At 69.0% G+C, this 41,275-nt stretch carries 34 protein-coding genes; 13 read left to right on the top strand and 21 right to left on the bottom strand.

The features are described from left to right. Positions 1-176 precede the first annotated feature (176 nt). The 3 genes from ACWC09_RS43860 to ACWC09_RS43850 form a co-directional block, all read right to left on the bottom strand. Positions 177-305 carry a hypothetical protein gene (locus tag ACWC09_RS43860; RefSeq protein ID WP_450856835.1) on the bottom strand — a complete coding sequence of 43 codons (129 nt, stop codon included), beginning with the start codon at positions 303-305 and terminating at the stop codon, positions 177-179. A gap of 174 nt (positions 306-479) precedes the next feature. Beyond that, on the bottom strand, positions 480-728 hold the full coding sequence (locus ACWC09_RS43855) for a hypothetical protein (RefSeq protein ID WP_450856833.1): 249 nt from the start codon (positions 726-728) through the stop codon (positions 480-482). A gap of 207 nt (positions 729-935) precedes the next feature. Then, positions 936-1,250, bottom strand: a complete 315-nt coding sequence (locus tag ACWC09_RS43850; protein ID WP_450856832.1) for a putative quinol monooxygenase — start codon at positions 1,248-1,250, stop codon at positions 936-938. A gap of 112 nt (positions 1,251-1,362) precedes the next feature. On the opposite strand from ACWC09_RS43850, the gene ACWC09_RS43845 reads away from it, so the two are divergent. After that, positions 1,363-2,061, top strand: coding sequence for a TetR/AcrR family transcriptional regulator (locus tag ACWC09_RS43845; RefSeq protein WP_450856830.1), 699 nt, complete (start codon positions 1,363-1,365; stop codon positions 2,059-2,061). Between the two features lie 444 nt (positions 2,062-2,505). Next, entirely contained in the window at positions 2,506-4,344 is a 1,839-nt protein-coding gene (locus ACWC09_RS43840) for an AAA family ATPase (RefSeq protein WP_450856828.1), read from the top strand. Positions 4,345-4,709: 365 nt separating this feature from the next. On the opposite strand, the gene ACWC09_RS43835 is transcribed toward ACWC09_RS43840, so the two are convergent. Then, complete coding sequence (locus ACWC09_RS43835) at positions 4,710-6,077, bottom strand: ferredoxin reductase family protein (protein WP_450856826.1); 1,368 nt, start codon at positions 6,075-6,077, stop codon at positions 4,710-4,712. Between the two features lie 382 nt (positions 6,078-6,459). Further along, positions 6,460-6,978: a zinc-binding dehydrogenase gene (locus tag ACWC09_RS43830; RefSeq protein WP_450856825.1), complete on the bottom strand. Its 519-nt coding sequence runs from the start codon at positions 6,976-6,978 to the stop codon at positions 6,460-6,462. Between the two features lie 290 nt (positions 6,979-7,268). Between ACWC09_RS43830 and ACWC09_RS43825 the strand changes: the two genes are divergently transcribed. Together ACWC09_RS43825 and ACWC09_RS43820 are read left to right on the top strand one after the other, a co-directional pair. Then, complete coding sequence (locus ACWC09_RS43825) at positions 7,269-8,036, top strand: SDR family NAD(P)-dependent oxidoreductase (RefSeq protein ID WP_450856824.1); 768 nt, start codon at positions 7,269-7,271, stop codon at positions 8,034-8,036. A 64-nt stretch (positions 8,037-8,100) separates the two neighbouring features. After that, positions 8,101-8,880 carry an SDR family NAD(P)-dependent oxidoreductase gene (locus ACWC09_RS43820; protein WP_450856823.1) on the top strand — a complete coding sequence of 260 codons (780 nt, stop codon included), beginning with the start codon at positions 8,101-8,103 and terminating at the stop codon, positions 8,878-8,880. Positions 8,881-8,993: 113 nt separating this feature from the next. Here the strand turns inward: ACWC09_RS43820 and ACWC09_RS43815 are convergent, their stop codons facing one another. After that, positions 8,994-10,424, bottom strand: coding sequence for an RICIN domain-containing protein (locus ACWC09_RS43815; RefSeq protein WP_450856821.1), 1,431 nt, complete (start codon positions 10,422-10,424; stop codon positions 8,994-8,996). Between the two features lie 144 nt (positions 10,425-10,568). After that, the gene (locus ACWC09_RS43810) at positions 10,569-12,569 is read right to left on the bottom strand and encodes an RICIN domain-containing protein (RefSeq protein WP_450856820.1); all 2,001 of its coding nucleotides are present in this window, start codon (positions 12,567-12,569) and stop codon (positions 10,569-10,571) included. Positions 12,570-13,133: 564 nt separating this feature from the next. Between ACWC09_RS43810 and ACWC09_RS43805 the strand changes: the two genes are divergently transcribed. The 8 genes from ACWC09_RS43805 to ACWC09_RS43770 all read left to right on the top strand — a co-directional run bounded on the left by ACWC09_RS43805 (position 13,134) and on the right by ACWC09_RS43770 (position 22,302). Further along, entirely contained in the window at positions 13,134-14,132 is a 999-nt protein-coding gene (locus tag ACWC09_RS43805; RefSeq protein WP_450856818.1) for a LacI family DNA-binding transcriptional regulator, read from the top strand. 187 nt (positions 14,133-14,319) lie between these two features. Continuing rightward, on the top strand, positions 14,320-15,618 hold the full coding sequence (locus ACWC09_RS43800; RefSeq protein ID WP_450856816.1) for an ABC transporter substrate-binding protein: 1,299 nt from the start codon (positions 14,320-14,322) through the stop codon (positions 15,616-15,618). 51 nt (positions 15,619-15,669) lie between these two features. After that, positions 15,670-16,554: a carbohydrate ABC transporter permease gene (locus ACWC09_RS43795; protein WP_450856815.1), complete on the top strand. Its 885-nt coding sequence runs from the start codon at positions 15,670-15,672 to the stop codon at positions 16,552-16,554. A 6-nt stretch (positions 16,555-16,560) separates the two neighbouring features. Then, positions 16,561-17,457, top strand: coding sequence for a carbohydrate ABC transporter permease (locus ACWC09_RS43790; RefSeq protein ID WP_450856813.1), 897 nt, complete (start codon positions 16,561-16,563; stop codon positions 17,455-17,457). Then, the gene (locus ACWC09_RS43785; protein WP_450856811.1) at positions 17,454-20,039 is read left to right on the top strand and encodes a family 78 glycoside hydrolase catalytic domain; all 2,586 of its coding nucleotides are present in this window, start codon (positions 17,454-17,456) and stop codon (positions 20,037-20,039) included. Before ACWC09_RS43790 ends, ACWC09_RS43785 begins: the two co-directional genes overlap by 4 nt. Before the next feature lie 412 nt (positions 20,040-20,451). Continuing rightward, positions 20,452-21,780 (top strand): amidohydrolase family protein, encoded by a 1,329-nt coding sequence (locus ACWC09_RS43780; protein WP_450856809.1) that lies wholly within the window; start codon positions 20,452-20,454, stop codon positions 21,778-21,780. A 37-nt stretch (positions 21,781-21,817) separates the two neighbouring features. Then, positions 21,818-22,084 carry a TetR/AcrR family transcriptional regulator gene (locus ACWC09_RS43775; RefSeq protein WP_450856807.1) on the top strand — a complete coding sequence of 89 codons (267 nt, stop codon included), beginning with the start codon at positions 21,818-21,820 and terminating at the stop codon, positions 22,082-22,084. Then, positions 22,060-22,302, top strand: coding sequence for a TetR/AcrR family transcriptional regulator C-terminal domain-containing protein (locus ACWC09_RS43770; protein ID WP_450856805.1), 243 nt, complete (start codon positions 22,060-22,062; stop codon positions 22,300-22,302). The genes ACWC09_RS43775 and ACWC09_RS43770 overlap by 25 nt, the downstream gene beginning before the upstream one ends. 101 nt (positions 22,303-22,403) lie before the next feature. Here ACWC09_RS43770 and ACWC09_RS43765 read toward each other — a convergent pair whose 3' ends face one another. Genes ACWC09_RS43765 through ACWC09_RS43750 form a run of 4 tightly spaced genes read right to left on the bottom strand, consistent with a single transcriptional unit; the run spans position 22,404 to position 28,094 of the window. Continuing rightward, positions 22,404-24,419 carry an acetoacetate--CoA ligase gene (locus ACWC09_RS43765; protein ID WP_450856803.1) on the bottom strand — a complete coding sequence of 672 codons (2,016 nt, stop codon included), beginning with the start codon at positions 24,417-24,419 and terminating at the stop codon, positions 22,404-22,406. Beyond that, positions 24,416-26,017, bottom strand: a complete 1,602-nt coding sequence (gene mhpA, locus ACWC09_RS43760) for a bifunctional 3-(3-hydroxy-phenyl)propionate/3-hydroxycinnamic acid hydroxylase MhpA (RefSeq protein WP_450856801.1) — start codon at positions 26,015-26,017, stop codon at positions 24,416-24,418. The genes ACWC09_RS43765 and mhpA overlap by 4 nt, the downstream gene beginning before the upstream one ends. Next, positions 26,014-26,952 carry a fumarylacetoacetate hydrolase family protein gene (locus ACWC09_RS43755; protein WP_450856800.1) on the bottom strand — a complete coding sequence of 313 codons (939 nt, stop codon included), beginning with the start codon at positions 26,950-26,952 and terminating at the stop codon, positions 26,014-26,016. Before ACWC09_RS43755 ends, mhpA begins: the two co-directional genes overlap by 4 nt. After that, positions 26,949-28,094 carry a VOC family protein gene (locus ACWC09_RS43750; protein WP_450856798.1) on the bottom strand — a complete coding sequence of 382 codons (1,146 nt, stop codon included), beginning with the start codon at positions 28,092-28,094 and terminating at the stop codon, positions 26,949-26,951. The genes ACWC09_RS43755 and ACWC09_RS43750 overlap by 4 nt, the downstream gene beginning before the upstream one ends. A 137-nt stretch (positions 28,095-28,231) precedes the next feature. Here ACWC09_RS43750 and ACWC09_RS43745 point away from each other — a divergent pair, with 137 nt between their 5' ends. Continuing rightward, positions 28,232-28,873 (top strand): TetR/AcrR family transcriptional regulator, encoded by a 642-nt coding sequence (locus ACWC09_RS43745; RefSeq protein ID WP_450856796.1) that lies wholly within the window; start codon positions 28,232-28,234, stop codon positions 28,871-28,873. Between the two features lie 416 nt (positions 28,874-29,289). Here ACWC09_RS43745 and ACWC09_RS43740 read toward each other — a convergent pair whose 3' ends face one another. The 10 genes from ACWC09_RS43740 to ACWC09_RS43695 form a co-directional block, all read right to left on the bottom strand. After that, entirely contained in the window at positions 29,290-29,943 is a 654-nt protein-coding gene (locus ACWC09_RS43740; protein ID WP_450856794.1) for a TetR/AcrR family transcriptional regulator, read from the bottom strand. Between the two features lie 252 nt (positions 29,944-30,195). After that, complete coding sequence (locus ACWC09_RS43735; RefSeq protein ID WP_450856793.1) at positions 30,196-31,146, bottom strand: quinone oxidoreductase family protein; 951 nt, start codon at positions 31,144-31,146, stop codon at positions 30,196-30,198. 216 nt (positions 31,147-31,362) lie between these two features. After that, the gene (locus ACWC09_RS43730) at positions 31,363-32,043 is read right to left on the bottom strand and encodes a response regulator transcription factor (protein ID WP_450856791.1); all 681 of its coding nucleotides are present in this window, start codon (positions 32,041-32,043) and stop codon (positions 31,363-31,365) included. Then, on the bottom strand, positions 32,040-33,233 hold the full coding sequence (locus tag ACWC09_RS43725; RefSeq protein WP_450856789.1) for a sensor histidine kinase: 1,194 nt from the start codon (positions 33,231-33,233) through the stop codon (positions 32,040-32,042). Before ACWC09_RS43725 ends, ACWC09_RS43730 begins: the two co-directional genes overlap by 4 nt. Positions 33,234-33,337: 104 nt before the next feature. Next, positions 33,338-35,566 (bottom strand): MMPL family transporter, encoded by a 2,229-nt coding sequence (locus ACWC09_RS43720; RefSeq protein ID WP_450856787.1) that lies wholly within the window; start codon positions 35,564-35,566, stop codon positions 33,338-33,340. 826 nt (positions 35,567-36,392) lie between these two features. After that, positions 36,393-36,806: a hypothetical protein gene (locus tag ACWC09_RS43715; RefSeq protein ID WP_450856785.1), complete on the bottom strand. Its 414-nt coding sequence runs from the start codon at positions 36,804-36,806 to the stop codon at positions 36,393-36,395. Between the two features lie 78 nt (positions 36,807-36,884). Further along, on the bottom strand, positions 36,885-37,352 hold the full coding sequence (locus tag ACWC09_RS43710) for a hypothetical protein (protein ID WP_450856784.1): 468 nt from the start codon (positions 37,350-37,352) through the stop codon (positions 36,885-36,887). A gap of 91 nt (positions 37,353-37,443) precedes the next feature. Beyond that, positions 37,444-38,207, bottom strand: a protein-coding gene (locus tag ACWC09_RS43705; protein ID WP_450856836.1) for an IS5 family transposase whose coding sequence is annotated in 2 segments (ribosomal slippage) — positions 37,444-37,905 and positions 37,908-38,207 — 762 coding nt in all. Because the reading frame shifts where the segments join, the coding sequence is not laid out codon by codon here. Positions 38,208-38,768: 561 nt separating this feature from the next. Continuing rightward, positions 38,769-40,823 (bottom strand): RICIN domain-containing protein, encoded by a 2,055-nt coding sequence (locus ACWC09_RS43700; RefSeq protein WP_450856783.1) that lies wholly within the window; start codon positions 40,821-40,823, stop codon positions 38,769-38,771. A 231-nt stretch (positions 40,824-41,054) separates the two neighbouring features. Continuing rightward, the coding region (locus ACWC09_RS43695; RefSeq protein ID WP_450856781.1) for a substrate-binding domain-containing protein at positions 41,055-41,275 on the bottom strand (221 nt) is incomplete at its 5' end.

The raw sequence follows: 41,275 nt of genomic DNA, 5'->3' as shown, positions 1-41,275 counted from the left end.
GATACGCGACGACATCCACGAAGCCTTCCTCAGCCTCGCCTGCAGCATCATCTGCTGGCGACGACTGAAGAACCTCACACTTTGTTAGGAGTTCTTAGCCGCGCATGCGCGCCGTACAGCGCGCCCTGATCAAGGCAGTGTGGGTCGGCTCGGGAGCAGGGTTGGTGTCCGCGGGGTCAGTGGTCGTCCCGTCTGGAGGGGCCGGAGGCGGTCCGGGTGAGGCTTCCGTTGAGCCAGGCGGCGGCGAGTTCTCTCCGGGAGCGGGAGCCGGTGCGCTGAAGTAGTCGTGTCAGGCGCTGTTCCACGGTTTTGGGGCTGCAGGCGAGTTCTGCGGCGATCTGCCGGTTGGTCGCGCCGCCACAGCCCGTCCACCCCGCTCGCCTGCGCCGCTGTCCGTAACTGGGCCCTGTCAACGGCGGGCAGAGCGGCCATGCAGTCGTTGGGATCGGCGAGGACCAGGCCGCATCCGGCGGTGACGATCACGTCGGTGGATTCCTCGGCATCTTCTGGCCAGCCGAGCCGCACCACCGCGGCGCCGCCCTCAGCGCCGCCTGCTGCGCCAGCTCCACCACGGTCGTCTTGCCCATGCCGGCCCCGGCGGTGACCAGCAGGACACCCGCCGTCTCACCCGTGGCGCGCAGGGTGTCCGCCACTGCGCGGACTGCGCCCTCTCTGCCGATGACCGCTGCATGCTGTTGCCGCACGGTGTCACCTCTGGCTTTGCTCACGAGTTCCGACAATAGATGTACAGCGGTTTCGACAGCACGCAGACAGAGGTGCTGTTCGATTGACGGACTGCACCAAGGGAGGAACATCGCTTCTTGAGCAGCCGCCGACAAGTCCGCCAAGCGCGTGGCTCGGGAGGGCGGTCGGGGCGAGCACGGGTTGCCCGCCGGGGGCGGCGCCCCTGCGGGCAGAGGAGCTTCCCGGTCTGCTCAGTCCGGGTCGGCGGGCAGGACGGAGTAGGGGTGCACCGCGATGCGCATGGGCGGTTCGGCGAGCAGGCCGATGATCTCGTCGCGCAGTTCATCGGACAGGGGGCTGTTCTCGTAGGCGTCCTTTGCCTCAAGGCTGCGGAACACCTCCATGTTCCACAGCACGTCGGGGTCGTCGTCCTCGCGGGCGATGATGAACCGGTCCGAGGCTCCCGACTTCTCCATCCCCACGGTGGCCAGCTCGAAGAGCTTGTCGCCGAGTCCGGGCTTGGCACGCATCTTGATGATGTACGCAGGCTGGTCCCGTAGGTCCATGTCGTGCTCCTTCTGTGTCGCGGCAGGGGTTCCAGCACGGACTGACATCCACCCTGGAACGTTGTTCCATAATCAGGATGGAACGATATTCCAGGCATGTCAAACTGGAAGCGTGACACCACCAACGACGAAGAAGACCGAGCGACGTGCCAGCGCGCTCTCCCGCGAACGGATCGTCGAGGCCGCCATCGACGTGCTCGACACGGCTGGCGAGAACGGCCTGACCTTCCGGACTCTGAGCGAACGCCTGGCCACCGGTCCCGGCGCGATCTACTGGCACGTGGCCGGCAAGGCCGAGCTGCTGGCTGCGGCCGCCGACCGGGCCGTCACCCTCTCACTGCACACCGAACCCGCCGACGGGTCGGCCGACGGGATGCACGCAACCGCCCTGGGCCTCTTCGACGCGATGGCGGCGCACCCTTGGCTCGCTTCCCAGCTCACCGCCCAGCTCTCCCACAACCCTGCAGGTCCGGCGACGACGCGCCTCTTCGAGGCCATCGGCCGACAGGTCCGTGCGCTGGGCGCTCCCGCGAGTAGCTGGTTCACCGCGACGACCGCGCTCCTGCACTACATCCTCGGCGCCGCCAGCCAGAACGCCGCGAACGCCGAACGTGCGCGCGGTCTCGACCCGGATACCGGACGCGGTGCGTACCTCGACACCGTGGCCGAGGCGTGGAGCCGGCTCGACCCGGAGGACTACCCCTTCACCCGGGCGGTTGCGGACCAGGGGCTTGAACATGACGACCGGCTGCAGTTCACCGCCGGCATCGACCTCATCATCGCAGGCATCCTGGGCCGGCAGGCACACTGATCCGCACCTGCTGACGGCCATGGCGGGCAACTGTCTACTCACTCTGGTCAGCAGGCGCGCGCTGTTCGAGTCTGAACGCTCCCTGGGTGCTGCCGAAACTGGCATACATCTGCTGTCGGAACTCGTGAACAAAGGCACACCGCTCTCGCTCTGCTCAGCCCCGGGGTGAGATGGCCCGGTGCCTTTCCGTTCTTCTTGCCTGGACGGAGACGAACGCAGCCCTGTCATGGAGAGATCGTTCGCAGGGGCCTCAGCGGTTCACGTAGGGCAGCGCCGCTCATAATGTGCAGCGCACGAAGCGAAGGCCGAGGCGCCGGCGCACAGTTGGGGACGGCAGGGTCCACGGCGGACCGGCGCGTCTCTCCAAGGCATAGGGATGTGTACTGCACAGTGGCTGCGCGGTCGGGAATCCATGATCTGGTCCGCAGGGGTACACCCGCCCGCATGGACCGCACCGACCGCCGCCTGCTCGGCCGCGAGCGCGAGTCGGAACAGATCCACGGCCTTCTGAACGACCCTGACGGCCCGCGCCTGGTCCTCGTAGGAGGCGAACGCGGCGTCGGGCGAAGCGCGTTCCTGCGCGCAGTCGGTGAGCGGCTGCGCGCACAGGGAACCGCCGTGCATGCTGTGAACTGTGTCCCTGGCGATGGTGAGCGGCCTCTGCTGCTGGCACTGCGACTGGTCATGGCCCTGGAGGAGCATCGGCCCCACGGAAAAGGCCGTCGGCTTGCCGCTGGTCCGATCGCCCGGGCGCTGTCGGCCGTCGACCAGTACGACCGGACGGCGATGGATGCACTGCTGCGCGCCGCTCTCACCCGTTGCGCGCCCGCGGCCGTGCTGGTCGACGACGCCCAGCACGCCGACCCCGAGTCCCTGGCCGCGCTCAGCGGGATCGACTGGTCTCATGGTCCCGGCGTCCGGCTGGTGGTGACGGCCGTGCGGCACGTCGCACCGAGCGCCAGCGGCACGGGAGCGGGCGCATCCGCCACCGCCCGCGAGGACGCGCCGAGCCATGGGCCCACCGCCGACGGGGCCCGGGTCTCGGGCCGTGAATGTGCGGACGGGATCATGGACCAGTTGGTCAGTGCCGCGGGGGCTCGCGAGGTGGCCCTACTCCCGCTCGGATCAGACGACACCACCGCGTTGGTGGCGCGGTGGTTGCAGGCGGAACCCGATCCTGCCCTGGCCGGGCAGACAGCCGACTTGACACGCGGCATCCCGGGAGCGGTCGATGCCCTGCTCACCGACTGGACCAGCCGAGGCGAGATCCGGATCGCCGACGGCCACGCCTACATCGGCGCGAGAGCCCCCATACCGGTGCTGCCCGACGACGACCGGTTCGTGACGGCACTGGACCGACTTGGTGAGCCTTCGCGCGAGGTGGCCGCGGCGCTGAGCATCCTGGCACCACTCGGCCGGCCGGCCCTTCAGCTGACCGCGGCGTGGATCGGCCTGTCCACCGACACTGTCAGAGACGGTATTCGCCGACTGGTCGAGTTGGGCATCATCGAAGAACTGCCCGGACCGGACAGAACCACGGTGCGGGGCTGGACCTTCCGTCTTCCCCTGACAGCGCACACCCTCCGGGAGCGGCTGAGCCCGGTGGAACGCAGCCGGCTGTCCGCCACGGCCGTAGAAATTCTCTGGAAGGACCCGGACCCTCAAGACTCGAGGCCAGTGATCCCCCAGATACCGGGCCGGCTCGACGAGACCAACACGCTGGCCTACCAAGCCGACCGGATCGCGGACGCAGGCAGCCTGGTCGACCGGGAACGCGCGGTGGGCGAACTGACGGCCGCCGCTCGGCGCATCCGGCCCGGCACCGATGACGGGCGGGTACTGCGGTGGCTGCGGGCTGCCCGTGACCTGACGGAGCATGCAGCCGCCCGCGATCGCGTCCTCCAGCAGTACGGCACAGCTGCCTATGTGGCGTGCGACTACCCCACCGGTCGCAGCATCACGGAGGCACTGCTGCGCAACCCCGGCCATGCGCTGACCCCTCTGGCGCTGCAGGACGCTGCCTGCCAGCTTGTGGCATTGACAGCCAATCAGCAGAACTGGCAGGCGCTGTTCCGTCTGGCGACGAAACACTGGTGGGACGAACTGGCGCTGCCCGACCCAGCCAAAGTCAGCGGCCAGGCCCTGGCCCTGTGCCGACTGGCCAGGTGGCAGGAAGCAGTGGAACTGCTGTCACACACGCAACCCCTGTGGAACACCACTCCCGGCGACCGAGCGGCACCCAGCGCTCACGACAGCCGGCCCTCGCCCGATGGGCGGCCTTGATGATCGCGTCCGGTCCGCCCCCGACTCCTCCACGCGCGCGTGGCCCTCGCCACGATCTGCGCCACGCTCGCTGCCATACGCGGCTCGATCGTCTTCACGGCACCCGACCTGGCCGTCATGTACCGGGGGACAAGGCATCCGCGCCAACGCCGTCGCCCTCGGTCCCACCCCGACCGCCATCCGGGTGGACACCGACGAGGAATCCCCCGGGCCACCGGCGTCGGCCCGTTGACGGGAGCCGACGTCGGCCGACCGGCTTCGGTGGAGGAAAGGCAACGGCGATCGTCTTCCTCGCTTCCGACGTGGCCTCTTTCGTCAACGGCGCCGGAAGAGCCACATGTATGGGGGTCCCGGCTGGTGACTCGTCAGCGGAAGGCGAAGTGTTCGGCGTGGACGTGGTCCCGGGGGATGCCCTGGCGGTGGAGGTCCCGGCTGAGGTCTTCGACCATGGACGCGGGGCCGCAGAGAAAGACGTGGGTGTCGGGCGTGAGCGGGCCGGCCGTTGTCCGGATCCTGTCGGCGGTGAGATGGCCTTGGCTGCGGCTGAACGTCGGGTGGAGGCGGAGTCCGGGAAGGCACTCGGCGGCCTCCGTCAGTTCCGCGAGGAAAGGTGCGGTGTCGGCGGTCGGAGCGCAGTAGAAGAGGTCGGCGTGGGGGAGCGTGCCGCTCGGGTGCGTGAGCCAGCCGAGGAACGGGGCGATGCCGATGCCGCCGGCGATCCAGATCTGGCGGGGTCCGCCGAGGGTGTGGTCGAACATGCCGTACGGGCCGTTGAGGGTGGCGGGCAGTCCTTCGCGTACGTCCGTGTAGAGCTTCTGGGTGCCGCGGCCGAGCGCGCGGACGGTGAGCCGGACCGAGCCGTCGGGCTGGACGCCGGCCACGCTGAAGGGGTGTTCGCGCCATGCGCGTCGGCCGCCCACGCGCAGGTAGACGAACTGGCCGCCGATCAGGGGCAGGGCGTGCGAGCCGGTGGGGGCCAGGGTGAGGTCGACGATGTCGGTGGCGGGCCGTGAGACGCGGCGGATGGTGTAGTCGGCCTGGGGTTCTCTGTGTCGCAGCACCAGTTCGTCGTAGGCGTAGGCGGCCAGGCCGACGGTGGCCATGGTGACGTAGAGGGCCAGGAGAATCGTGGATCCGTTGATGACGAGGTCGAGGAACCAGCCGTGCACGAGAGCGGACAGGAGCAGGAGACCGGTGAGGCGGTGCAGGAAGAGCCAGCGTTCGTAGGGCAACCGGAGGATGCGACCGACCTGGCCCAGCGAGATGAGGACCAGCACGAGCAGGCCGATGGCGGACGCGGCGCCGAGGACGTGGCCCATCCCCACGAGCTGGCCGGCCCGGGGGGTGCCGGCGTAGTGGTCCGCGCTGCCGTCGAAGCCGGAGAAGAAGTGGAGAAGGAGGTGGGGCGAGAGCAGGAGCATGGATCCCAGGGCGTACTGCTTGTGCCAGAAGTACATACGGTCCAGTCCGCCGAACCACTGCTCCAGCCACGTGAGCCGGGTGGCCAGCACCAGGGTGCAGGTCATCAGATAGGCGGCCGCGACACCGGCGAACTCGCCGACGAAGTACACGGTGCTGATGCCGTCTTGGCGGAGCCAGTCCCACGCCAGGTAGAGGACCACGGCTCCGGCTGCCACTGTCAGGGGTCCGGCGTGGCGCTTCTTCAGCCGCACGTCCATGGGGGCGCGCACGAGCCGGATCGCGTAGATCGCTATCGCGATGAGGACGGGCATCGTCTGCCTCTCGAACGGTGGTGATGCGGACGTGGAAGCACGGGGCGCATGCCCTCGCCACCCGGCAGTGCCGCGTCTCTGGCGATGGCGTGTCGACGGCTGGACCTTTGATCACCTGATTATTGGCTACATCGTAGCCTTTTCTGTGGCTGCAGTGTAGCCACGTTGGAATGGATGGAGCAATCGTTGCCCGGACCAGGTGCGTGCGGCTGGGAGCCGTGAGTCGGCGGTTCCTTGGTTGGACAGTCCGTTCTGGCGGCGGAGCCAAGCGCGCCAGGGCCAGGGCGCGGATCGGTCTGCGGCATCCGCGACGCCGACGGGGCGCGTGGTCAACCTGGTGGCAGGTCGAGACAGCTTTCGCCTGTTCGAAAGCGCGCGTGCGTCATGGGACCAGCATGATGCGGGTGCCGGACGGGGTGGTGGTGTTCCACGCGGCCTCCACCTCGCTCAGAGGTATGGCGAGCGTCTCGATGGTCAGGTTGGCGGTGGGAAGGCGGTCGGCGAGTTCGCGGTATGCGGTGTTCATGTCCGTGGGGGAGACGGAGCCCCGACCGCTGCCGACGAGGTCGATGTTGACCTTGCGCAGCGCTGCGCCGGGAAGGGTGATGGTGGGACCGGCCATCGTGCCGACGTGGATCCAGCGCAGCCGGTGAGCTGCGTCCTTGCGCGCACCGGCGATGGCGGTCATCGCCGTCTCGGTGACGTGGCCCCACAGGTAATCCACGACAACGTCGACGTTCCCCGCTGTTTCGGCGAGACGGGTGCCGATGGTGTCGTCGTCGGCGTCGAGCGAGACCGTGTCGTCGGCGCCCAGGGCGGGGAGTTCGGCGAGGGCGTCGAGGTTGCGGCCCGCGGCGGTGATGGTGCCCGCACCGAGGAGGCGTGCGAGTTGGACGGCCATCTGTGGGGCGTTGCCGGTGGCCCCCAGGACGAGAACGTTCTTCGCCCTGCGAGACGGCCCACGGTTACAACGTCCGCTACGGCATCGCGCCGGACAAGCTGTACCACAGCTGGCTGGTGTACGAGCAGAACGCTCTCGATCTCCGAAGCCTGAACGCGGGACACGACTACTGGGTGGCCGTCGACTCCTTCAACGAGAACGGCATCACCCCGGGCCCGGTCGTGAGGATCACCTGAGATCCGCCCGACCCGCAGCCGACCTGTCACCGACAAGAACGTGGGAGATCACTCATGCAGGGCCTGCACGACAAGGTCATCGTCTTCGCCGGCGCCGGCGGAATCGCCACCGCCACCGCGAAGTTCCTCGGCGCCGGGGGCGCCCGTATCGTCGTCGGTGACGTCGTCGGGGCGTCGGCCGAGACCACTGCCCAGGCAGCCCGGGACGCCGGCGGCGACGGCATCGCCACCGTCGTCGACATCGCGGACGAGAGCCAGGTCAAGCACCAGATCGACCTGGCGATCAAGACCTACGGCCGCATCGACGGCCTGTTCAATGTCGCCGCGAACATCCACCAGGACGAGGTCGCCAAGGACACCGACGTGACCGGCATCGACCGGGGCGCGTGGCAGCGCACGATCGACGTCAACCTCACCGGATACCTGCTCACGCTCAAGCACGCGCTGCCCCATCTGGTCGCCGGCGGCGGCGGATCCGTGGTCAACACCCTGTCCGGCGCGGTCTACGTCGGGATGCCCGACAAGGTCGCCTACTCGGCGACCAAGGCCGGCATCGGCGCACTCACCCGCCACGTCGCCCGCCGCTACGGCAAGAAGGGCGTGCGCTGCAACGGGGTCGCCCCCGGCCTGGTCATGACCGAGCAGACCGAACGCAACCTGCCCGAGGAGTTCCGCGACATGATCCTCGCGACCACCCCTGCGCCGCGCCACGGCCGGCCCGAGGACGTCGGAGCCACCGTCGCCTTCCTCCTGTCCGACCTCGCCCAATGGACAACCGGCCAGATCCTCTGCGTCGACGGCGGCACCACGATGCGCACCTGACGGCTGCCCGGCACCGCAATCCGACCGAATGCCATCAACCTCTCGATACCGAGAAAGAAGACTCATGGGAAAACTGGACGGGAAAGTCGTCATGCTCACGGGAGCCTCCTCCGGCCTGGGCAAGCAGCAGGCGATCCGGATCGCCGAAGAGGGCGCCGACCTCGCGATATGCGCGAGGACCGAGAGCAAGCTCTTTGAGACCAGGAAGATCTGCGAGGACCGGGGCGCCGAGGTGCTGGCGATGCCGGCCGACATCATGGACCACGACGCGCTGTCCGCGTTCGTGGCCGCGACCGTCGAGAGGTTCGGCACCATCGACGTGCTCGTCAACAACGCGCACACCATCACCGTCCCGGCCCCGTTCCTGGAGAAGACCATCGACGATCTCGATGTCGAGATGCACAGCTCCGTGTATGCCTACTGGCACCTCATGAAGCTCTGCTTCCCCTACCTGCGTGACCGGCCCGGAGCCGGCGCGTCCATCATCAACTTCGCTTCGGAAGCAGGCGTCATGGGTGACGCGCTGTACGCCCCGTACGCCGCGTCGAAGGAGGCGGTCCGAGGGCTGTCGCGGGTCGTCGCGAGGGAATGGGGACAGTACGGGATTCGCGTCAACACCCTGTGTCCCAACGGCATGACGGACAACATCTCCGGTGGCCTCGACTGGATGGAACCCCGGACACGCGAGCACATCGAGAAGAGCTTTGTGAACAACCCGTTCGGCCGCGCCGGAGACCCCTACGAGGATGTCGCACCGGTGACCGTGTTTCTCGCGTCGGACGACAGCCGGTGGATCACGGGGCAGAACCTCCACGCGGACGGGGGCGGCCTGATCAACGCCTGAGGAATCACGATCAGTTGGGCAGGCTCGGGGGCGGTCCGAATCCCATCGCAGCGGGCCGAGGTGTTCCTCGGCCCGCCCGTTCCGCCTCCTGTCGGAAGACCGCTTCCCCACCGTCAGACGACAAGCCACTGCTGGTTGGCGCCGGCGTCACAACGCGACTGGCTGAGGGCCGCCCCGTTGTCGGTCGACGCTCCGACGACCTGGAGGCACAGGCCGCTGTTGACGTTGGTGAAGGTGACGTAGCCGCCGATCACCGCGGTCTTCCGCCACAGTTGGTGCGTGCCGCCGTCACAGGTCCATTGGTCGGCCGTGGCACCGTCGGCCTTGGAACCGCCTGGGATCTCCAGGCACTTGCCGCTGTTGACGTTGACCAGCCGGTAGTTCGACCCGACCGGCGTCGGTACCCACTGCTGGTTGGTCCCGGAGTTGCAGTTCCCGGAGTTCACGGCCGCCCCGTCGGCGGTGCTCGCGTACCAGACGTCGGCGCACTTGCCGCTGTTGCGGTTCAGCAGGTGGTTGTTCGCGGAGCCCAGCGGGGCGGCCAGGACGGGCCACCCGCCCGAGAAGGTGACCTGACGGATGTCGAGGGTCTCCTGCCCGTTGTTGTTCCCGTCGTAGTAGTGGTAGGCGAGGAACTTCGACGTGCCGTCGTCGTAGGCGTCCGCGCCCCCGGCCGCCACCTTCGGGTAGGCGCCGGCGAGCACGGTGGTCCCGCCGCCGGAGGCCATGTCCACGCCGTTCTGGTCGAGGTAGGGGCCGGTGATGCTGGTGGACCGTCCGACCACGGTGTAGTAGGTGCTGTTGGTTCCGCTGCAGCACAGACCCTTGGAGCCGAAGAGGTAGTAGTAGCCGCCGTTGAGGATGATCGTCGGGTTCTCGATGCCGACGGCGATGTGCCAGAGGGTGTTGTCGGTGGTGGACAGCTTGCCCGTGGACTGGTCGAGGACGTGCATGTAGGTGCCGGAGCCGGTCCAGGAGCCCCAGGCGACGTACAGCCGGCCGTCGGGCCCCCAGTCGACGTTGGGGTCGATGGGGTAGTTGACGTCCGTGACCATGCCCTGGTCGATCCAGGGGCCTTCGATGCTGGTGGCGGTGGCGAGGCCCATGACGGCGTACGAGGTGCCCCAGAGCGAACCGGCGTAGTAGAGGTGGTACGTGCCGTTGAAGTACTTGATGTCGGGGGCCCAGATGTTGGGCGGTGTGGAACCGAGCTTGGCCGTGATCCAGGACGGGGTGGAGTCCCAGACGTTGCCGATCTTGGTCCAGCCGGTCGCCGCCGTACTGTCGCACGTTCTGCGCTCGGTGATGGAACCGCTCGGGTTGAGCGAGTCGTGCTCGAACCCGGTGGAGAACCCGTAGTAGCAGCTGCCCACCTTGATGACCGACGGGTCGTGCATCCGGATGTCACCGCTGAGGGCGTGCGCCCGGCCGGCGGTGACCAGGCCGAGGACGGCCAGGAGGGCGGCCAGGAGTGCGGCGAGGCCGGGGCGGGTGCGCCGGCTGTGGGCTGCGAGGCGTGGCCCTCCGCTGCGTGGGGTGGACATGCGGGACTCCTTTGTGTCGCTGTTGCGCGGGTACGGCCGTGTGGGCGGCTCGGGACGTCGGCCCGCGGTGGTTCGCCGCTCCGTGGGACGCGCTCCTGGGCGCTTCGGAGACGGGCCCAGGGGTGGGGCGGGACCGGAAGGGAGCTAGTTGATCTTCGTGATCGTCCACCGCTGTGCGGACGCGGTCGAGGTGGACTCCTGGTCCAGCGGGGCACCGTCGCCGGTCGACGCGCCGGCCACGGACAGAGCGAGTCCGCTGGCCCGGTTGACCACCTGATATGTGCCGGCCCCGGTGTCGACCAGCGACCACTGCTGGGACGTCGCGCCGGAGGCCGGCTTCTGGACGACGGCGCTGCCGCTGGTGGTGGCCCCGGCCGAGTCGAGGAGGGCGCCCGAGGACGCGTTCGTGACCGTGTAGTAGGAGCCGGTTTGCGTGAAGGTCCAGTACTGGTCGGGGTGGTTGACGTCGCGGTACTGGTCTGCCTGCGTTCCGTCGCCGCTTCCGACCGTCTCCGCGTACTTTCCGCTGTTGACGTTCGTCATGACGAACTGTCCGCTGGTGAAGTCCGGAGCCGCGGTCTGGACGAGGTTCCAGCGCTTGTTCGACGAGGACGTCGACGTCGCCTGGGTGACCTGTTCGTTGATCGAGGTCTGGCCGTTCGCGTCGGTCGCCATGGTCAGTGCCAGGTCGCTTCGCCGGTTGACGATGGTGTACCCGCCGGCTGGTGACGGCTGGACCGACCAGTCCTGCTCCGCGCCGCCCGTCGCCGTCCACTGGATGGCGCCCGTTCCGGGGGTCAGCGAGCCGCTGGGGATGGCGAGGTACTTCTGGCTGAAGGTGTTGTAGATGCGGTAGTAGCCGTTGGTCTGGAGCTGGAACTGCCAGTTGTGGTCGGGGGTTCCGTTGTCACCGGCCTGGACGACCTGGGCCCCCGAGCTGGCGCTGGGGACGCCGAGGACATCGGAACTCAGCTGGTTCTGGATCTTGTAGGTGGCCCCGGTCGAGATGCCGCCGCCGTAGTCGTCGATGCCGTACGTCACCTTGTTGGTGCCGTTCGTGACAAGCGCGCCGCCTCGGGTGACCAGGAGGCTCTTGCCGTCGGCGAGGGGGAGCAGGCCGCGGCTGTAGCCCTGGATCGTGTTGGAGAACATGCGCACCCAGGTGGCGCCGTAGTCCGTGCTCTCGTACAGCTGCTGGTCGCTGTATCCCTGGACGACGATCGTCCCGTCCGGGCCGCCCGTCGGAAGCCAGGTGACGTAGGGATCGCCGTCCGGCTTGTGGCCGTCCGTGGTGATGAGCTGCACTCCCGTGGTCGAGGCGAAGTTCTCCGGGTTGTCGGCGATCTTGTAGTAGACGGGGCAGCCGCCGCTGGGCGCACCGCAGTACTCGTAGGTGAGCATGTACTTGCCGTTGCCGAGGCGGGCCACGATCGCCATGCCCGGGCGGGCGGCGTAGGCGGGGTAGGCGACGTCGTCGATCTCGGAGGACCAGTTGACGCCGTCGGTGGTGGTGAAGTGGGCGAGTTTCTGGCCGTGCGCGGGGTCGCGCTGGTCGGAGATCCAGGCGATCAGCTTGTTGTTCGCCACCATGAAGTACGGCTCCCAGACCGGGGTGTTGCCGTTGGTGTCGACGGCTTTGCCGCCCGTGGCGATGGAGCTGACGAAGGACCAGGTGACGCCGTGGTCCGTGCTGGCATACATGTCGATCTTGGTCTTGGAGTTGTCGGCGGGGATGGAGTCGCCCGCCGCGATGATCGTGCCGGCCGGGAACGAGCCGACCGCCTGCGGCAGTTCGTAGAGCACGGGTTCGAGCTGGATGTTGTTCCAGGAGTTCACCTGGTCGTGGATCGTGGAGATCTTCGTCCAGGTGCGCCCCGAGTCGGTGCTGCGGTACACGGGCATGCCGTTGTCGGAGTACTGCTCGAAGGACGCGAGGAGCGTGCCGTTGGAGTCGGTGCTGTGCTCGAGCCGGATCGCGTGCGCGTAGAGCGAGCCGTAGGAGGGCGCCCCGCTCGGCGGCTGCCACATGACGCCGCCGCTGTAGGTGACGGCGTGGGCTGACGCGGCAGGTGCAGCGAAGGGCGCCAGGGCGGCGACCGCGCCGATGGCGGCGGCCTTCGCCCATGATCTTCTGTTCCTGTGCATGGTCTCGTGACTCCCTCGACGGTGAGAGAAGGGTGGTTGGGGAAGGCGCGCGAGCGAGGCGTGCTGTGCTCCGAGGCAGCACGAAGGCAGCGCTGATCAGGTCGAACCACGGCCCTGGTGCAGCGCCGGGAGCGTCAGGGAGGGCGGGGACACGAGCGACGGAGCGCGGGATTGATGCGCTTCAATCCCGTCAGCGGTGCGAGGCTGGCACCCTCGGCGCCGCCCGTCAAGAGTCTCGGCACGCATCCCGCGAACTGAACTGGTCGCCTCTGGCGGCGCTTCTCTGGGCGGCCGGCTGGGCGAAGGGTGACCTCACAGGCGTTCGGCGCCTGACAGGCGTACCGAGCGAGTGTGCCCTGGCCTGGGCATCTGCCCAGTCCTTCCGCGTGTCGAGCGCCGTGGCCGGGGCGCAGACGTTGGAGCGCTTTAACGGAAGCGTGTATCCTGCGCCTGTCCACACCAGCCTGGCCCCCTCAGTGTCGCGCCCAGGCCGAACGAGACCGGAAGTCGAGGAGCGTCGTGGCAGTCGGAGGTCCACGGGCCAATGGACACGCCGGTCCGAGCATGCAGGACGTCGCGAAGGCGGCGGGCGTCTCGCTCGGCACCGTCTCCAACGTCCTGAACCACCCGGCCAAGGTCAGCCCGGTGACGGCGCAGCGCGTACGCGAGGCCATCGCCCGCCTGGGTTTCGTGCGCAACGACGCGGCCCGGTCGCTGGCCTCGGGCTCGAATGACAGCGTCGGCATGGTGCTCGCGGACATCGAGAACTCGCTGTTCATCGACATGGCGCACGGCGCGCAGGAAGCGGCCCGCGCGACCGGCCTCAACCTGCTGCTCGCGAACACGACGTGTGACATGGGGCTCCAGGACGAGTATCTGGACCTCTTCGACCAGGCCAGGGTGACCGGCGTGCTGCTGGCGCCGATGGAGGACTCCACCGACGGCATCGCCCGGATGCGCTCGCACGGTCGTCAGATCGTGCTCCTGAACTTCTCGCCGAAACCGGGCACGTGCTGCTCGGTACTGGTCAACAACGAGCACGTGGGGTACCTGGCGGCACGTCATCTCATCGACGCCGGGCGCACCAGGCTGGCCTACGTGGTGGCGCACGACGACTACCAGCCCGTGCGTGACCGGCGCAGGGGAGTGCGTGCGGCGGTCGCGGAGGCCGGTGCCCGCGTGTCGCTGGAGGAGATCGACAGCGGCGGCCTGACCACGGCGCACGGGCACCTGGTCGGGAAGGAGCTCGCCGGGCGGAGGCCCGGCGACCTGCCGGACGGTCTTGTCGTCGTCGCCGACGAACTGGCCAACGGCATCATCCACGAACTGCACACGGTCGCGGGGATCGGCGTGCCCGACCAGGTCGCGGTCGTCGGGTGCGAGAACAACCGCGCGGCCGGATCCGCCGCGGTGCCCCTGACCGCGGTGGACCTGCCCGGCCGGGCGATGGGTCGGGAAGCGATGCGGTTGCTGACGGACGAGGTGGCCTCCGGTGAGCAGCACCGTCATGTCACCGTCGTGCTCGAGCCCGAGTTGATCGTCCGCGCCAGCACGCCGCGCTGAGTACACGGCCCGCCCCCGTCTCCCGCTCAGGGGCCGGCCTGCTGCCGCGCCCGATTCCTGTTTCCCCGGGCACATTGCGGTTCGGAAATGTCAACGAATCATCCTTGACACGGGCATGTAGCGGGTCGTAGGTTCCGGGGCAACATTGAAGCGCTTCAATGCGCTGTGCACCGCGAGGAGCAACCCCGTGCACCACACCCTCAAGCCCCGCAGCCTCGCCGTCCTGGCGACCGCCACCACCGCCGGCCTCGTCCTGACAGGCTGCGGCGGCACGAACGTGTCGAGCGGCGGCACCAAGGCGTACACCCTGACCATCAACGACGACAACCACATCGTGCAGCAGGAGCTCAAGACGCTGAGCACGGGTGTGTGCAAGAAGCAGAACGCGGCGCTGCCACTGAAGATCCAGACGCTGCCGATCAGCAACGTCGACCAGAAGGTGCAGCTGCTCGCCGGTCAGGGCGCGCTGCCCGTGCAGTTCGCGGCGGGAGGCACCCCGCAGCTCACCAAGACGCTGGACAAGGCGGGGCAGGTCCTCGACCTCGAGAAGACGCTCAAGGACCTCGGGGTGTGGGACGACATCCAGCCGGCCGCGGTGAAGACGGTGCAGAACCTGTACGGCAAGTTCAACGTGATGCCCTACCAGTTCAACATCGAGGGCATCTGGTACAACAAGAAGCTCCTCGCCGCCCACCACATAGCCGTCCCGACGACCTACGACGAACTGGTCGCGGCGGCGGCGAAGCTGAAGAGCGCCGGCGTCACCCCCTTCTCCGCAGCCGGCAAGGAAGGGTGGCCGATCACCCGCCTCATCAGCGGCTACCTCTACCGGGAACTGGGCCCCGACGCCCTGCAGGCCGTGGCGGACGGCAAGGCGAAGCTGACCGACCCCGCCTACGTCAAGGCAGCGCAAGCCATCGCCGACCTCGGCAAGGCGGGCTACTTCGGCAAGGGAGTCGGCTCGATCGACTACGACACCGGCGTTCAGCAGTTCCTCACCGGCAAGGCCGCCATGTTCTACATGGGCAGCTGGGAACTCGGCGACTTCAACGACAAGACCAAGAACAAGATCGGTGCGGACAACGTCGGCTACATGCCGTTCCCCACCGTCTCCGGCGGCAAGGGCTCCGCGGACCAGATTCCCGCCAACGTCGGCCTCCCGGTCGCCGTCTCCGCGAAGTCGTACAACTCCAAGGTCGGCGACTGGCTCTCCTGCACCGCCAAGAACTACGGCGCCGGCTCACTGAAGGACCAGGGCACCATCTCCGGGTTCAAGCCCAGCGGCGACACAGGCACCCTGCCCCCGCTCACCCAGCAGGTGCAGGACACCATCTCCAAGACCACCACCAGCACGCTCTGGTTCGAGGCACTGTTCAACACGAAGGCCACCGAGACCAGCCAGACGAACGCCGCGCCGCTGGTCACCGGATCCCTCTCCGCGAAGGACTTCATGCAGAAGGTCCAGACGGACCTGGACAACGGCTGACCGCCCGCGCCACCCGCGAACCGCTTTCGAACCCTTCGTGAAAGAGCCGACATGCGTTCCGTTCTGGGAGACCGCCGCGCCCTCGCCATCCTGCTGGGTCCGGCACTGCTCGTGTACACCCTGGTGATGCTGGTGCCGATGGGCTGGTCCCTGGGCTACACCTTCTTCAAGGGCAACGTCATCGAAGGTTTCTCCTTCGACGGGTTCGGCAACTTCGAGAAGCTGTGGCACGACCCGCAGGCGCACGCGGCGCTCTGGTTCACCTTCAAGTACGGGGTCGTCGTCAGCGTCGGGCAGGTGCTCTGCGGGTACCTGCTCGCCCTGCTCTACGTGTTCGTGCTGCGCAAGTCGTCCGCGCTCATCCGCACGCTGGTGTTCTTCCCGGTGATCCTTCCGACGGTCGCCGTGGCGCTGATGTTCCAGAAGCTCTTCGCCGTCGCGCCGCAGAACGGCCTGGCCAACACCGCCATCGAAGCGCTGGGCATCCCCCACGGCGACTGGTTCGCGAGCGGCGGCGGGGCCTTCCTCGTCCTGGTCGTGATGGACGTGTGGCGCTCCATGGGCTTCTACGGCGTGCTCATCTACGCGGGACTGCTCGACATCCCCGAGGAGACGATCGAGTCGGCGCGGATGGACGGCGCCACCGGATGGCGGCTGATCCGGCACGTCGTCCTGCCGCTGTCCTGGCCGGTGGTGCTGTCGTCGGTGGTGTTCAGCATCAACGGCACCCTCAAGGTGTTCGACTCGGTCCTGGCCCTGACCAACGGCGGCCCGGGCAGCGACACCACACCTCTGACGCTGTACATGTTCCGCACCGCGTTCTCCTACGGCGACTACGGCTACGGCAGCACCATCGCATCACTGCTCACCGTCGTCTGCCTGGGCGTCTCCCTCCTCATCTTCCGCTTCTCGCGACGCGACCCGACCAAGGGCTGACCTCCCATGACCGACACCCTGACGGCACCGCCGCGGGAACTCCTCACTCATCGGCCGTCGGCGCCCCGGCGCAGCGGCAGGCCCGCCCGGCGTCTGGTGCGCAACGCACTCGTCGCCCTGTTGCTGGTGATCGAGGTGGCGCCGCTGCTGTGGCTGCTGCTGAGCTCCTTCAAGACCCAGTCCGAGTTCGTCAACGACCCCGCCTGGGCGCTGCCGAAGAGCTGGGGCCTGCACAACTACACCGAGGCGTGGACGACCGGGCACGTCGCCACGTACATCCGCAACAGCCTCCTGGCCACCGCGCCCTCGCTCGCCCTCATCATCCTGCTCGGCGTCGCCGCCGGCTTCGCCCTGGAGGTGATGGTCTGGCGCGGACGCCACCGGGTCCTGCTGGTCTTTCTCGTCGGCATCATGGTGCCCAGCCAGATGATCCTGCTGCCGCTGTTCCGGGTCTACTTCCAGACCGGACTGTCCGGAACCCTGTGGCCGCTCATCATCACCTACACCGCGGCCGGCCTCCCGTTGACCGTCTTCATGATGGCCACCTACTTCCGTTCGATCCCGCGCGAGGTGTTCGAAGCCGCCACACTCGACGGGGCGAGCATCCTTCTGGCCTTCTGGCGGATCGCCTTCCCCATGGTCCGCAACGCCGTCTTCACCGTGGGACTGGTGCAGTTCTTCTTCATCTGGAACGACCTGCTCATCTCGCTCACCTTCACCACCAACGACGACCTGCGCACCGTCCAAGTGGGGCTGCTCAACTTCACCGGGCAGTACGGCGAGACGGCCTACGGACCGCTGTTCGCCGCGATCAGCATCAACGTCGTCGGCGCCCTGGTGCTGTACCTGCTGATCAACCAGCGCATCATCAAGGGCCTGACCGCCGGGGCGGTGAAGGGATGAGCCGGCGGCCTACACCGGTGGTCGCCACGCCGACCGCGGAACACCACCGGGAGCCGCTGGGCATCGGTGAACCGGAGCCGCGGATCTCCTGGAAGACCACAGGACCGCCCGGCTGGACGCAGCAGGCGTACCAGATCGAGGTCACCCGTGCCGACGGAGTGCACCGCACGGACTGGGTCGCCTCCGCGGACTCCGTGCTCGTCGACTGGCCGGACCGTCCCCTGGCATCGCGGGAACAGGCCCGGATACGCGTCCGGGTCCGCGGGGCCGACGGCGCCGCCGGCCACTGGAGCCCGGCCCTTCGCCTGGAGACGGGACTACTGAAACCGGCTGACTGGACGGCGCACGCGATCTCCCCGCGGCGGCCGTCCGACGACCGGCGCCCACCGTTGCTCCGGAAGACGTTCGCCGTCGCAGCGGAGGTGGAGCGCGCACGCCTGTACGTCACCGCCCACGGGCTGTACGAGGTCGAGATCAACGGCCGCCGGGTCGGCGACCACGCCCTCGCGCCCGGCTGGACCAGCTACGACCAACGGCTCCGCTACCAGACCCACGACGTCACAGAGCACCTGCGCGCCGGCGACAACACCATCGGCGCGTGGCTGGCCGACGGCTGGTATCGCGGACGGCTGGGCTTCGGCGGTGGTCACTCCAACCTCTACGGCGAGCGGCTCGCCCTCATCGCCCAACTCGAGATCGTCCACCGCGACGGCACGGTCACCACCATCGGCACCGACACCTCCTGGCGAGCCACCCATGGGCCGATCGTGTCCTCCGGCCTGCTCGACGGCGAGAGCTACGACGCCCGGGACGAACGGCCGGGCTGGTCCGGTCCCGGATTCGACGACAGCGGCTGGTCACCGGTCGACATCGTCACCCGCGATCCCGCGACGCTGGTCGCCCCCACGGGGCCACCGGTGCGCTGCACCGAGGAGATCACCCCGGCCCGGGTGACCGCCCTCGACGCCGACCGCCTTCTGGTGGACTTCGGCCAGAACCTCGTCGGCCGGGTCCGCATCACCGTGAGCGGACCGGCTGGACACACGGTCGTCATCCGGCACGCCGAGGTGCTCCAGGACGGCGAGCTGTGCGTCCGCCCCCTGCGCGATGCCGCCTCCACCGACCGGTATGTCCTGCGCGGCGAGGGCCGCGAGACATGGGAACCGCGCTTCACCCTCCACGGATTCCGGTACGCCGAGATCACCGGCTGGCGCGGCGACGATCCCCACCGCGACATCACTGCCCGTGTCCACCACACCGACATGGCTCGCACCGGCTGGTTCGAGTGCTCCAACGAGCAGGTGAACCGACTGCACGAGAACGTGGTGTGGAGCCTGCGCGGCAACTTCGTCGACCTTCCCACCGACTGCCCGCAGCGCGACGAGCGGCTCGGCTGGACCGGCGACATCCAGGTCTTCGCGCCCACCGCCGCCTTCCTGTACGACTGCCATGGCATGCTCGCTTCCTGGCTGCGCGACGTCGCCGTCGAACAGCACGACGACGGAACCGTGCCCTGGTACGTACCGGCCATCCCCGGCGGCTCACAGTGGACACCGGCCCGGCCCGGCGCCGGCTGGGGCGACGTCGTGACACTGACCCCGTGGGCGCTGTACCAGGACTCCGGCGACACCGGGCTGCTGGCCGCCCAGTACGACAGCGCACGCCGCTGGGTCGACCTCATCACCGGGCGCGCGGGCCCGTCGGGCCTGTGGAACCGCGACTACCAGCTCGGCGACTGGCTGGATCCGGCCGCACCTCCCGAGGATCCCGGTGCCGGCCGCACCGACCGGCACCTCATCGCCACCGCCTACTACGCCTGGTCCGCCGCCCACCTGGCACGGATGGCCGAAGTCCTCGGGCGCGACGACGAACGGTCGCACTACGAGGAACTCGCACAACGCATACGCCGGGCGTTCGTCGACGCGTACGTACTGCCTTCCGGCCTGATGACCAGCGACACCCAGACCGCCTACGCCATAGCGCTCCAGTTCGACCTTCTGCCCGGCCAGGCGGCCCAGGACGTCGCCGCACGGCGCCTTGCCGAACTGGTCGCAGACGGCGGGCACACCATCCAGACGGGTTTCATCGGCACCCCGCTCGTCGCACCCGCACTGAGTGCCACGGACCACACCGACACCGCCTACAGCCTGCTCCTCCAACAGGACTGCCCGTCCTGGCTGTACGCCCTCAAGCACGACGCCACGACGATCTGGGAACGCTGGGACAGCATGCTGCCAGACGGCACCGTCAACCCGGGGGAGATGACCTCCTTCAACCATTACGCCCTCGGGGCGGTCGCCCAGTGGCTGCACACCACGGTCGCCGGGCTGACCGCGGCCTCACCCGGCTACCGCGACATCGTTTTCCGCCCCCGGCCGGGCGGCGGCATCACCTGGGCGGCCGCCGCCCACGAGACACCGTACGGCCGTGTGGCCATCCGCTGGGAGCTGCACACCTCGGGCATCGAGGTGCGGACGACGGTGCCCACCGGGGCGAGCGCACGGATCGACTGGCCCGACGGACACGTGACCACCCTGGCGCCCGGCACCGCCACCACATCGCGACCGGCAAACCTCAGCTGAGTGCCGATGGCGAGTGGCGTCCGCTGTCCCCCGTCGGCCCGGGTGAGGCAGCGGACGTACTCCCTTCCCGGCCGTGGACTCGACCGCGGGCAGCCCGGTCTCCCATGTGCTCCCGTGGCCCGTGCATGGACGGCGTGCAGGCGCGATGCCTTGACGCCGAGGAACGGTAATGGCAACAATGTATCCGTAATGATCGGGGCGTCCCGCACCTTTCCCGGCCACCGGCACAGCCGCGGTCGGCCCACCGATCCCCATAAGTGCGCCGGACGGCCCGCAACCGGCTGCTGCACGGCTTTCACGCATGTGGTGGCCGGTACCCGGGCCGAACCGCCACGCAGTCAATTGCGCCCCCGGCAAGGAGCTGCACCATGTACGCGAAGAGTCACGCCCTCGCCGGCGCGGGGTCGGTCACATGAGCCGCACGTTGTTGCGCGGCGCGCAGGTGATCAGCATGACGCCCGGCATACCGGACGTGGAGCGCGCCGACATCCTGGTCGATGGCGACAGCATCGCTGCCGTGGGCGAGCACCTGGGCAGGCCCGACGACGACACCATCGACTTCTCCGGGCGCATCGTCATGCCCGGCCTGATCAACGCACACCTGCACACCTGGCAGGCCGCACTGCGATGCGTGGGCGCCGACTGGACCCTGTTGCAGTACCTCACCCACCTGCACGGCGGCGTCGCCCGCCACTACAGCCCCGACGACATGTTCATCAGCACCCTGGCCGGCGCGCTGAACCAGATCAACTGCGGTACCACCACGATCGGCGACTGGTGTCACAACAGCCTGTCGGCCGCGCACGCCGACGCGGCGGTGGCAGGACTGCTGGAGTCGGGAATCCGCGCGGTCTTTCTGCACGGGACCCCCTATCGGGCGCCGGACGTCCCCCACCCGCTTCCCGAGATCGACCGGCTGTCGGAGGGCGCCCTGCGCGGGCACGCCTTGCTCACCCTCGGGATGGCCGTCCAGGGGCCGCAGTATTCGACGCCCGATGTCGCGGTGGCTGACTTCCGGGCCGCCGACGAGCGAGGTGTCGTCGTGTCGATGCATCAAAGCGGCGGCGAGCCCTCGGCCGCCTGGGAGGCCGTGCGCGCCGCCGGCCTGTTCGGGCCCCGCACCAATGTCGTCCACGGCGCCGGTCTGACCGACGACTGGGTCAAGGCGCTGGTCGAGGCCGGCGTCAGCTTCACCACGACGCCCGAGAACGAACTCGGCCAGGGCCACGGCACCCCCATCACCGGACCACTGCTGCGGCTCGGCGCGGCACCCTCGCTCGGCACCGATGTCGACAGTGTCGTGCCCGGCCAGCTCCTTACAGCCGCGCGCATCGCTCTGGCCCACCAGCGCGCCCTCGATCACGAGCACCACCGGCGATCGGCCGGCGCGGTGTCCGAGCAGTCGTCGATCACGGGCAGGCAGGCGCTTGCCTGGGCGACGGTTGAAGGAGCCCGCGCACTCGGCCTGGCCGATCGAGTCGGCCGGATCGAGCCGGGCATGCAGGCCGACCTCGTCGTCATCGACGCCCGCGCACTGAACCTTTGGCCCGCCCATGACCCGATCGCCGCGGCCTTGCACGCCGAGATCGCCAACATCGAAGCCGTGATGATCGCCGGTCGATGGCGCAAGCGAGAGCACTCTCTCCTCGGAGCGGACGTCGCCGGGGCCAAGGGACGACTGCTGGACTCCGGCGAACGGCTTCTCCGCGTCTTGGGCATGCCCGGCGTCCCGCGGTCCTGATGCGGTGCCACGTGTTTCGGAGGGGAGGAGTGCCCAGGTGCCGCGCAAGGCGCTGAACAGGGAGCAGATCGTTCAGGCCGTCGTCGGGCTGCTGGACGCCGGGAGAGCCGACGGCCTGAGCATGCGTCAACTCGGCAGCCGCCTCGGAGCAACCGCGGCAGCGGTCTACTGGCACGTGAAGGACAAGGAAGAGATCCTCGCGCTGGCCGCCGACGCGGTCTGGAGGGAAAATCAACTGCCGACCTGGAGGGGAGCGGGTGGCGGGCGGTGGCCACGACCATGGCCAACGACCTGCACGCGATGACCTTGAGGCATACGTGGGTCGTAGCGGCCATGAGTTGCCATGCCCCGCACGCCCCTGGCCGAGCCCGCCACGAGGAGCACCTGCGCGCGGTGTGCGAAGCCGCCGGGTTCACCGGACGGGAAGCGGAGCAGGCGACGAAGACCGTGCTGACGTTCGTGTTCGGCACCGCATTCGGCGAACACAAGGGCGAGGCCACCGCGTCGACCGCCCGGCCATGAGCACGGTGCCGGTTCCGCACCGGTGTCCCACGGCCGCCGCCGACGCGAAGTTGCCTGCGGCAGTGGTTACTTCGAGCAGCGTGATGAGGCGATAGGCGATATCACGTGCCGTCTGTCGTTTCCCGGCGTGCGGCGCCGAGACGGGTGTAATAGGCGAGGAGGTCGGGGCTGTCGACGGCCGCGGGGTTGACGATCTGGTCGGCGGGGGCTCCTTGCAGCAGGCGCTTGACGGGTACTTCGAGCTTCTTGCCGGTACGGGTGTGGGGGATGCCCGGGGCTTCGAGGATCTCGTCGGGCACGTGCCGGGGTGAGGCACTGGTGCGGATGGCGCGGCGGATCTTGTCCTTAAGGGCGTCGTCCAGTTCCACTCCGGCGGCTGGGACGACGAACAGGGGCATCCAGTATCCGCCGTCGGGTTCCTCGGCGCCGATGACCAGGGCTTCGGTGATCTCCGGGAGGCGTTCGACGACGTCGTGGATGTCGGCGCTGCCCAGCCGTACGCCGTTGCGGTTGAGGGTGGAGTCGGAGCGGCCGTGCACGATCACCGAACCGTGGGAGGTGAGGGTGATCCAGTCGCCGTGCCGCCACACGCCGGGGTAGCCGGTGAAGTAGGCGTCCCGGTAGCGGCTGCCGTCGGGGTCGTTCCAGAAGTACAGCGGCATGGACGGCATCGGACGGGTGACCACCAGCTCGCCGACCTCGTCGACGACCGGTCGGCCCTCGGCGTCGTACGCGGCCAGGGCGACCCCCAGGCAGGGGACGGACAGCTCGCCCGCCCAGACGGGTGTGGTGGGGGCGCTGCCGGCGAAACCGGAGACGACGTCCGTGCCGCCGCTGCTGGAAGCGAGCTGGACATGCTCGCCCAAGTGGTCGCGGACCCAGGGGTAAGTGGAGGCGGGCAGGGTGGAACCGGTGCAGCCGACGGCACGGATGGACGACAGGTCGTGGACGGACGGGTCGATGCCGAACTTGGCCATGCCGAGGAGGTATTGGGGGCTGGTGCCGAAGAGGGTGACGTGGTGCCGTGCGGCCAGTTCCCACAGGATGTCGGGGCGGGTGAGCGGGGCCGGGCTGCCGTCGTAGGTGCAGGTGGTCGCTCCGGTCAGGAGCGTGGAGACGGCCAGGTTCCACATCATCCAGTGCGTGGTGGTGTACCAGAGGAGGCGGTCGCCGGGGCCCAGGTCGGACTGCAGGCCCAGCGTCTTGAGGTGTTCGAGCACGACACCGCCGTGGCCGTGGACGATGCCCTTGGGCAGGCCGGTGGTGCCGGAGGAGAACAAGATCCACAGCGGGTGGTCGAACGGCACCGGCGTGCAGGTGAGTTGCTCGGTGCGCGTGGAGGCGTCCTCCCAAGGGACGGTGAGTGCAGGGTAGTTCTCCTGGGGCCAGGCCAGTCCCACGTGGTCCACCAGGACGGTGGCCTTCAGAGTGGGGAGAGTGCGGGCCAACTCCAGTACGGCGTCCCGGCGGTCGTGGGTGGCGCCGTTGAAGAGGTAGCCGTCGGCCGCGATCAGGACCGTGGGCTCCAGCTGGGCGAAGCGGTCGGCGGCGGCCTTGGGGGCGTAGTCCTGGCCGCACACCGACCAGACGGCGCCGAGACTGGCGGCGGCGAGGAAGGCGACGATGGCGTGCGGGGTGTTGGGGAGATAGCCGACGACCCGGTCGCCCGCGCCGACGCCCAGGTCGCGCAGGGTGGCGGCGACGGAGGCGACCTGGGCGCGCAGCTGCTTCCCGGACACCTCGCGGCAGGCGCCGGTCTCGTCCAGCGCGATGATCGCGAGCCGGTCGTCGGGGAGGTGGCGCAGGGCGTGATGGGTGTAGTTGAGGGTGGCGCCGGAAAACCAGCGGGCGCCCGGCATCTTCTCTTCGGTCAGCACCTGCTCGTACGGGGTGGCCGCGTCAACGTCGAAGTACTCCCACACCGCGCTCCAGAACCCTTCGAGGTCCGTGACGGACCAGCGGTGCAGAGCGGCGTAGTCGGTGTGGTCGTAGGCGACTTGGACCCCCCGGTGCCGGGTGACCCAGTGGCCGAAGTCCGCGATGCGGCTGGCGGTGGTGGCCTCTGGGTCAGGGGCCCAGAAGGGCTTCCCCGGCGGGGTGAGCTGTGCACTGGTCATCGCGATGCGCTCCTCGACAGGGCTGCAGTGGCGAGCGGTTCGGTGGGGGAGGGGAGCCCGGTGCTGCACAGCAGCGGTGCCCAGGCGGCGGTGTCCGTGAAGTCGGCGGCGCCCGCCGGGACGACGTCCACGACGACTCGGTCGGGGCGCAGCAGGACGGCGTCCGCCCGACCGCCGCGCAGCCAGGCGGCAAGCGTGCTGTCGTCGCCGAGGTCGTCCGTGCGGATGAGCCGTGCACCGATCGCCTCGGCGACGGCTCGCAGCCAAGGTGCGGCAGGCACGGCACTCAGGACGGCGAAGGAGTCACCGAGCAGGTCGTCGAGGCGGATCCGCCCGGCGCCGGCACTCACCCAGGGCTGCGGGCAGGCCGTGCCCGCCAGATCCCGCCCGCCCGGGCGGGCGCGCCGCCGGACGAGGGCGCTCCGGCTCAGGGCCGGACTGAGGTCGCGGCCGGCCGCCTCCCGCAGGGCAGGTATGCGGCAGGCGGCGCTCGTGAGGCTCCGGCGCAGCGCGGCGGCACGGCCCTGGCCGCCGGTCATGGCCCAGCCCATCGCGACGGCGAGGCGGATCATGTGGCGGGCGTGCGGCTTGCGTTCGTTCTCGTAGGTGTCCAACAGGCTTTCGTGGGCCCCCTGTTGGAGGACGCGGCCGATCTTCCACGAGAGGTTGTACGCGTCGCGCATTCCGGCGCACAGTCCCTGGCCGATGAAGGGCGGGGTGAGGTGGGCGGCGTCGCCGAGCAGGAAGACGCGCCCTCGGCGCCAGCGGTCGGCGACACGGGCCCGGAAGGTGTAGTCAGCCTGCCGGATCACTTCGACGTCGCCGTCGTACGCCACCTCCACCCACGGGCCGATCAGCTCTCGTACGCGTCGGTCGTCCAGCTCTTCCCCGTCCCGCAGGCGGAACTCCCAGCGGTAGCGGTCCTCACCGATCCTCATGAACGTCGCGGCCCGAGCGGGATCGCAGACCTGCTCGACACCCTCCCAGCACCGGACGGGGTGGTGGGTGCGGACATCGATGACGCTCCAGCGTTCCTCGAAGCGCAGGTCCTCCCATACGGCGCTCATGGCCTCGCGAGTGAAGCTGCCGGCCCCGTCGCAACCGAGGACGAAGTCCGCTTCCAGGTGCTCGGGCACCTCACTGCCGTCACGGCGGAAGGTCACCCGCACAGGACCGTCGCCGCTCGGGTCGATACCGACGACTTCCACCCCGCTGAGCAGTTCGGACTCCGGCCGTCGGGCCAGGGCCGCGCGCAGCAGCCTCTCCAGCTCCGGCTGGTCGAACATGCTGGTCTGCGGGAAGCCGTGGTGTCCGTGTTCGGAGCGCCGGAACTCGCCGATCACCCGGTGGCGTGCGTCGAGCAGCCGGAGGCCCTTGGCCGGGCGGGAGATGGCGGCGAACTCCTCGTGGACGCCGGCGGCCTGCAGGATCCGCCGGACCTCGTCGTCCGTGGCGACGGCGCGCGGCAGCGGGTAGACGTCCCGGTGGCGTTCGAGGACGACACTCCGCACACCGTGGCGGGCGAGGAGCAGTGCGGCCGTCACGCCCACCGGTCCCGCACCGATGATGACGACGGGAACCCGGGAGTCGGCGCTCACCGTGCGTCCGTGACGGGGGTGCGCTGTTCGCCGAGGTCGATGCGCCCGTCCGGTGTGGCGATGGTGGCGGTGATGACATCGCCCTCGTGCAGGTAGTGGGGGTTGCGGGCCTGGCTGTTGAAGAACGCCTTCCACTTCAGGGCGGGCGGCAGCAGCGCGCCGATCTTCTCGACCGGCTTCGGCGGTGCCTTCAGGGCCGTGCCGCCCGGGGTGCCGGTGAGCAGCAGGTCGCCGGGGTCGAGGTGCTGGAAGCGGGCCAGCAGCGTCAGCGCCTCGGCCGGCCGGACGATCATGTCGGCCAGGGTCCGGTCCTGGCGCGGGCTGCCGTTCACCGACAACCGCAGCCGCAGGTCGAGGAGGTGAGGGAAGTCTTCCGGCTCCAGCAGGGCCAGGTAGGGCCCGGTCGGCGTGAAGGTGGGGTACGACTTGCTCTCGTAGAACTGGCTCTTGGTCAGCTGGATGTCACGGGCGCTGACGTCGTTGGTGAGGACCAGCCCGGCGACGTAGGCAGGCAGGTCGCGCTCGGAGACCACGGTGCCCACTGGGACGGGTGCGCCCATGACCAGGCCGAGTTCGACTTCGTAGTCGAGGAACTTCACGTGCGCGGGCTTGACGACGCTGTCGTGCGGGCCGCTCACGGAGCCGGAGGCCTTGCGGAAGAAGGTGGGCGGGATCTCCCCGGTGAAGCCCGAATCACGGGCGTGGCTGCGGTAGTTGACCATCTGCGCGACCACCCGGCACGGGGTGGTGACCGGAGGCAGCGCGGCCAGGTCCGCGAGCGGCGTGCCCGTCTCGCCGGACACGGCTGCCTCCTCTACCGCTTCGCGGTCCGCGAGCAGCTCGGCGGTGGTGACGGCCTTGGTCTCGACGCGGACGGCGCGCTCGTCGCGCACCGCCCACCAGCCATCCTCGGTACGCAGGACGTTCGTACTCATGGGGTCATCGCTTTCAGCAGGCCCAGCATCCGGGCGGGGTCGAGTTCGCTGTCGTCGCGCAGGGCGCGCAGCAGCTCGCGGAGTTTGGCGGGAGAGGGATTCGTACCGAGGAACTCGCGGGTGACGGGCGGCCCCCACTGGGCCAGCCCGCTCGCCGACAGCGGAGCCCATCCCGGCTCCACATCGCAGGAGAACAGGTCGCCGTCCGCGAAGTGCTCCACCATGAACCGGTCCGGATCACGCCAGTAGTCGAAGATCTGGCTGCCCTGGATGTGCCGGCCGATGCCCCAGCTGCGCTGGTAGCCGCGCTCGGCCAGATACTCCCCGCCCGCGGCGATCGCGTCGAGGTCGGTGACCTGGTAGGCGGAGTGGACGTAGTGCGTTCCGGGCCCCAGGTGCATCGCCAGCGTGTGATGGTCCACGGGGACGCTTCCCTGGTCACAGCGGAAGAACGCCATGACCGGGCCGCGCTCCCGCTGCCCGTCCAGGAAGTGGAAGTCGCTGATGATCATCCCGAGCGTGTCGAGATACCAGTTCATGCTCCGGGTGAACACCCGCGTCTCCAGCACCAGATGTCCCAGTCGCTGGATCCGCGACGGCTCGCGCGGCGGGCGCTGGGTGGCGTTCGTGCGCCGGTGATCCGTCCCGAAGTTGAGGACGAGAGGCCGCTGTCCGGGCAGCTCCGGCAGCTCCTCGGCGCAGTGCACCACCCGCACCGGGAGGCCGGACGGGTCCAGCAGGTCGACCCGCTTGCCGCCGCCAGGGACGTCCGCGTCCCGCACGCTGGTCCCCGTCGCGCGCGCCAGCCGGTCCAGATCCGCCCGCTCCGCCGCGCGGAACGCCTGGCCGATGAAGCGGGACGTGCGCCCTCGGCGGATCACCACGCAGGGCGAGCCGGCGAAGGTGCCGCGCAGCCAGAGGGTGTCCGGCGTACGGGCGGCGACGGAGAACCCGAAGTCACGCGCGAAGACCTCGGCGCGGTCGAGGTCGGGCTTCTCGAACTCCACCCAGGCGATGTCGGCGACCTTGATCACCGGATTCCGTGCGCGCCCGGGGTGCTCGCCGCGCAGGGCCCCCTGCTCGCTGTGGAGGTCCTGGTGTGCGGTCCTGAGGTCGGCCGGGGCGGTTTGGGTTTCGGACATGGCGTCCTCCAAGCAACATTGCCGTAATGAGGAAATCATCATCTCTGCACATCTCGTCGTCAATAGTTGTCACGTAGTTAACTGACGAAAAAGTCAGAGATGCTGACCTGGTCACGAAGGTTGCTAGACTCCGCTCCATGTCCACATCAGCGCCGGTCGGCAACCGGTTCGAGAGGCGCCGTGCGGCGACCCGCAACGCCCTCGTGTCCGCGGCCCGGCAAATCCTCGCGGAGACCGGTGACACGGGGGTCAGCATCCAGGCCATCGCCGACCGGGCGGACGTGGGATTCGGGTCCTTCTACAACCACTTCGATTCGAAGGCGGAGTTGTTCGACGCCGCGGTGTCGGACGCCCTCGAGGAGTTCGGTCGGGCCATCGACGAGCGACTGAGGGAGACCGACGACCCGGCCGAGCTCGTCGCGGCAGGCTTCCGCCTCACCGCCCGGATGGTCGACTCGCATCCGGATCTGATGCGCGTCCTGCGTCACCGCGGCCTCGCTCAGATCCACTCCGAGAAGGGTGTCGCCCCGCGCGCTCGACGTGACCTGGAACGGGGCATCGCCACCGGCCGCTTCGCTGTCGACGACCCGGTCATCGCCCTGTCCGCCTTGGGCGGGGTGTTGTTGTCGTTGGTCGAGCTGAGGTTCTCCCGCCCCGATCTCCATGCCGAGGAGGCCGCCGCGAGCCTGGCCGAGATGGCCTTGCGCATGCTGGGCGTGCCGGACGCCGAGGCTCGCGAAATCGCCCGGTGTCCCCTGCCCTCCGGCGTCGCCGACTGAAGGTGTCGAGCACCGCTACAACCGGTGCTCTCCTCGCGGGCGGCCAGGGCTTCGTCCGTGGTCGCGTGACGCGGCGGCTCCTCGCCATTCCATCGTCCGTCATTCCATCGACGCGAGAGGGTCCTCGCTGCAGACGTCCAGGGCCTCGCTATCCAGCACCATGGCTCGGGGGCACCGCATCCCGATGACCGAGCGCGCCTGGGGGACCATTACCGCGCCCTGGCCCCGGTCGCTTACCCGGCGTTGAAGGGTGCGGCCGACGACCTGACCTCTCTACCGCTGCGGGAGGAGTTCCGGTTCGGCCTTGGCCTGTTCCTCGACGGCCTGGAGCGGGCCAGGCGCAAACCGTCCGAGGTGGCCGACGTGTCTGGCGGGCGCTGACTGCGCGCCCGGTCTCTCCAGTGCCGAGTGCCCTCTCAAGCGGCGGAGCCCTCACGGCCTTTGGCGGTGAGGTCGGGTAGGGGTAGTCGGCAGATCGCGTGGGCCTCGTCGGCGGAAAGGCCGAGCATGCGCAGCAGGTCCTCGGTGACCTGATCGGTGGTTTCCGCTTCGTCTCGCTCGGGGTGGTCGTGCAGGAGCTGTCCGAGGCAGAGCTGAGCGCCCGCGACAGTGACCAGGGCGAGTTCGGCGTCGTGCACAGTGAACCGGCCGGCGCGGACCGCCGTTTCGATGTCGCGCAGAGCGCGGGCGGCGATGCCCTTGTCCGACGCGGCCAGGGCCAGTCCGTTGTTCAGCAGGACCTTGCTGAGTTCGGGTTGGCGGCGGTGCAGGCGTCCGGTCAGGCGGAAGCTCTGCGCGAACACCTGCGCGGGGTCGGTCAGATCCGTTGTCAGCTCGTCCAGCAGGTCCCCGTACGCCTCGAGGGCGTGCTCGATCGCGGCCTGGTAGAGCTGCTCCTTGCTCTCGAAGTGGTTGTAGAACGATCCCATCCCCACGTCGGCGGCCTGGGTGATCTCCAGGATCGGGACGTTCGTCCTGCCGGCCGCGAGGAAGGCCGTGGCTGCTTCGATGAGCGCGGCGCGGGTGCGCGCCTTCCGCCGTTCCACACGGCTCGGGACATCCTGCGTCATGCCTGCTCCCTCTCACGGGTTCAGGCCCACTCTATCCGCAGCCCGTCAGAGATGAGGAGATCGTCACTTCTGGCTGGCTGGCAGTGCCGGGCGGTGGCGGCGGTGACGGTAGCCGGTGAGTCATGCCTTCGCCGGACTCCTGGGCGGTGCCCGCGGACGCGCTGCGCAGCCCCGCGCACGGCGCGCGGGCCTTGTCGGGGTTGATGTGACCGCCGGCATGGCCCGCGTGTGCAGACGGGGTATGCCGCCTTGTCAGCCGACAGTCAGGACGGGGCGGGGGCCGGCGGGGGCTGTCCACGCCTGACTGACCTCGGAGAGAGGGTAGGCCTGAGCGTCCACCTTCACCTTGCCGTCGGCGATGAGCTGTACGTAGGCGGCGACCTGGACGAAGTAGCGGCGCATGTCGAAGGAGCCGATGCCACTGCCGCTGAGGCGGAAGGGGCGGCTGCGCAGCAGTGAGGCGGGCACGGTGGCTTGCTCGCCGGCCGCACCGCCGATCTCCACATAGCTGGTGGTGCCCGCGCCGGGAACGTACGCCAACGCCTGGAAGGCTGCCTCGGCGGCGCCGCCCCACAGGAAGTCCAGGACGAGGTCGGGTGCCTTGCCGTCGAGGGCCGCACCGATGGCCGCCGCGTCGGTGTCCTTGGTGCCGGTGATCTCCACGGTCTCGGCGCCGAGGCCGGCCACGCGCTTGAGGTCGTCCGCGCCGCGGCCCACGCCGATGATCCGCCGCACGCCGAGTGCCTGGGCGTTCTGCACGGCGAGACCGCCGGCCGCTCCCGTGACCCCGATGATCACGACGGTGTCCGGGGCGCCGTGTTCGTCCGCGTGGCCGGTGAGCGGCATCCAGGACGACATTCCCGGGTTCACGCCCGCCGCCACGGCGACCGGGTCGATTCCGTCCGGGAGGGGGAGTGCCATGGTGATCGCCATTCGCTCGGCGAAGGTGCCCCAGGGCTCCTCGATGTCGCCGGTGTACACCAGCGTGCCGTCGGCGGTGCGGGCCACCGCGTCCACGCCCGGTACCAGCGGGAACTGCCCGGTGCTGCTGTAGTGCCCGCCGGACGCCTTGGCCCGCACCACGGGGTGGATCGCCGTCGCGACGAGCTCGACGATCTGCCGGCCCGAACCCGCCTCGGGCTCGGGGAAGTCCTGGTACTCGGGTACGACCCCACCGGCCGTCGCCACCACTGCTGCCTTCATCACTGCTCTCCTTCGACTCGGGTGATCGCGCCGTGTATCCAGGCCGCTACGGATCGGTGCTGGAACGCCGCGGCAACCGCCTTGGGGTTGGGCATCTTTACGGCTACATAGTATCCATAAAAATCGCGAAGGGAAACCGCGCCCAGTGCGGCACGCGATCGCTGACCGGTGCAGGCGATCCCGGAAGGCGGGCCGCCCTGGACGCCGCCCGGTCCCTTAGCGAGCCGGCGGTGGGGGCTGCACCAGGCCCGTCTGGTAGGCGATGGCGACGAGTTGGGCGCGGTCGCGGGCCTCCAGTTTCGCCATGGCGCGTTGGATATGGGTGCGCACGGTCAGCGGGCTGATGCTGCACGCGCTCGCGATCTCCTCGTTGGATTTCCCCTCGGCGGCCAGGGCCATGACTTCGCGCTCGCGGGCGGTGAGATGGGCCAGGCGTCCCGACGGCACCAGGCGGTCGCGAGACGTCCGGATGGTGAGGAAGTGGGCGATGAGGGAGCGGGTGGCTCCGGATGAGAGGAGTGGCTCGCCGGAGGCCACGGTGCGGATGGCGGTGAAGAGTTCGTCCACGGTGGCGTCCTTGCCGAGGTACCCGCTCGCGCCGGCGTGCAGGGCCCGGGCGACGTACTCCTCGGTCTCGTAGGTCGTGAGGACGAGGACACGGGTCGCGGACAGCTCCGGAGCCTTGCCGATCGCGGCTGTGGCGGTCAGTCCGTCCGTACCGGGCATACGGATGTCCATGAGGACGACATCGGGGTGGTGGATGTGTGCGAGGTCCACTGCTTCCTTGCCGTCGCAGGCTTCACCGACCACCTCCATGTCCTCGCAGGACTCGATCAGAGTCCGGAAGGTGGCCCGCATCAGGGCCTGGTCGTCGGCGAGCAGGACACGGATCGTCATGGCGTTCGTTCTTCCTCCGGGGCAGGTGGATACAGCGGTAGGGCGGTGGTGACCTCGAAACCGCCCTCGGGCCGGGGGCCGGCGCGAAGTTCGCCGCCCACGGAATGGGCGCGTTCCGTCATGCCCATGAGTCCGAAGCCGCGGCCTCGCGGGAAACCGGCGACGGGGGCGGTGGCTCCGTCGTTCGCGACCGTCATGACCAGGCGGGCGTTGGAGTACGCAAGCCGAATGTCTGCGACTTTCGTCGGCGCGTGCTTGGTGACATTGGTGAGAGCCTCCTGAAGGATGCGGAACGCGGTCAGATCCACTCCCGGCGAGAGCGGTCTGGGCTCTCCTTGGGTGGTGACCGTGACGGTGATGCCGACGGACTCGCACGCCGTGATCAATTCAGGTAGGCGTGCGAGTCCGGGGGCCGGCTCCAGGGGAGCGGAGTCGGGATCGCTCGCCTCGCGCAGCAGCCCGACGGCGGACTTGAGCTCGCGCAGCGCCGAGGTCGTGGTGCCGATCAGGTCGGCGAGAATCTTCTGCGTCTCGTCGGGACGGCCCCGCAGGAAGTGAGCGGCGGCGCCCGCCTGAACCTTGGCCAGGGCCAGGTGGTGGGCGACGACGTCGTGGAGGTCGCGGGCGATGCGCAGGCGTTCCTCGGCGACGCGCAGGCGTGCTTCCTCCTCGCGGGTCTGCTCGGCGTGTTCGGCGCGAGCGTGGACGGCTTCGAGGTAGGCGGTGCGGAGCCGGGCGCCGCGTCCCAACGCCAGGGGCAGCAAGAGCCACAGGATCGGGCCACCTTTGAAGTCCGAGGGGTCGTTGATCACCACGGTGGCCACCACCGCCGCCACGGTGGTGAACCCGTAGACGTGGGTGGTCTTGTCGTTGGTGCCGGCGGACAGCCGGTACAGCCCGGCCATGAGAGGTGCCAGAAGCAGAGGGGTGACTGCGTAGCCCAGGGGGATGGTGATCACTGTGGCCAGGGCGATCACGACCAGGACGGTTCGCGGGCGGCGACGACTTGCCAACAGGGCGAGACAGGAAAGGGCGGCGAGGGCTTTGGCCGGCCATTCCCCACCCAGTGACGGGGCGTCGGAGGCGGTGAACGAGTCGCCGACAGCGGCGCAGGTCCACAGAGCCAGGGACATCACCACGCCGGCGGCACGTGGGCGGAAGTTCGCGTACTCCTGTGTTGCGCTCGTCATCGGCACTCCGGGTGAGTCATGGCCTTGCTCCGTGCGGTCGGCACGAGCCGCCCGTGGACTTCGCCATGGGCGGCTCGGGAACAGCTGGTCGTGGGAAGGACCGATCAGACGCGAACCTCGGCCGGGCTGTCCGCGGCACTGCCGTCCGTTTCGGCACCTTCGGCCGACCGGAGAGTGAGCGCCTCACCCTCGATGTCGACGCGGGGCAACAGCCGGTCCAGCCGGCCCGGAAGCCACCAGGCCCGGTCTCCCAACAGGGCCAGGACTGCGGGGACGATCGTCATCCGCACCAGGAAGGCGTCGAAGAGAACGGCGGCGGCCAGGCCGAACCCGATCATCTTGATCATGGAGTCCGTCTCGGTGACGAAGCTGGCGAAGACCGCGATCATGATCAGCGCGGCGGCGACCACGACCCGGGCACTGTGCCGGAACCCGGTGGTGACCGCCTGCGCGGGCCGCTCCCCGTGGACGTATGCCTCGCGCATGCGCGAGACGAGGAAGACCTCGTAGTCCATGGCGAGCCCGAAGACGATGCCCACGAGGAAGATCGGCATCAAGGTCATGATCGGCCCGGTCTGGTCCACGCCCAGCAGTTCGGCGCCGTGCCCGTCCTGGAAGACCAGGACCACCGAACCGAGGGCCGCCAGCACCGACAGCAGGAATCCGAGGGCCGCCTTGATGGGAACGAGTACGGACCGGAAGACCACCAGCAGCAGAAGGAAGGCCAGGCCGATCACGACCGCGAGGTAAGGGAGCAGCGCGGCCTGGACCTTGTCGGCGATGTCGATGTTCACCGCGGTGGTCCCGGTGACCTGGAAGGTCGCCCCGGCCTGGGACTCGATGCCCGTACGCTCGACCCGGACGGCCTTCACCAGGTCCTTGGTCTTCTCGTCTGTCGGCGCGGTCGACGGCACGGCCTTGAAGATCGCGGTGTCACCGGCGTCGTTGAACTTGGCCGCGGAGACAGCCACGATCCCCTTCGTGGCGGCGACCTCCTTCGAGATCTCCTTCACCGCACCCGCCGCGTCCGACGCGCCCTTGGCATCCACGACGATGGTCAGCGGCCCGTTGAAGCCCGGCCCGAAACCCTCGGCCAGGTCGTCGTAGGCACGGCGCTCGGACGTGGAGGTGGACTTCGCCTCGTCTCCCGGCATGCCCAGTTGCAGATTCGCCATCGGCAGAGCGATCGCCCCGAGGCCCACCACGCTGAGCAGGAGCACGGGTACGGGACGGCGCAGCACGAACCGTGACCAGCGGGTGCCCCCGTTGTTCTCGGTGCTCTTCTCGGTGCGGTGCCCCTTGACGGCGGCTCTGCGGGAGGTCCGCGAGAGGGCGGCGTTCGGCCACATGCCGAACAGCGCCGGGACCAGCGTCAGTGCGACCAGCACCGCGACGACGACCGCCGCCGCGGCGGCCAGACCCATCTTGGTGAGCATCGGGATGCCCACCACGGACAGCCCCACCAGCGCGATGACGACGGTGAGTCCGGCGAAGACGACCGCGGAGCCGGCGGTGCCGACCGCCAGCCCGGCCGCTTCCTGCGGCGTGCGGCCCTTCGCACGCTCCTCGCGGTAGCGGGAGACGACGAACAGGGCGTAGTCGATACCGACGGCGAGACCCAGCATCACGGCCAGAGTGCTGGCCGTGTCCGACAGCCCGAAGATGTCGGCCACCGCCGTGATCGAGAAGAGGCTCACGGCGACACCGACGAGCGCGGTCAGCAGCGGCAGTCCGGCGGCGGCCAGCGAACCGAAGGTGATCAGCAGCACCATGGCGGCCACCGAGATACCGACCACCTCGGACACACCGCCCGGCCCGCCGCCGCTGTCCAGCGCCTCACCGCCCGCCTCGACGGTCAGGCCTGCATCCCGGGCCCGGTCGACGACCGCCTGCACATCATCCCGGCTGGTGTTGCTGACATCGGCGACCTTCACGTCGTAGGTGACCGTCGTGTACGCCGTCGAACCGTCCCTGCTGACCGCGTCGGTACGGAAGGGATCGTCGGCTCTGCTGACCTGAGGACCCCCGGCGAGCTTCGCCACCGCTTTCTCGATGGCCGCTCTGTTGTCGGGCGCTGTCACCTTCTGCCCGCCCCGGGCGACGAACACGACGCGGGCGGTCGCGCCGTCGGCCAGGACCCCGGGAAAACGCTCTTGGGCCAGGTCGTAGGCCTTCTGCGCCTCGATACCCGGCATGGAGAACCTCTCGTCGGAGGTTCCGGGCGCCTGGGAGGCGGCAAGGCCGACGGCGACCATGACGGCCAGCCACATCAGGACGACGGTCCATCGTCGCCGGAAGGCCAGACGGCCCAGTCGATCAAGAAAGGTAGCCACGCGGGACTCTCCACATCTGCTTTCGGGAACCCGCTCAGGCTGTCGGGAAGCGGTCCGTGCTGTCGTCGTCCTTCTGATAGGAAGCTCACTACTGATCTGGCAGTACAACTGTGGTTGGCAGATCCCCCTCCGGTGCGACAGGCCCATCCCGCCTCGGACCGGATCGGACGGCTCCCGACTGTCCGCGGAGGCGCCATCCTGCAGGGCGGGGGCGGGGGAGGTGGGCATCGCCGAGCACGTGCAGCGCTACAGTCGGAGTACGCCGTTTCGAGTACGACCGGTGCCGTCGGCTGCCTCTCGCACTGCTCAGGAAGCCTCGGAGGCCTGTTCCGTGACGAGATCTCAGACGGCGCCCGCACCAGGACCGGCGGCCTCGGGCTCAGCTCCCAGGTGACGTACGACTCCGTGTCCGAGGGGGACAGCGCGGCCCTGGCTTTCGCGAAATGGCTAGACATCCGGGACCTCGCCGGGGGCCACCGTCCTGTTCGCCCACCGGCGGGTCGTCATCCAAGGCGCCGTACGTCGCGGAGTCAGCCTCAAGCCGTACCCGTCCTCCATCAAAGGGCCTCTTCTTGTTCCGTCGCGCCCCGGCGACTTGTACGCATGCCAGGAGGAACCGCGAGGTCGATCCGGCCGTACGACAGACGTGGCGATGTCTACTCGCGCACGCGCCCGGCATCAGCTCCAGGATGAATCGCGCCGTGGCGAACCGTGAACCGGGCTGTGGGGTGAGCCGGACGTCCGTAACGGATACGATGTGGCCGATAAGAATGTTTGTCAAGCCACACATCCGCGACGTGGAGCGGGAGACCCGATGCTGAGGACGTCAGGAGGTCGGCTGTCCGAGGAAGCGACAACTGTTCCGCGGTGCTCGGCGTGCCACGAGGTTCTGAGGCGTGCCGTCCATTGAGAGGCGATCGGGACGGCCGCTCACGAATGCGTCTCGCTCGGGCGGTTTGAGATCAGGTGGATAGCCGTTGGCGCGCAACCAGGCATCGAAAGCCAATGCGGCGATGTCGCCGTGCGGGACGTCGTGGTCGGCGTTGCAGCGGCGGATGCGTCGCTGGAGCTGGAGAACGTCGGGAACGGCGTAGTTGAGCTGTCCTCGTTTGGTGTGACGGTTGCCAATGATCTCCATCGTGTCAGGGTGGGGGGAGACGGGATCGTTGGGATGGGATTGGGCTTCGAGTGCGTCGGCCACCTCACGCAGCCGTCGGGCGTGGTGGGAGAGATCGGGCACGAATCTTGCTCCGGTCGGTACGACTGGGCGGCTACTGAACTTGAACTCGTGATGTCGGGCCTCGCGGGCTGAGGTGTGTCAGATGTGGGCCCTGATTTGCTGCACTGGATGTCCGAGTGCGTCCCCGATGGCGGTCAGTTCCTCGTCGCTGAACCAGGCGCGCTCGGGGTTCCAGATGGCGATCTCGAATCGAGCAAAGCCACAGGGCCAGTCGTAGTCCAGTGCGTGCAGTGAGGTCGCGGTGCCGCAGCAGGGGACAAGCGCGGCGAGGGTTGCGAAGCCGTTGTCGCAGTGGGCTTCGAGTAGGTCGCCCCACCACTCGGTGTCGATCGACGCGCCGCAGTGGGGACAACCGATCTTCTGCAGATTCTGACCGCAGTCGACAACGGTGAGTGTGTCGTGCCAGGTGACGTCGATCTCGACGGCGACGCCGCCGGGGAGCCCGGGGGCCAGGTCCTCCACGATCGACGCAGTTCGGTCAGCTGCGGCCTGCTCGGGCTGCCAGTGCGGGTCGGTCGGAATGACGGAGAGGACGTCGTCACTCATGGGCTCACTCGATTCGTCGGGCGGGAACCTCATCCAGGCGACGCGATGCTACCGAACGCGCGTTCGGGTGGCAGGTTACTTAGACGTCATCTCATTTGGTGAGTCTGCGGTAGCAGATGAGGGTGCAGGCGATGCTGGTGAAGGCCAGGAAGTGTTCGGCTTTATGCTCGTAGCGGCGGTGCAGTCTGCGGCATCCGGCGAGCCAGGACATCGTGCGTTGTATGGTCCAGCGGTGGCGGCCCAGTCGGGTCGAGGACTCCATGCCTTTGCGGGCGATACGGTGCCGGATGCCGCGCCCACGTAACCATCGCCGCAGGTGGTCGTAGTCGTATCCCTTGTCGGCGTGGAGCTTTGCCGGTCTGCGCCGCCGGCGTCCGCGCCGCGAGCGGATCGGCGGTATCCCCTTCACCAGCGGGATCAGCGCCTGGCTGTCGTGCAGGTTCGCCCCGGAGATCCCGACAGACAGGGGCAGACCGGTCCGCTCAGTGATCAGGTGGATCTTTGAGTCGTACTTGCCTCGATCGACAGGATTCGGGCCTGTCAGCTCCCCCTTTTCAGGGCCCGCATGTTCACCGAGTCGATCGCGCAGCGGGACCAGTCCAACTCGCCGCGGGAGCCGAGTTCGTCGAGGACCAGGCGGTGGAGTTTTGCCCACACGCGGGCCTTCGTCCACTCGGTGAATCGTCGGTGGGCCGTCGCACCCGATGGCCCGAACGATGCGGACGGCAACTGCTGCCACGTGCAGCCCGAGGTCGCCACGAAGATGATTGCTGCCAGCACTTCGCGGTCGCCGTGCCGACGTCGGCCACCCCCCTGAGGCCGCGATGGCGCTTCCGGCACCACCCGCTGGAACATCTCCCACAACTCGGCCGGCACCAGCCGCTCAACGATCCCTGCCACGACCGGCAGCTTACCCAGCCAAATGAGATGACATCTAATACCAACGACGATTGCGGGAACCCGGCGCCGGCCATCGGCAGGCAGCCCGGCCTGCTTTGGGGGTGAGCTGGGCGCGCCGCGCGCGAGCAAGCCGCGGGTGTCGGCGCGGGGCAGCCGCATCCCGGAGAGGCCCTGCAAGCTGTCTGCCGTCGCCGAGACGGCGATCCAGCGGGACGGCCGTTCGCACGCAGGTTGCGGACCCATGCACCAAGCTCATTGTCCTTGGAGCCGTAGCACCGGCAGAGGTACTCGTTGAAGCCGTTGTCTGCGTGGTGCAGGCCCGTCTGCGCGGTGCGTACGGAGTATGTGGAGAGCCGGTCCGCGTCCTCGGACACGATGATGCCCGTCAGTGACTCGAGCAGCGTATTGCCCCCTGGGGGGCGGAGTGGACGCGGTACGGAACAGGCATGGCTGGGCTCGCCGACTTGGTCGGCGAGCCCAGCCGGCGGGATGCCGGTCACCCTGCCTTTCGTCGGGTCAGTTGATGCGGACGATCTTCCAGAGCTGGTCGTCGACGGTGAGGCTGTTCCACTGGATGACGGCGGCGCCGTCGGAGGTGGAGGACTGCGCGACGCCGGCGACGAGGGAGCTGTTGACGTTGTGGAGTTTGTAGTAGCCGCCGCCCGCGTCGGTGAGGGTCCACTTCTGGGAGTCGGCGGTGGAGGGTGTGTTCTGGACTATGGCGGCTCCCGCGGTGGTGGAGGAGTTGCTGATGTCCAGGTTGAGGTTGCTGTTGACGTTCTTGATGGTCCAGGCTCCGTTGCCGGCGGACTGGAAGGTGAACATCTGACAGAAGCAGGCGGAGTCGTGGTACTGCTGGGCGGCCGTGCCGGCGGTGGTGGAGGCGGCGGGGATGTCGATGTACTTGCCGCTGTTCTTGTTGACGAGGACGTACTGTCCGGTGCCCAGCGGCGGCAGGGCGGTCTGGGTGAGGTTCCAGCGCTGGCAGGCGCAGGAGGTGCTGCTCCACTGGTCGGCGACGGTGCCGGCGGTGGTGGAGCCGCCGGGGATTTCGAGCAGCTTGCCGGTGACGCGGTTGGTGATGGTGTAGCCGCCGGCCGGGCTCGGGGCGACGGCCCATTCGTGGTCGAGGGTGCCGTTGTCGTCCCACTGCAGGATCTGGGCGCCGTCGGCGGTGGACTGGCCCTGCACGCCGAGGACCTTGCCGCTGGCGACGTTGAAGATCTTGAAGTAGCCCGAGGTCTGCTGGACGAAGCGCCACTGCTGGTCGGTGGCGTTGTCGGCGTTCTGCTGGGTGGCGCCCACGCCGTTGGTGGTGGAGCCGCCCGCGATGGTCAGCATCAGGTTGCTGCCGGCGTTGGAGGCGGTGTAGGTGGCGCCGTCGGAGATGCCGCCGCCCAGGTCGATCGTGCTGTAGGTGATCGGGTTGAGGGTGTTGGTGTTGCGGCCCCCGCTGAAGACCTCCAGGCTGTGTCCGTCGGACAGGGGGAGCATGCCGCGGCTGTAGCCGCGGGCGACGTTGGACTGGATGTGGACCCAGGCGTTCGAGGCGCCGCCTTGGGTGTTGATGAACACGTCCTGCACGGTGTCGCCGCTGACGACGAGGGTGCCGTTCGTGCCGCCGGTGGGCAGCCAGGTGACGTAGGGCGCCCCGCTGGGGATGGTGCCGTCGGTCGCCCGCAGCACCTGGTCGGTGGCGGAATTGAACGCCTCGGGGTCGGCGGAGATCTTGTAGTACACGGAGCAGCCGCCCTCGGGCGCGCCGCAGTACTCGTGGGTCATCACGTAGTTGCCGTTCGGCAGCCGGGTGACCACCGGCATGCCGGGCCGGTCGGAGTAGGTCGGCTTCGTCACGTCGTCCACGACCGGGCCCCAGGTGCGCAGGTCCGTGGTGACCTGGTGGTCGATCTTCTGCCCGTAGGTGGTGTCACGCTGGTCGGAGTAGTAGACGATCAGCTTGCCGTTGGCGAACAGGAAGTCCGGCTCCCACACCGGGGTGTAGCCGTTGCTGGAGATCGCCCGTCCGCCGGTGGCGATGTTGCTGACGAAGGTCCAGGTCAGTCCGCGGTCCGTGCTGGCGTACAGGTCGATCTTGGTCGCCGAGCGGTCGCTGGGGACGGAGTCACCGGCGACCAGGATGGTCCCCGCCGGGAAACCTCCCATCGCGGTGGGCAGCTCGAACAGGTCGGGCTCCCATCGCATGCCCCAGCCGTTCTGGGTGTCGGCGACGCTGGAGATCTGGGTCCAGGAGTTGCCGTTGTCGGTGCTGCGGTAGATCGGGAAGACCGGCGTGCCGTTGGTCCACTGCTCGAAGGTGGCGAGGATGGTGCCGTTGGCGGAGCCGTTGTGCTGCAGACGCAGTGCTCGCGGGTAGAGCGAGCCGGGCGCGGGCGCGTCCGGCGGCGGGGTGTACATCGTCTGCGAGGGACGGGAAAGGGCGTCTGCCTTGCCCGCGGCGGGTAGAACCAGCGACGCCACCGAGGCGATCAGGGCGAGCAGCAAGAACAGGAATTTGGTGGGGCGGGGGCGTGGAGCGGCGCCGGGTCTGGCGCCTGGTTGTACGGGGGACATGTGCGGCTCCCAAGGGGGAAAGGGAAGGGGTGTTTCGGTGTCCGCCGCCTTGGTGCAGATCCATGCGGGATGCGGCGGAGTTCTTTGGCGCGTCGCCCGGGGAACGATCGGGCCATGCTGCGAGGCGCGGTTGGCGAGTACAGGGATCGCGGTGGGACAAGCGCGGAACGGAGGCAGGGTGGGCGTCCCGGCGGATGGGCCTACGCCGGAGCCGTGGCATGCGGGTGTGGGTCAGAGGGAGGGCGGCGGCGCGGTCGAGCCGCGGACGATGAGTTGGACGGGTGGGTCACTCGCCGGCGGCAGTTCGGTGCCGGGCTTCTCGATGGCGTGGAGGAGAAGCCGGATCCCTTCCCGTGACGCGGCCTCGAAGGGCTGACGGACGGTGGTCAGGGGAGGCGAGACGTAGGCGAAGACGGGGTTGCCGTCTAAACCGACGACGCTGACGTCCTCCG

It is taken from the genome of Streptomyces sp. NPDC001617, assembly GCF_053596855.1.
Note: the sequence above shows the minus strand (reverse complement) of the source record. Positions and strands in the feature narration are given on the sequence as shown.

Excerpts from the sequence above, each read along its gene's own strand:
- ACWC09_RS43850 (WP_450856832.1), bottom strand. The coding sequence starts at position 1,250 with ATGGACCTACGGGACCAGCCTGCGTACATCATCAAGATGCGTGCCAAG.
- ACWC09_RS43840 (WP_450856828.1), top strand. The coding sequence starts at position 2,506 with ATGGACCGCACCGACCGCCGCCTGCTCGGCCGCGAGCGCGAGTCGGAA.
- ACWC09_RS43835 (WP_450856826.1), bottom strand. The coding sequence starts at position 6,077 with ATGCCCGTCCTCATCGCGATAGCGATCTACGCGATCCGGCTCGTGCGC.
- ACWC09_RS43830 (WP_450856825.1), bottom strand. The coding sequence starts at position 6,978 with ATGGCCGTCCAACTCGCACGCCTCCTCGGTGCGGGCACCATCACCGCC.
- ACWC09_RS43825 (WP_450856824.1), top strand. The coding sequence starts at position 7,269 with ATGCAGGGCCTGCACGACAAGGTCATCGTCTTCGCCGGCGCCGGCGGA.
- ACWC09_RS43820 (WP_450856823.1), top strand. The coding sequence starts at position 8,101 with ATGGGAAAACTGGACGGGAAAGTCGTCATGCTCACGGGAGCCTCCTCC.
- ACWC09_RS43815 (WP_450856821.1), bottom strand. The coding sequence starts at position 10,424 with ATGTCCACCCCACGCAGCGGAGGGCCACGCCTCGCAGCCCACAGCCGG.
- ACWC09_RS43810 (WP_450856820.1), bottom strand. The coding sequence starts at position 12,569 with ATGCACAGGAACAGAAGATCATGGGCGAAGGCCGCCGCCATCGGCGCG.
- ACWC09_RS43805 (WP_450856818.1), top strand. The coding sequence starts at position 13,134 with ATGCAGGACGTCGCGAAGGCGGCGGGCGTCTCGCTCGGCACCGTCTCC.
- ACWC09_RS43795 (WP_450856815.1), top strand. The coding sequence starts at position 15,670 with ATGCGTTCCGTTCTGGGAGACCGCCGCGCCCTCGCCATCCTGCTGGGT.
- ACWC09_RS43790 (WP_450856813.1), top strand. The coding sequence starts at position 16,561 with ATGACCGACACCCTGACGGCACCGCCGCGGGAACTCCTCACTCATCGG.
- ACWC09_RS43785 (WP_450856811.1), top strand. The coding sequence starts at position 17,454 with ATGAGCCGGCGGCCTACACCGGTGGTCGCCACGCCGACCGCGGAACAC.
- ACWC09_RS43780 (WP_450856809.1), top strand. The coding sequence starts at position 20,452 with ATGAGCCGCACGTTGTTGCGCGGCGCGCAGGTGATCAGCATGACGCCC.
- ACWC09_RS43770 (WP_450856805.1), top strand. The coding sequence starts at position 22,060 with ATGGCCAACGACCTGCACGCGATGACCTTGAGGCATACGTGGGTCGTA.
- ACWC09_RS43765 (WP_450856803.1), bottom strand. The coding sequence starts at position 24,419 with ATGACCAGTGCACAGCTCACCCCGCCGGGGAAGCCCTTCTGGGCCCCT.
- ACWC09_RS43755 (WP_450856800.1), bottom strand. The coding sequence starts at position 26,952 with ATGAGTACGAACGTCCTGCGTACCGAGGATGGCTGGTGGGCGGTGCGC.
- ACWC09_RS43750 (WP_450856798.1), bottom strand. The coding sequence starts at position 28,094 with ATGTCCGAAACCCAAACCGCCCCGGCCGACCTCAGGACCGCACACCAG.
- ACWC09_RS43745 (WP_450856796.1), top strand. The coding sequence starts at position 28,232 with ATGTCCACATCAGCGCCGGTCGGCAACCGGTTCGAGAGGCGCCGTGCG.
- ACWC09_RS43740 (WP_450856794.1), bottom strand. The coding sequence starts at position 29,943 with ATGACGCAGGATGTCCCGAGCCGTGTGGAACGGCGGAAGGCGCGCACC.
- ACWC09_RS43735 (WP_450856793.1), bottom strand. The coding sequence starts at position 31,146 with ATGAAGGCAGCAGTGGTGGCGACGGCCGGTGGGGTCGTACCCGAGTAC.
- ACWC09_RS43730 (WP_450856791.1), bottom strand. The coding sequence starts at position 32,043 with ATGACGATCCGTGTCCTGCTCGCCGACGACCAGGCCCTGATGCGGGCC.
- ACWC09_RS43725 (WP_450856789.1), bottom strand. The coding sequence starts at position 33,233 with ATGACGAGCGCAACACAGGAGTACGCGAACTTCCGCCCACGTGCCGCC.
- ACWC09_RS43710 (WP_450856784.1), bottom strand. The coding sequence starts at position 37,352 with ATGAGTGACGACGTCCTCTCCGTCATTCCGACCGACCCGCACTGGCAG.
- ACWC09_RS43700 (WP_450856783.1), bottom strand. The coding sequence starts at position 40,823 with ATGTCCCCCGTACAACCAGGCGCCAGACCCGGCGCCGCTCCACGCCCC.